This window comes from Xenorhabdus bharatensis, from assembly GCF_037996705.1.
In the GTDB taxonomy this organism is placed as follows: Bacteria; Pseudomonadota; Gammaproteobacteria; order Enterobacterales; family Enterobacteriaceae; genus Xenorhabdus; species Xenorhabdus bharatensis.
Genome location: NZ_JBBMXG010000004.1, coordinates 115,344 through 173,014 on the forward strand (window position 1 = coordinate 115,344; position 57,671 = coordinate 173,014).

The 57,671-nt window shown below is 41.5% G+C and carries 54 protein-coding genes and 1 pseudogene (2 of these 55 cut by a window edge); 20 read left to right on the forward strand and 35 right to left on the reverse strand.

The genetic code is table 11. The features are described 5' to 3' along the window. The 6 genes from AAC855_RS05410 to AAC855_RS05435 all read right to left on the reverse strand — a co-directional run. On the reverse strand, nt 1-595 hold the 5' end (the start) of the coding sequence (locus AAC855_RS05410) for a phage tail sheath family protein (protein WP_340608612.1). Its footprint begins 614 nt before the window's first position; 595 of the gene's 1,209 nt are visible here — the first part of the coding sequence; its start codon is at nt 593-595; its stop codon lies beyond the left edge, outside the window. Nucleotides 596-661: 66 nt separating this feature from the next. Further along, nucleotides 662-2,053 (reverse strand): phage tail sheath family protein, encoded by a 1,392-nt coding sequence (locus tag AAC855_RS05415; RefSeq protein WP_340608613.1) that lies wholly within the window; start codon nt 2,051-2,053, stop codon nt 662-664. Nucleotides 2,054-2,078: 25 nt separating this feature from the next. Continuing rightward, complete coding sequence (locus AAC855_RS05420; RefSeq protein ID WP_340608614.1) at nt 2,079-3,146, reverse strand: phage tail sheath family protein; 1,068 nt, start codon at nt 3,144-3,146, stop codon at nt 2,079-2,081. A gap of 38 nt (nt 3,147-3,184) precedes the next feature. Continuing rightward, the gene (locus tag AAC855_RS05425) at nt 3,185-3,634 is read right to left on the reverse strand and encodes a phage tail protein (protein WP_340608615.1); all 450 of its coding nucleotides are present in this window, start codon (nt 3,632-3,634) and stop codon (nt 3,185-3,187) included. A gap of 494 nt (nt 3,635-4,128) precedes the next feature. Beyond that, nucleotides 4,129-4,587, reverse strand: a complete 459-nt coding sequence (locus AAC855_RS05430; RefSeq protein ID WP_340608616.1) for a GNAT family N-acetyltransferase — start codon at nt 4,585-4,587, stop codon at nt 4,129-4,131. 126 nt (nt 4,588-4,713) lie between these two features. Beyond that, on the reverse strand, nt 4,714-5,622 hold the full coding sequence (locus AAC855_RS05435) for a LysR family transcriptional regulator (protein WP_340608617.1): 909 nt from the start codon (nt 5,620-5,622) through the stop codon (nt 4,714-4,716). A gap of 113 nt (nt 5,623-5,735) precedes the next feature. Here AAC855_RS05435 and AAC855_RS05440 point away from each other — a divergent pair, with 113 nt between their 5' ends. The 3 genes from AAC855_RS05440 to AAC855_RS05450 all read left to right on the forward strand — a co-directional run bounded on the left by AAC855_RS05440 (nt 5,736) and on the right by AAC855_RS05450 (nt 8,140). Then, nucleotides 5,736-6,917, forward strand: coding sequence for an MFS transporter (locus tag AAC855_RS05440; RefSeq protein ID WP_340608618.1), 1,182 nt, complete (start codon nt 5,736-5,738; stop codon nt 6,915-6,917). Nucleotides 6,918-7,097: 180 nt separating this feature from the next. Beyond that, a complete protein-coding gene (locus AAC855_RS05445; protein WP_340608619.1) occupies nt 7,098-7,289 on the forward strand; it encodes a hypothetical protein in 192 nt (63 codons plus the stop codon). Then, complete coding sequence (locus AAC855_RS05450) at nt 7,286-8,140, forward strand: SPFH domain-containing protein (RefSeq protein ID WP_340608620.1); 855 nt, start codon at nt 7,286-7,288, stop codon at nt 8,138-8,140. The genes AAC855_RS05445 and AAC855_RS05450 overlap by 4 nt, the downstream gene beginning before the upstream one ends. Before the next feature lie 67 nt (nt 8,141-8,207). On the opposite strand, the gene AAC855_RS05455 is transcribed toward AAC855_RS05450, so the two are convergent. The 9 genes from AAC855_RS05455 to AAC855_RS05495 form a co-directional block, all read right to left on the reverse strand. After that, on the reverse strand, nt 8,208-8,690 hold the full coding sequence (locus AAC855_RS05455) for a DUF3592 domain-containing protein (protein WP_340608621.1): 483 nt from the start codon (nt 8,688-8,690) through the stop codon (nt 8,208-8,210). A gap of 50 nt (nt 8,691-8,740) precedes the next feature. Next, a complete protein-coding gene (locus AAC855_RS05460; protein WP_340608622.1) occupies nt 8,741-9,313 on the reverse strand; it encodes a DUF4291 domain-containing protein in 573 nt (190 codons plus the stop codon). Nucleotides 9,314-9,497: 184 nt separating this feature from the next. Then, complete coding sequence (gene flhA / locus AAC855_RS05465) at nt 9,498-11,600, reverse strand: flagellar biosynthesis protein FlhA (protein ID WP_340608623.1); 2,103 nt, start codon at nt 11,598-11,600, stop codon at nt 9,498-9,500. Next, nucleotides 11,593-12,744: a flagellar biosynthesis protein FlhB gene (gene flhB, locus AAC855_RS05470; RefSeq protein WP_340608624.1), complete on the reverse strand. Its 1,152-nt coding sequence runs from the start codon at nt 12,742-12,744 to the stop codon at nt 11,593-11,595. Before flhB ends, flhA begins: the two co-directional genes overlap by 8 nt. A 226-nt stretch (nt 12,745-12,970) precedes the next feature. Then, on the reverse strand, nt 12,971-14,197 hold the full coding sequence (locus tag AAC855_RS05475; protein ID WP_340608625.1) for an MFS transporter: 1,227 nt from the start codon (nt 14,195-14,197) through the stop codon (nt 12,971-12,973). 17 nt (nt 14,198-14,214) lie between these two features. Further along, entirely contained in the window at nt 14,215-14,928 is a 714-nt protein-coding gene (locus AAC855_RS05480) for a 2OG-Fe dioxygenase family protein (protein ID WP_340608626.1), read from the reverse strand. 12 nt (nt 14,929-14,940) lie between these two features. Beyond that, the gene (locus AAC855_RS05485; protein ID WP_340608627.1) at nt 14,941-16,302 is read right to left on the reverse strand and encodes an ATP-grasp domain-containing protein; all 1,362 of its coding nucleotides are present in this window, start codon (nt 16,300-16,302) and stop codon (nt 14,941-14,943) included. A 152-nt stretch (nt 16,303-16,454) separates the two neighbouring features. Beyond that, nucleotides 16,455-17,624 carry a KamA family radical SAM protein gene (locus AAC855_RS05490; protein ID WP_340608628.1) on the reverse strand — a complete coding sequence of 390 codons (1,170 nt, stop codon included), beginning with the start codon at nt 17,622-17,624 and terminating at the stop codon, nt 16,455-16,457. Nucleotides 17,625-17,768: 144 nt separating this feature from the next. Continuing rightward, entirely contained in the window at nt 17,769-19,166 is a 1,398-nt protein-coding gene (locus tag AAC855_RS05495; protein WP_340608629.1) for an alanine/glycine:cation symporter family protein, read from the reverse strand. 312 nt (nt 19,167-19,478) lie between these two features. Between AAC855_RS05495 and AAC855_RS05500 the strand changes: the two genes are divergently transcribed. Beyond that, nucleotides 19,479-20,057 (forward strand): recombinase family protein, encoded by a 579-nt coding sequence (locus tag AAC855_RS05500; protein ID WP_340608630.1) that lies wholly within the window; start codon nt 19,479-19,481, stop codon nt 20,055-20,057. On the opposite strand, the gene AAC855_RS05505 is transcribed toward AAC855_RS05500, so the two are convergent. Further along, nucleotides 20,049-20,852: an alpha/beta fold hydrolase gene (locus AAC855_RS05505; RefSeq protein WP_340608631.1), complete on the reverse strand. Its 804-nt coding sequence runs from the start codon at nt 20,850-20,852 to the stop codon at nt 20,049-20,051. The two genes, AAC855_RS05500 and AAC855_RS05505, sit on opposite strands and share 9 nt — an antisense overlap. Nucleotides 20,853-21,269: 417 nt before the next feature. Between AAC855_RS05505 and AAC855_RS05510 the strand changes: the two genes are divergently transcribed. Continuing rightward, a complete protein-coding gene (locus tag AAC855_RS05510; RefSeq protein WP_340608632.1) occupies nt 21,270-21,692 on the forward strand; it encodes a hypothetical protein in 423 nt (140 codons plus the stop codon). A gap of 708 nt (nt 21,693-22,400) precedes the next feature. Here AAC855_RS05510 and AAC855_RS05515 read toward each other — a convergent pair. The 4 genes and pseudogenes from AAC855_RS05515 to guaB all read right to left on the reverse strand — a co-directional run bounded on the left by AAC855_RS05515 (nt 22,401) and on the right by guaB (nt 26,589). Continuing rightward, nucleotides 22,401-22,607 (reverse strand): hypothetical protein, encoded by a 207-nt coding sequence (locus AAC855_RS05515; RefSeq protein WP_141554489.1) that lies wholly within the window; start codon nt 22,605-22,607, stop codon nt 22,401-22,403. A gap of 424 nt (nt 22,608-23,031) precedes the next feature. Then, nucleotides 23,032-23,238 (reverse strand): annotated as a pseudogene (locus AAC855_RS05520) (Arm DNA-binding domain-containing protein); the annotation flags it as partial. A gap of 224 nt (nt 23,239-23,462) precedes the next feature. After that, nucleotides 23,463-25,040, reverse strand: coding sequence for a glutamine-hydrolyzing GMP synthase (guaA, locus tag AAC855_RS05525; protein ID WP_340608633.1), 1,578 nt, complete (start codon nt 25,038-25,040; stop codon nt 23,463-23,465). A gap of 82 nt (nt 25,041-25,122) precedes the next feature. Next, the gene (gene guaB, locus AAC855_RS05530; RefSeq protein ID WP_099110907.1) at nt 25,123-26,589 is read right to left on the reverse strand and encodes an IMP dehydrogenase; all 1,467 of its coding nucleotides are present in this window, start codon (nt 26,587-26,589) and stop codon (nt 25,123-25,125) included. Nucleotides 26,590-26,763: 174 nt separating this feature from the next. On the opposite strand from guaB, the gene xseA reads away from it, so the two are divergent. The 3 genes from xseA (at nt 26,764) to AAC855_RS05545 (ending at nt 28,920) form a co-directional block, all read left to right on the forward strand. Then, complete coding sequence (xseA, locus tag AAC855_RS05535) at nt 26,764-28,137, forward strand: exodeoxyribonuclease VII large subunit (RefSeq protein WP_340608634.1); 1,374 nt, start codon at nt 26,764-26,766, stop codon at nt 28,135-28,137. 306 nt (nt 28,138-28,443) lie between these two features. Beyond that, on the forward strand, nt 28,444-28,680 hold the full coding sequence (locus AAC855_RS05540; protein ID WP_340608635.1) for a hypothetical protein: 237 nt from the start codon (nt 28,444-28,446) through the stop codon (nt 28,678-28,680). 12 nt (nt 28,681-28,692) lie between these two features. Next, entirely contained in the window at nt 28,693-28,920 is a 228-nt protein-coding gene (locus AAC855_RS05545; RefSeq protein ID WP_340608636.1) for a hypothetical protein, read from the forward strand. Nucleotides 28,921-29,044: 124 nt separating this feature from the next. On the opposite strand, the gene AAC855_RS05550 is transcribed toward AAC855_RS05545, so the two are convergent. The 5 genes from AAC855_RS05550 to maeB all read right to left on the reverse strand — a co-directional run bounded on the left by AAC855_RS05550 (nt 29,045) and on the right by maeB (nt 37,922). Further along, complete coding sequence (locus tag AAC855_RS05550; RefSeq protein WP_340608637.1) at nt 29,045-31,300, reverse strand: TonB-dependent receptor domain-containing protein; 2,256 nt, start codon at nt 31,298-31,300, stop codon at nt 29,045-29,047. A gap of 141 nt (nt 31,301-31,441) precedes the next feature. Then, a complete protein-coding gene (locus AAC855_RS05555; RefSeq protein ID WP_422824354.1) occupies nt 31,442-33,613 on the reverse strand; it encodes a S9 family peptidase in 2,172 nt (723 codons plus the stop codon). Between the two features lie 40 nt (nt 33,614-33,653). Beyond that, on the reverse strand, nt 33,654-34,460 hold the full coding sequence (locus AAC855_RS05560; RefSeq protein WP_340608638.1) for an energy transducer TonB family protein: 807 nt from the start codon (nt 34,458-34,460) through the stop codon (nt 33,654-33,656). A gap of 112 nt (nt 34,461-34,572) precedes the next feature. Further along, nucleotides 34,573-35,475 (reverse strand): ChaN family lipoprotein, encoded by a 903-nt coding sequence (locus AAC855_RS05565; RefSeq protein ID WP_340608639.1) that lies wholly within the window; start codon nt 35,473-35,475, stop codon nt 34,573-34,575. Nucleotides 35,476-35,642: 167 nt separating this feature from the next. Continuing rightward, nucleotides 35,643-37,922: an NADP-dependent oxaloacetate-decarboxylating malate dehydrogenase gene (gene maeB / locus AAC855_RS05570; RefSeq protein ID WP_340608640.1), complete on the reverse strand. Its 2,280-nt coding sequence runs from the start codon at nt 37,920-37,922 to the stop codon at nt 35,643-35,645. Nucleotides 37,923-38,550: 628 nt separating this feature from the next. Here maeB and AAC855_RS05575 point away from each other — a divergent pair. The 5 genes from AAC855_RS05575 (at nt 38,551) to AAC855_RS05595 (ending at nt 42,365) form a co-directional block, all read left to right on the forward strand. Next, nucleotides 38,551-39,186 (forward strand): response regulator, encoded by a 636-nt coding sequence (locus AAC855_RS05575; RefSeq protein WP_340608641.1) that lies wholly within the window; start codon nt 38,551-38,553, stop codon nt 39,184-39,186. 575 nt (nt 39,187-39,761) lie between these two features. Further along, entirely contained in the window at nt 39,762-40,184 is a 423-nt protein-coding gene (locus AAC855_RS05580) for an ArsC family reductase (RefSeq protein WP_340608642.1), read from the forward strand. Between the two features lie 158 nt (nt 40,185-40,342). Further along, nucleotides 40,343-41,473 carry a succinyl-diaminopimelate desuccinylase gene (dapE, locus tag AAC855_RS05585; RefSeq protein ID WP_340608643.1) on the forward strand — a complete coding sequence of 377 codons (1,131 nt, stop codon included), beginning with the start codon at nt 40,343-40,345 and terminating at the stop codon, nt 41,471-41,473. Continuing rightward, complete coding sequence (locus tag AAC855_RS05590) at nt 41,467-42,138, forward strand: M15 family metallopeptidase (protein ID WP_340608747.1); 672 nt, start codon at nt 41,467-41,469, stop codon at nt 42,136-42,138. The genes dapE and AAC855_RS05590 overlap by 7 nt, the downstream gene beginning before the upstream one ends. A 2-nt stretch (nt 42,139-42,140) precedes the next feature. Further along, complete coding sequence (locus AAC855_RS05595) at nt 42,141-42,365, forward strand: YpfN family protein (protein WP_340608644.1); 225 nt, start codon at nt 42,141-42,143, stop codon at nt 42,363-42,365. Here AAC855_RS05595 and AAC855_RS05600 read toward each other — a convergent pair. Next, nucleotides 42,280-44,493, reverse strand: coding sequence for a tRNA(Met) cytidine acetyltransferase TmcA (locus AAC855_RS05600; protein WP_340608645.1), 2,214 nt, complete (start codon nt 44,491-44,493; stop codon nt 42,280-42,282). The two genes, AAC855_RS05595 and AAC855_RS05600, sit on opposite strands and share 86 nt — an antisense overlap. Continuing rightward, on the reverse strand, nt 44,490-44,942 hold the full coding sequence (locus AAC855_RS05605; RefSeq protein WP_099110919.1) for a DUF441 domain-containing protein: 453 nt from the start codon (nt 44,940-44,942) through the stop codon (nt 44,490-44,492). Before AAC855_RS05605 ends, AAC855_RS05600 begins: the two co-directional genes overlap by 4 nt. A gap of 249 nt (nt 44,943-45,191) precedes the next feature. Between AAC855_RS05605 and AAC855_RS05610 the strand changes: the two genes are divergently transcribed. Then, a complete protein-coding gene (locus AAC855_RS05610; RefSeq protein ID WP_340608646.1) occupies nt 45,192-45,527 on the forward strand; it encodes a hypothetical protein in 336 nt (111 codons plus the stop codon). 144 nt (nt 45,528-45,671) lie between these two features. On the opposite strand, the gene purC is transcribed toward AAC855_RS05610, so the two are convergent. The 3 genes from purC to dapA form a co-directional block, all read right to left on the reverse strand. Next, nucleotides 45,672-46,385 (reverse strand): phosphoribosylaminoimidazolesuccinocarboxamide synthase, encoded by a 714-nt coding sequence (purC, locus tag AAC855_RS05615; protein WP_340608647.1) that lies wholly within the window; start codon nt 46,383-46,385, stop codon nt 45,672-45,674. A gap of 212 nt (nt 46,386-46,597) precedes the next feature. Further along, nucleotides 46,598-47,644 (reverse strand): outer membrane protein assembly factor BamC, encoded by a 1,047-nt coding sequence (bamC, locus tag AAC855_RS05620; protein ID WP_340608648.1) that lies wholly within the window; start codon nt 47,642-47,644, stop codon nt 46,598-46,600. A 16-nt stretch (nt 47,645-47,660) separates the two neighbouring features. Continuing rightward, nucleotides 47,661-48,560: a 4-hydroxy-tetrahydrodipicolinate synthase gene (dapA, locus tag AAC855_RS05625; RefSeq protein WP_340608649.1), complete on the reverse strand. Its 900-nt coding sequence runs from the start codon at nt 48,558-48,560 to the stop codon at nt 47,661-47,663. A gap of 246 nt (nt 48,561-48,806) precedes the next feature. On the opposite strand from dapA, the gene AAC855_RS05630 reads away from it, so the two are divergent. From AAC855_RS05630 to bcp, 3 genes are all read left to right on the forward strand, one after another. After that, on the forward strand, nt 48,807-49,385 hold the full coding sequence (locus AAC855_RS05630; protein ID WP_340608650.1) for a glycine cleavage system transcriptional repressor: 579 nt from the start codon (nt 48,807-48,809) through the stop codon (nt 49,383-49,385). Nucleotides 49,386-49,448: 63 nt separating this feature from the next. Beyond that, nucleotides 49,449-50,165 carry an aspartate/glutamate racemase family protein gene (locus AAC855_RS05635; RefSeq protein WP_340608651.1) on the forward strand — a complete coding sequence of 239 codons (717 nt, stop codon included), beginning with the start codon at nt 49,449-49,451 and terminating at the stop codon, nt 50,163-50,165. A 79-nt stretch (nt 50,166-50,244) separates the two neighbouring features. Next, nucleotides 50,245-50,712 (forward strand): thioredoxin-dependent thiol peroxidase, encoded by a 468-nt coding sequence (gene bcp / locus AAC855_RS05640; protein ID WP_340608652.1) that lies wholly within the window; start codon nt 50,245-50,247, stop codon nt 50,710-50,712. Nucleotides 50,713-50,800: 88 nt separating this feature from the next. Here bcp and AAC855_RS05645 read toward each other — a convergent pair whose 3' ends face one another. Both AAC855_RS05645 and AAC855_RS05650 read right to left on the reverse strand, forming a co-directional pair. Next, nucleotides 50,801-51,823 carry an AbrB family transcriptional regulator gene (locus AAC855_RS05645; protein WP_340608653.1) on the reverse strand — a complete coding sequence of 341 codons (1,023 nt, stop codon included), beginning with the start codon at nt 51,821-51,823 and terminating at the stop codon, nt 50,801-50,803. A 64-nt stretch (nt 51,824-51,887) separates the two neighbouring features. Continuing rightward, nucleotides 51,888-52,955, reverse strand: coding sequence for an AI-2E family transporter (locus tag AAC855_RS05650; RefSeq protein ID WP_340608654.1), 1,068 nt, complete (start codon nt 52,953-52,955; stop codon nt 51,888-51,890). A gap of 158 nt (nt 52,956-53,113) precedes the next feature. Here AAC855_RS05650 and bepA point away from each other — a divergent pair, with 158 nt between their 5' ends. Further along, nucleotides 53,114-54,577 carry a beta-barrel assembly-enhancing protease gene (bepA, locus tag AAC855_RS05655; RefSeq protein WP_340608655.1) on the forward strand — a complete coding sequence of 488 codons (1,464 nt, stop codon included), beginning with the start codon at nt 53,114-53,116 and terminating at the stop codon, nt 54,575-54,577. 11 nt (nt 54,578-54,588) lie between these two features. Further along, nucleotides 54,589-54,948, forward strand: a complete 360-nt coding sequence (arsC, locus tag AAC855_RS05660; RefSeq protein WP_340608656.1) for an arsenate reductase (glutaredoxin) — start codon at nt 54,589-54,591, stop codon at nt 54,946-54,948. A 64-nt stretch (nt 54,949-55,012) separates the two neighbouring features. Here arsC and hda read toward each other — a convergent pair whose 3' ends face one another. After that, nucleotides 55,013-55,720: a DnaA inactivator Hda gene (gene hda / locus AAC855_RS05665; RefSeq protein WP_193757262.1), complete on the reverse strand. Its 708-nt coding sequence runs from the start codon at nt 55,718-55,720 to the stop codon at nt 55,013-55,015. A 360-nt stretch (nt 55,721-56,080) separates the two neighbouring features. On the opposite strand from hda, the gene AAC855_RS05670 reads away from it, so the two are divergent. Beyond that, nucleotides 56,081-56,917: a hypothetical protein gene (locus tag AAC855_RS05670; RefSeq protein WP_340608657.1), complete on the forward strand. Its 837-nt coding sequence runs from the start codon at nt 56,081-56,083 to the stop codon at nt 56,915-56,917. A 66-nt stretch (nt 56,918-56,983) separates the two neighbouring features. Here the strand turns inward: AAC855_RS05670 and AAC855_RS05675 are convergent, their stop codons facing one another. Both AAC855_RS05675 and uraA read right to left on the reverse strand, forming a co-directional pair. Further along, a complete protein-coding gene (locus AAC855_RS05675; RefSeq protein ID WP_340608658.1) occupies nt 56,984-57,334 on the reverse strand; it encodes a hypothetical protein in 351 nt (116 codons plus the stop codon). A 213-nt stretch (nt 57,335-57,547) separates the two neighbouring features. Then, on the reverse strand, nt 57,548-57,671 hold the 3' portion of the coding sequence (gene uraA / locus AAC855_RS05680) for a uracil permease (protein WP_340608659.1). Its footprint extends 1,190 nt past the window's final position; only the last 124 of its 1,314 coding nucleotides appear in the window; its start codon lies beyond the right edge, outside the window; the stop codon is at nt 57,548-57,550.

Below are 57,671 nucleotides of genomic sequence, written 5' to 3' on the forward strand. Positions count from 1 at the left end.
CCGTTTCCAGACGAGGCCAATAGGCAGCACCCCATTGGCGATAAGCTGACGAGAGATCTTTCAAACATTCCTCTGCCTGCTTAATCCCATCCGGCGCATCCAGCAGCACAAAGAGATTAGAACGAACCTGACTCAATTGCAGCAATACCATCCAGCCTTCAGACCATAAATTGGATAAAATTTGTTGGTCATCAATTATGCTGTCATTCAGTCGAGCAATATCCGGTGCCAAAATCAGGGTAATCGGTGTTTCTGCGCCAATAGCTTCTTGCACCACGACGGAGCTTAATGCTGCCATCAGGGCTTCCGCTTCCGTTTGGGTGAAGTTTGCCGAAGGTATATTTCCTTGCAGTGGTAAAACAAAAGCCTGTTGCCCGCCATTATCAAAATAGTGCCTGACGGCCCATGCCATTAAATGATGCTCGCCAAATAGCCGGATATATTCCGCCAGATTGTCGATACGAACTGCGGTTTTTGCTTGTTGTTGATTACGGCCGCTATAACCAATAAATACAGGTACTGCGCTGGGTATTTCCTGTTGCCCTGTGGTGATGATACTTTCTGTTAAGGTAACACCCGGTTGAATTCTTTCCATCATCATCTCCTTTAATCAGGTGAGATAGGCACTGTTACGACAGTGCCTTGGGTTTAATCATGGAGATTACTGAACGATATCCTGCGTAAATTGCAGAACGATAAATTCAGCCGGTCGCACTGCGGCCAGACCAACTTGCATGATCATTTTGCCTTGTTTGATATCCGCATCAGACATGGTGATATCCTGACCGATACGGACAAAATAGGCTTCTTCCGGGGTATTTCCCATCAGAGCATTTTTTTGCCAGAGAGCATAAAGGTAGTGGTCAACGGCAACCTTGGCACGCATCCAGGTCGGTTGATTATTGGTTTCAAATAACACAGCCCGCAGTGCCTGACGGATATCACGTTCAACGGAATTGAACAAACGACGGGTAGGAATGTAACGCCAGTTGGTGTCGTTAATCTCCGTACAAGTACGGGCCCCCCAAACTATAAAACCACGGTTTGTAAATGATCGAATAACATTGATGCCCTTATCATTCATAGCACCTTGCCGATCATCATCGACTTTATCAGTCAGTCCTTTAATACCGGTAAGTGCAGTGTTGGCAGGGGCTTTCCAGACACCACGCTGGTTATCCGTTTGACAATAAATTCCGGCAATGGCGGGACTGGGAGGAAGAATAAGCTGGCGTTGTTGTTCCTGCTGTAATCTGGCATCAATATTCTGCGCCAGCGCCTCATTTTTTTTCCTGAGTTGCTCCAGATTTTTCAGCTTATCCTTACCTGATTCATCTTCGTATCCACTGATAATCACGTTCTTATCGTCAGGTAAGGCAGAGAATGTCAGGCTGGTTTCCAACTGGGGATAATAAGCGGCAATTCTGGTGCGGGTTCCCGAACTCGGTACCGATTCACCATCAGAGCTGTCTGCAATCAGAAAATAGCCCACTTTGTTATCATTGAGTAGTGAACTGGCTGCATCATAAATTTTGTTTTTGTAATCCCACTCAGCTTCCGGACAAACCAGTAGCGTTATATCCCCTTTTTGTTCAATTAATTCGGCGATGGCTGCCAAGGCCAATTCGTTATTAATATTGTTTAATGGGTAGATATAACAGGCTCCTCCCCCATTTTGAAAATAGAGCCTCAGGGCTTCTACGGCCAGAGATTGATTAATTCTCTCAATACTGTGAATCCATTTTTTGGTTTCTCCTTCAGCAACAGAAGCAGAAAGAGCCTGAACCTCAGGTGTTTCTTGCGCTTCTTTTTTTGTTCCACTATCAGAAGGGAGGCTTGATTTGATAACAATGTCTGTCACTGGCGCCAAAGAAAAAACGGAAGTAAATTCAAGCCAATTGCTGATACGGATACAGGCTTGGATTGGCTCTACCGTGTTTGGAGTAAACTTACCAATAAAAACAGGCACAGCGGTGGGACTGTTGCTGACCGACAATGCAAGGGAAGCCTCTTCTTCAATATAAACGCCGGGCGTTTTTAGATTAGCTGGCATGATAATTCCTCATCAATCAATGTGATTAACGCTGTTCTACATCTTGCGTAAATTGGAGGATGATAAATTCCGCCGGTCGAACCGCAGCCAGACCCACTTTGACTACCATTTTCCCCTGATTAATTTGGTCTGCTGTCATCGTAATTCCCTTACCAATCTGCACAAAATAAGCTTCTTCTTTGCTGCCCGCCAATCCGCCTTGTTGCCACAGGCTATGAAGATAATTGTTGATTGCTGCTCTGACACGTTCCCACGTTGGTTGGCTGTTAGGCTCAAACATGGCAAAACTCATAGCACGCTTAATATCTCGTTCAACAGTATTGAATAAACGACGCACAGGAACATAGCGCCAGTTGTCACTGTCCTCCAGCGTTCTTGCCCCCCAGACGGTGGTGCCGGTATTACTGAAAGTTCGAATCATATTGATGGCGCGCTTGGCGTTATATGCCCCCTGAACTTCATCCGTGACCAAAAATGCCGGTTCCAACCCGCCTTTCAATGCAATATTGGCAGGGGCTTTCCAGACACCACGGGAGAGATCGACAGAGGCATAAACGCCTGCCATAGCCGCACTCGGTGGAATGGTAATTTTTGCCCAATCCGCTTTCAGCCACGGGTAGTAAACAGCAGCGAATGCGGTAGCGTCATATTTACCCTTGATTGCTTCCGCATTCGTGGTAGTCAATGCTTCTTCAGGGCCATCAAAAATGGCAAATAATCCTTTTCCCGGCTGACATAAAGTTGCTGCGGCTGTTTTGATGTCTTCACCCGCAGCAACCAACAAAGTGACATCATCTAAGGTTGGAATCACTTTTTCTAAGTTACTGGTCTTGATGAGATAACAATAACCTCCGCCATTGGTAAAATAAGCCCGCAGAGAAACTGACAATTTATCTTCTGCATCAAAATTGTCTGATACTTTATTAAGATACTCCATCCAGGAATTAATTCGGAATGCAGTGTTTTCGGCAATAAAATTATTATCTTTATTCACTGCAAAAACAGGAACGGCTGTAGCACTATTGGATATAGATAGCGCCAGATTATTTAATTCTTCTATATAAACACCGGGGTAACTGGTAACTGTTATCATAAAAAATCCCTTATATGGAATGATTAACTATCAATGCCTCAATTAGCCTGCATAGTGACGCGATCGGCTGCCAGCGTAATTTCCTGAACGGCAATATCATTGCTGGTAGCATCAAAGGAAGGAGACGTTAATGAAGTAGGGAAAGCATTAGCGACATTCCAGGTCATTAATAATTCAGAACCTGCATCATTGGTTAAGCTAATGGTAATATCTTTTTTCTCAACTTGATTAAGTTGGATAGAATTAATCCAGTCAAATAACTCAGTTTTACCCGGAAAAACACCTTTACGCAGGGTAATATTAATAGGTTGATGTTGGCCTGGCATTTTGAACCAATTACCTACACCATCACGGTACTCTATGGTGTCATAAGTAATATCCAGACCTGAAACGCTATTGAATGGGATCTGTTCACCGCCAACAGAAACAACAAAACGATAAGAAGGAATAGGATATTCAACAGCAATTTGAGACGTACTTGTAGACATAATAGCCTCTCTTTAAATAAAAGTGGTTATGGTTGATTAAATTACATAGGATGTAGAAAAATATTTATTTAGATAAAGCTACCGCCACAAAATGAAAGTAAACTTTCTTCTGAAAAAATTTTTGTAGCGTTGTTAGTTTTATATCGGCATTGATCGTGCCGAAAATTTTATATTGAGTACATTGCCAATAATGCAAATTGCTTTTTATGCAAATTTACTTTTTCGAATTAATAAATTAATTTCCGTGTCGTTTAATAACATTTAATAACCATCAAAAATGATTTAATGAATAAATTGAAAACACCAATCAAAAATTAACCCGAAATAAAATTAATCATAAATGGAAACTAGAGTGTGATAATTTAGGTATGATGAAAATAAATGGAGGAATTAAACCGGGAAGAAATTTGAAGTATTAAATTATTAAATTGTTTTTCTTTTGTTAAAGAAAAATACCGACCTTAAAGATCGGCATGTTTATTTAAAAAAACCAATTACAATGGCATACGATATTCAATCATACCTGACTTTTCAGCCACCCAGTTATAAAGGCGTTGACCACGCAAATTCGTTTCATGAGTATGCCAGTATAACCGCCCACAATGTTGTTTTTGGGCTTCATATTGAACAAATTCAATCAGCTTTTTACCGATATGACGCCCTCTGAACTCCGGTGAAACAAAGAGATCTTCAAGATAACAAAAATCAGTTTCAGACCATGTAGCACGGTGATAAAGGTAATGAACAAAACCAAGTATTTGGTCGCCCTCTAACGCGACCGCACAGTGCATGGGTTCTTTTACATCAAAAAATCTGGCCCACGTCTTTTCAGTAATATTTTTCGCTAAATTAACTTTATAAAAATCCTGATATGCCTGCCAATAAACCAACCATTGTGAATAATGTTCAGGAGAAACAAATTCAACAGTAACCGGTAATAAGTTATTGCTCATGATAACGCCCCTTAAATAAAAGCTATACTATTTGATTTTTATCGTAAAAATCATAATGACTAAGTGATGAAGCAATATTACAATTCAATCTGGTACTTAACCCAAATTCTTGATAAGGAATTTGGGTTAAGTAATTCTCAGTTCTTTGCTTAATAATTCCAAGACAATATCTACTTTAGGTAATAATTGTCGCCCAACTGGCCATACTAAATGAAGTGGTAATCCATCAGTTGTTAATTCCGGCAATACTGTAATTAATTCACCGCGCTTTATATCATCACGCACTATCCATGTTGCTAACTGTGCAATACCATATCCTGCTTTAACCGCACTTACCTGAGCTTCACCATTACCAACAATGATCCGGCCTTCCATCGTTTTACGTTCAACTAATCCTGCATGATTAGTAATCAACCAAGGGCTGGTACTTCCATCGGCCTTACCATAAAGTACAGAATCATGACGAATCAACTCATTTACCGATGTTGGTGTACCATATTTAGCCAGATAAGCAGGGGAAGCGCAGAAAATCAGGCGCTCGCTACCAAGATACCGATGTCCCAGTGAAGAAGGCCAATGCTCCGGGCCGCCAATTCGCACCGCTATATCAATACCTTCGTCAATTAAATCAACAAACCGATCAGTGAGCGAAACATGTGGTTGTAAGTGAGGATACTGCTCTGTAAGACTTAATAATAGTGGCCAAACATTCAACCGGCCAAATGTCGCTGGCGCATCTAACCGCAGCCGACCCACGGGTTCTCGGAATCGGGTACTGAGAACAATCTCTGCTTCTTTCAAATCAGCAAGTACACGAACACAAGTACGGTAGAAAGCACTTCCTGCATCTGTCAGCGCCAATCTGCGAGTTGTACGTTCAAACAGACGTGTACCCAGTCGCTCTTCCAAACGAGCCACACTCTTGCTGATTGCAGAGTTAGTTAAGTTTAATCGCTGCCCTGCCGCAGTGAAACTTCCTGTATCTACCGTGACGACAAAAGCTTCTATACCTTTAAAACGTTCGAAAGGTGTCATATCAAAACTCTATTATGGATTTAAATTCCATAATAGTATGAAAATAAACCAAATATAAGATTTATTTTTTCCAATAAACTAGGTAGAACCTTTGAACTGTGTAGGAGCTTTTAATGTCTTCTTATTCAACAGCAATTACTACAAAATCGGCCAATCGGAGCCGTTTTTCTATTACTATTCTGGCTATCGCAGCTTTTGTTATAGTAACTACTGAATATTTAATCGTCGGGCTTTTACCGGCTTTAGCACGGGATCTGAATGTTTCAATTTCAGTTGCCGGACAACTTGTTACGCTGTTTGCATTTACGGTGATGTTGTGTGGGCCAGTGCTAACGGTCTTACTGTCTCATATAGAACGAAAGAGACTATTCGTTACCATTCTACTGATCTTTGCTGCTACAAATGCTCTGGCTGCTATTGCTCCTAATATCTGGGTGCTTGCTGTTGCCCGATTTATTCCGGCCCTAATGTTGCCTGTCTTCTGGGGAACAGCCAGTGAAACCGCCGGGCAAATAGTTGGCCCTAAACTTGCGGGCCGTGCCATATCACAAGTTTATCTGGGCATCTCTGCTGCATTATTATTAGGTATCCCATTAGGTACTCTTGCATCAGATTATATCGGATGGCGAGGTACATTCTGGGGATTAGCAGGCATGTCCTTTTTAATGGCAATCCTCATGTTAATCTTCATGCCGACCATTGCGCTGCCAGAAAAACTCAGGATTAAAGAACAAATAATTATTCTAAAAAATCCTCAATTTGTAGCCAATGTTATTCTATCTGTAGTTATCTTTACTGCCATGTTTACAGCTTATACGTATTTAGCCGATACATTAGAGCGTATAGCCGGAGTAAAACCAGCATATGTCGGGTGGTGGTTAATGGGGTTTGGGGCTATTGGATTAATCGGCAACTGGCTAGGTGGTCGTTTTGTAGATCGTAATCCGCTCGGTATTACGATGATATTCACATTACTGTTGAGTATAGGAATGGTTTGCAGCGTTCTTCTATCCGGCTCTTTATTTCAGCTAGGGTTATCTTTGTCACTATGGGGTATAGCTTACACAGCCTTGTTTCCCATCTGTCAGGTTCGGGTTATGAAATCTGCTTCACATGCACAGGCGCTAGCGGGTACTTTGAATGTTTCCGCCGCTAATGCCGGTACTGGTTTAGGAGCAATCATTGGTGGATTAGTGATTTCTGAGTGGGGATTAAGCAATATCGGCTATGTAGCAGCCGGTATTGCTGCAATAGCTATTTTCATGATGCCGTGGGTAGCCCGACAAAGACATTAGGTATTTATGTTCAAGGTCAATCAGACTTGATTGACCTTGTCACTCTAACGTTGCCTCTTTAATTTTTAAACCCTATTTCTTTTAATTTAAAAGACTGACATAAACTGGATTTAACTTTTCCATTTACTTATTGATAAAAAAATATAAAAATATAGCCGCTTAATCATGGAGAAGATTAATATGAAGCAATATCTATTAATAACTACAAGTCTATTATTATCCTTATTTTTAGTCTTTGGTGTCACTCCAACACTATTTTCAGCTAAAAGTGATTTATCTGTAGTTATAGCAATTATCATTATTTTATTTGTGGTGCCTGCAATCCTCTATTTCACCATCAAAAAACTAATAAAATGGAGTAAAAATAAATGAATATTAGAAAGGGAATTATTAAAACAATATTAGTTTCACTTATTGCAGTAGGATTAGCTGGCTGTGAGCGGGCGAAGGTACCCGCCGGAAATGTAGGGATCAAAGTCGATTTGTATGGTTCAGATAAGGGAGTACAAAACGAAAAATTAGGTACAGGGAAATATTGGCTAAGTTGGAACGAGGAAGTTTATTTGTTTCCTCTATTTAAGCAATTACACCAATATCAAGATCCGTTTTTGTTTCAAACATCCGATTCTATGTCAGTCAGCGCATCTGTTGGCATAGAATATCGCGTAATAGAAGACAAAGTCGTTGAAGTATTTAAGACTTATCGAGCCGGTGTTAAAGAAATTACCGATAGCAATATCCGCCAATTAATTGCTGACTCTTTAATCAATCATGGCTCAAAAATGGATATTGATAAATTATCTTCTGGTGGAAAAACGCAATTACTGGAGTCAGTAACAACTGACTTGCGTAAACAATTGGAGCCTGTAGGTATTGAGATCCAGAAAGTGAGCTGGCTTGGTAAAATGGATTATCCAAATGAAGTGATTGATGCAATCAATAAGAAAAACAGAGCCGTTCAAGAAGCGCAGATGCGTAAAAATGAGGTTGAGCGCTCTAAAGCGGAAGCCGATAAAATGATTGAAGAAGCTCGTGGACAAGCGGAATCCATCAGGTTAAAAGCGCTGGCTGAAGCGGATGCCATCGCATTACGCGGTGAAGCACTCCGTAAAAACCCAGAAGTTTTGCAACTGGAAGCCGTAAATAAATGGGATGGCGTAATGCCTCAATATTTAGGCAGCGGTGCTCCTATGCCATTCCTTCAGGTAGAGAAAAAGAAATAATCAATAAAAAAGGAAGGCGCTTTTCGCGCCTTTTGAATTTGATGCATTTCCTAATATTTTCATTACATTAAAATACGATCTCACTTCTTTTCGATAGTTTTACTGTTTTGCTTTTTCGTGCTCTAAACAGAGGGAAAAAGCCTATTAGAGAAAATAAAAACCCAAAGAGTGAAAAAACAAGAGTAATACCATAAAGACTAGAAAAATTATTTAATTGAGCATTGGCAGGATTATCTTTCAAATAGATAACCTCTAATTTTTCACCAATTTTATAGCTGGCTGGATTACTTCCGGAAGAAGAGGTAAATTGAACTTCCTTACCTTCTTTAGTTGTAAAATTAATAACCGGATGATAATATCTGCTCTCTTTTTTTCCTTTAGACTTATTTGAATTTGAGATATGTAACTTTAATTCAGTTACAACTCCCGTTGTTTTCACTCCGTCCAACATAAGCCCTACTGTTGATTTAGCAGAATGAAATGCACCAATAAGAAATAAAACTCCAACAAATGCCACTAATCCTAAAAGAATTTTATATTTAGTTTCCATAAATCTCTTTTATTCCTTATTATTCACTTTTGTGGAAAAATTTATCTTTATTATCCAATATAAATTCTTTCTTCCGGTAATAAACTTTGGGCTAAATCCAACTGATTATTTTTTACCAACTCATGGATGTGATGTACTGTGTCGGTGATATCAGTGATATTGCTAATCCAATGATTAACATAGTTTTCAACAGCCTGATTCCGTAACCCGATTTGGATTGTCCTCTGCTCTAATTTGTTCAATGAGATATCCCTTTCCGGATCCCACTGAATAACAACATCACTGTGTTGTACTTTCTTTTTCCAGACATCCCTTGAATCAGAGAATTCAGAATGATAGTGGCTAATAACGCCTTGCTGGATAATTTCCCGGAATCCTTCATGGGTAATATCAATTGCTAAAATGCGTTTTTGCCCCTCGTCTTTCATCCCCCAGCCGGATCGGTACATCATCCATAAAAATGAGGGTTTGATCCATGTCATGCGTGTCATACTAAAAGGAGGAGAAACGAAAGTGTTATTTTGTATAGCGCTATCAGCAATTGAATCTGAAAATGCCTGATATACCCGGATATATTGTTCGGTGTAAAATGCTCGAATCGGATTATCTTTATATGAAAACATATTATCCTTTATTACTATAACTTAATTTATTATTTAATTAAAAAAATCAATTCAGCCAACTCTAATAACCTATGGTATATCAGGTATATTATGAATAAAAGAATAAATAGAACAGTAGAAATAAAATAATGATAGGTAAACCCCATTTAAAATAATGAGGTTTACCGTAAATTAAGAAATGAGATTATCTAGCCCCACCAATTGTCGCCGTCATTCTTATCTGGCGATTATCGGTAATTTCAAGATTAGAAAGTACAACCAATCGAGGCAGTATGCGACGCAAGAAACGTGACAATAATGGGCGCAGCGCATGGTTGACCAACAGTACCGGTGGGGCTCCCAACATTTCCTGACGCTCCAGCGCTTCTGCCGCCTGACGCTCCAGACTTTCAGCCAGCCCCGGCTCCAGTCCGCCACCGCCCTGTAATGCCTGAAGCAAAATACGCTCAAGATTTGCATCCAGACCAATCACCTTGATTTCATCCACGCCTGGGAACCATTGCTGAGCGATGGCTCTGCCCAGTGCAATTCGGATGGCAGCGGTCAGTTCATAAGGGTCAGTCTGTACCGGTGCATGTTCCGCCAGCGTTTCAATAACCGTTCGCATATCACGAATTGGTACTTGTTCCGACAACAGATTTTGCAGAACCTTATGTAAGGTCGTCAGACTGACAACATCAGGAATAAAGTTTTCTGTCAGTTTCGGCATTTCCTGACTCACACGTTCAAACAGTTGCTGTGCTTCATGTCTGCCGAACAGTTCACTGGAGTGCTGAGACAATAAATGGTTAAGATGTGTAGCCACAACTGTACTTGCCGCCACCACGGTATAACCCTGTACCTGAGCCTGTTCCCTTAAACTGTCATCAATCCAGACAGCAGGCAGACCAAAGGCCGGATCTTTCGTCAGATCGCCCTGTAAATCACCGACTGCTCCGCCCGGATTAATGGCCAGCCAACGTCCCGGATGAGCTTCACCACGACCAATTTCTACCCCTTTCATCATGATGCGGTAGCTTGCTGGTGCAAGTTCAAGGTTGTCGCGAATATGGACGACAGGTGGTAAATAACCCACTTCCTGTGCGAATTTTTTTCGGATACCACTGATACGGCCAAGTAACTCGCCATTCTGACGAAAATCAACCATCGGGATCAAACGATAACCCACTTCCATTCCCAGTGGGTCTTCCAGTTGAACATCAGACCATGAAGCTTCAGCGGTTTGCTGTTGTTCTTCCACCGCTTTCATCTCTTCATGTTGTGCCGTAAGCGGATCTTTATCCTTACGCAGCAGGAAGTAACCGACTCCCGCTAATGCAGCCGTGAACAACAAGAAGACAAAGTTAGGCATTCCCGGAACTAAACCCAGTAAACCTAATACACCCGCACTCAACATTAAAACTTTAGGGTTGTTGAAAAGCTGAGTCACCATCTGCTGACCAACATCTTCGTCAGTCGCTACGCGGGTAACGATAACACCCGCAGCGGTAGAGATGATCAGCGCCGGTAACTGTGCAACCAAGCCGTCACCAATGGTCAGCAACGTATAGGCTTCCGCAGCATCACCCAAGCTCATATTGTGCTGGGCAACACCAACAATTAAACCACCGATGATATTGATCACCAGAATCATTAATCCGGCTATGGCATCTCCGCGCACGAATTTACTCGCACCATCCATTGAACCGTAGAAATCGGCTTCTTGTGTCACTTCTGCACGGCGTTTTTTCGCTTCATCTTCACCAATCAAGCCAGCATTCAAATCAGCATCAATCGCCATCTGTTTACCGGGCATTCCATCCAGTACAAAGCGTGCACCGACTTCGGCGATACGCCCTGCACCTTTGGTGATAACCATAAAGTTAATCAGGATCAGAATGACGAACACAACAATACCAATGGCAAAATTACCACCGACAAGGAAGTGCCCAAAGGCTTCTACCACCTGCCCTGCCGCCGCTGATCCCGTATGTCCTTCCATCAGAATGATACGCGTAGAAGCAACGTTCAGCGACAGACGCAATAACGTCGAAAACAGCAGGATCGTCGGAAAAGCCGCAAAATCCAGTGTCCGACGCGTAAACATCGCCACCAGCAAGACCATGATGGAAAGTGCAATGTTGAATGTGAACAGGAGATCGAGCAGAAATGGTGGTAACGGTAGTACCATCATCGACAGGATCATGAGGATCAGTACAGGCCCCGCAAGCATTTGCCACTCGGAGCCTTTCATATTCCCCGGTAAACGATTCCCTGATAAACGTAATAATGAGGCCAGATTAGCCATGACGATTATTTTCTCCAGCAAAATCCAGTGCTGGCGGCACTGGCAGATTTTCAGGTGTTTTTGGTTTCAGGCCACCTTCCCGTTTCCAACGTTTCAATTGGTAAACCCAGGCAAGCACTTCAGCAACGGCAGCATAAAGTGCTGCCGGAATAAAGCCCCCCACTTCAGCATGGCGGAATAACGCCCTTGCTAACGGAGGTGCTTCCAATAACGGAATTCGATTTTCCGCACCAATCTCTTTGATACGCAAAGCAATAAGCCCAGCCCCTTTCGCCAATACTTTAGGCGCGCCCATTTTGTTACTGTCATACTGTAAAGCTACTGCGTAGTGAGTCGGGTTCGTGACAATGACATCCGCTTTCGGCACATCCGCCATCATGCGCTTACGTGCAGCCGCACGCTGCTGTTGGCGAATCCGCGCTTTTACATGTGGATCCCCTTCCTGCTCCTTAAATTCATCCTTGATCTCCTGACGGGTCATTCTCAGTTTTTTCAGGTGGCTGCGGATCTGATAAAGCACGTCAAACGCCACCATCGGTATCAACATAAACAGCACAATGTAGCCTGCAAAAATCAGCATCATCATGGCATCACTCAATGCCACCAGCGGTGGTTGAGTTGTCAGGTTCAGCATGGCAGGCCAATTTGCCCAGATAAATAGTGCAGCCCCTCCTCCTACCAATGATGCTTTCAGAATTGCCTTGAATAACTCCGCTAACGCATTCATGGAGAAGATCTTCTTCAGGCCAGCAACCGGATTCAGTTTAGTCAGATCAAATTTGATGGATTTTGAACTGAATATCAGCCCACCCATTAACGTTGGTGCGCTCAGGGCAATCAAGACCAATCCGGTAAACACGGGCAATACTGCCCAGACAGCCTGTTTCAACAAGCGACCAACCTGTTGCACCATCTGTTTATCATTACTGACCATGTTATGGTCAAAATTAAAGCCTTCGAATACCATCAATGAAAGTTCGTGTGTGATCGATTGCCCGCTCATCCAGAGCAGACTGACACCTCCCGCTAACATCAGGATAGAAGTGAGTTCCTTCGAACGCGCTATCTGCCCCTCTTTTCGAGCTTTTTCCCGTTTATGGGGCGTGGGTTCTTCGGTTTTTTCGAGATCGCTATCTTCAGCCACAGCTTTCCTTGGTGAGCATTCGTTATTGCATGCAGGAAATCAGCCCTCAACAAACTTCAGCAAAGGGCAAATAAAATATCGTTAAGCATGACAAAAGCGGCGAAATTCAATGGCGGGAACACTGCGGAATTTGCGGGGATATTTGGGGCATTATACGCCCCATGAATTAAAAGTATTCAATGCAACCAACAAGGTAGGAATTTCGAAGGTGACAAATAGATGAAATTCACACCTTACTGACGGTAAAACGCCGTATCCATATCAAAATCATAACTAACACGGCCAGTGGCAAACCGTGGAATATGATAATAACGCTGGAAGGTGGCAGCCAGACATAGAACGGTGCGACCAACAGCATTCCGATACCAAAACCCGTCATTTGCAGTAAGGTCAGCAGACTGAAAATGGGTAACCGTAGGCTTTCCGGTTCACTTTGTGCCCGGGAAATTAAACTCACTTCTGCAATTCCATCCCCAATACCTGCCCAGACAGCAAATACCAGCAACCAAATCTGGGCGGTTTGCTGGAAAGTCAGGATAAAGCCCGTTGACATCAATGCGACACCGAGAAAAAACAGTTTTTCCATTTTCAATAAGTTGCGACTGCGTAGCAAATAACTGGCTAAGCGCGCACCACTGAATTTTCCCACCGCCCATGTTGCCAATAACAAGCCCATTACCGTACTGGCATTATCCGGATTCAATAGCTTGGAAATGATAGGAAAACCGACGTTATGGGCAGCACTTCCCAGTGTATCCGCCAGACTGAGGAATAACATGCCGGCCAGTACAGGTGCTCCGCGTAACCCAAGACGTAATTCTTGCCATTCGTTCCCTAAAGCCCGTGTTCCTTGTGACTCAGGTTTGGTGAGAAAACGCAGTGGCATAATCAATATTGCCGCGACCAGATAAGTAATAATGTTGACAATAAAAACCATTTCATAACCACTGCCGGCAACCAGTAAACCGGATACCAGACTGCCAAGTACTGCGCCGGTGGCCGCAACGGAAGTCAGCCAGGAATTCGTTGATATACGTTGTGAAGCACATACCCAATGTGGAAGCTGGCTGTTTAACCCGATGGCAAACATTGAGTTACCCAACCCAATCCCGAAAGCAATCACCGGTAAGATCAATAATTGCTGCGAAACCGGGATTATCAGTAACAAACACAGCAGTGTAACCCGCAATAAATCGAAACAAACCAGCGGCCATCGACCAGAATAACGCCGGAAAAAAGGGGTTCCGACTAAACTGGCGATAACACCACCAGCAACACGACAAGCCAGAAAAATACTGACGTGCATAACACTGTTACTAAGCAGGTAAACGTAGGTGGATAACGCCACCATATTCAGAAATGCGCCAAAATCAGAGACAAACCTCGCACTCACGATAAATAACGCATTACGGCCAGACCAACGCACATTCAAACTATTTTCCTGACTTAACATTATTATTAGCTCTCTTATTATTCAGGAGACTGCCGGAAAGTGACCAACAATAAATCCCGAAATGCCTCAGAGGTAGGAGATATTTGCCGAACATTGCTCGCTCGATGATAAAGTTGTTTGTCATCTATTGCGAGGGTTTCCAGAAAATTAGTCATCGCTGTTTGCAGTAAAGGTGGTGCTTCATCACTGCTGGCATGAACTTCAGAAATCACAGGGACAATATTATGACTTTGAATAAAATGCATAAAAATCCACTCTTGTCCATCCTGATGAATGCCAGAAGTGGTCGGACTCTCTTTACCTGACGAAGCTTTCACCCGGAATTGGTGAATATCAATCGAATAACGATAACCTTTTACTAATCGTCCGCCTAAGATAGCAATATTCGTTGAAAGAATACGTTGCATAATAGGATGGTTGATAAACTCTTCTTCCGCATAACTAAGTTGGTTAGCGCCTTTTGTATATTCAACGTCATAGATGACTGATGAGCGATATTCACTGTCCCGATTAAGTTGTAAAGGATTTTCCATGCCGGGACAATAATAATAGCGCAGAATTCGTCTTTCCCTATGTGTATAACTTTTGAAATTTTGATCCAACGCTAAATTATTCCAATAGCTTTTAAATGTTCTGGCATCTGCTTCATGATATGAAATCAGTTCATCAAAATGAGAAATATGGCAATAATGCTTATCCCTTAATTGTGTCGAAATGTCTGTAATTCGCATGAGTGACAGCCCTTATAAGATTGGCGTAATAATGGGTTTTACATGCTGTATTATTTCATTGTGTAATGCATAGGCATGGAAAGCATTATCAACTTTTGCCCAGCACCTTATAAGATAATGTTCTTCTGTTTCCGCATCAATATAACAGCCAGCCGGCTGAGTCCGGCATTCGATGACGCAAGCGTTATTTTTGATGTACTCAATATTTTCTATCCCATGAAAATAACCGCTATTTTCCGGATAAATAGCTAACATAGAGTAATGTTGTTTACCTGTCATGGCCTGCTGTTGGCCTTGTTTAATCTGTGTATCAATATCTTTCTCATGTAAAAGAATAGAAAGATAAAGTTGGTAAGGATTTAGTCCTGCAACATCACGAAATGCGGTACTGACAAATAGACCACCAAGCCGAGGATTAATTTCAATAACTACCGGGCCATCTGACGTCATGCGGAATTCAAGATGAGCAATAGCATAGTTCAACCCGACAGCGTGTATACAGGCAATGGCATAATCTCTGATTTGTTGCTGTTCTGCTTCGGTAAATGAAACAGGTGGAGAAATAAGTAGATTCTCTAATATCGTATTGTTTTTTTCAGTCAGAATCAGTTTTTCATTTATTAAAATCGGATAAGTTTCATCCTGAGTCATTACACATTCAATAGTACCTTCAATACCCTCAATATATTCTTCCAGCAGCATACTTTGCCCGGGCTGATTAAGGAGTGATATACCTTCAGAGGTAAAATAGGTCTCAGTCATTCCCAGAAAATGAATGGAAGCGGTAGATTTGTATTGTATTTTAAATAATTGATAATGAGATTGTAATTCAGGCCAGTTATTGCATTTCTTAATAAAAACTGAGCCTGCGCCAAAAGGCGGTTTTGCTATAACCGGATAACCAATTATTTCTGCTTGCTGATATAATTCCTCTTCACTATTACACAAGGCATAATTTATTGATCTAATTCCGTGCTTTTGTAATGCCTGACGCATAAGAAATTTGTTGTTACAGGCAGCAATAGAAGCGGAAGAAGAGTGAGGTATCCCGATTTTTTGGCAGATTTCGGCAATCATACAGCCCAGCTGCCCATAAGCAGAAGCCTGCCCCGCATAGCAGAGAATTGCGCACAGGTTGTAAGTCTGTTGCAAGCTAATAACAAACGCCTGCAAGGATTCAGCCGATAACGATGCCAAGAAAAAAACTTCATCACTGTCAGCAAAAAGCCGTTCAGTATTCTGACGGCCTTTATGCGCCACCGTCAGACAAGAGATTCCCATCTTTTTTGCTTCTGCAAAATGAGGTTCCCGGTAGTAATAACGTGTTACATCCGCTTCATCAATATCAACAAATAGAATTGCAGTTGGTTTCATGTGAAATCCTCGTAATACACGGGCTATATACCCTTAGTATTTCAGATCGCTGAGCGAGCAACTGACTTTCAGCCGTCAGTTATCTGAAATCTATCGGGTATAAGTTTATTTTTTATTTATTAAATTAACCGTTGATAAAACAATAAATGGGATTAATTATCTAACCATTCACATGGTTCATTTTTCCAGTTAATAAAACGATAATAATGTTGACTGCCACGGGTTTCGAAATAAGGGATTTCATCAGGATCCGTGAACAATGGAACGGTAAATTTTCCCTTCATATGTGGCAAAACATATTCCGGCAAGGCAATGTTAGAAACCCGGCGTTTGAGCTTTTTCATGATAGCGATGCCATCATTAATTGAAGCTTTATATTCCGAAGAACCCGGCGAGAAAGGCATAAAGTGATAGAGATAATAAGGTTTCACGCCAATACGATAAAGCGCTATAAATAACTTATGCAGGGTCTCTTCACTATCATTAATGCCACGTAAAAAAGGCATATTGGAAAAGACAATCGGCACAACTTGTTGGATACGACGCACCGCAGACTGGAATTCCTCACTGATTTCCAGTGGGTGACAAATATGCACACCAAACGCATTAACACGATATTTTTCCAGAGCGTCTAACAGATTATCGGTAATACGGTAAGGATTAAAAGTGAGAGCACGGGAATGAACACGAATCAACAGGTCATCCCTGATTTCTCTGATAGCCGCGAGGGATTCAGCTAATTTGTTATCCGTCAGCATCAGCGGATCACCACCGCTCAGGATAACTTCTTCGATTGAAGGCGTATTCTTGATGTATTCTATGGACTGCTGGAAGGAACTACGACCTGCGTTGGATTTCCCTGAATCAACTTTCAATGTTCGCAGGGCTTCAAAACAGAACTGACAGTAGGAATTACAGGCATTCACCATGCGCAAAATGACTCGGTTGTCATATTTATGCTGGCAAATAGGGGTTTTCATTTCATCATTCAGCTCCCAGTTTTCTGATTCCCCGTCATAACCACTCTGCTTCTCTTCATGCCAGAACGGAACGACTTGCCGCCAGAGTGGGCTTGCGGTGATATCGTCAGATTGACTGGTGGCTAAAATACGACGCAGATAATAAGGGGTGATCTGCATCTTTTGCCCCTGTAGATTTTGCTGGATACGCTGGGTTATTTCTTCGCTCCATCCGCCACAGGCTAAACGTAAGGCTTCTTCATCACGGATGGCATTTTTTTGCTGCCAGCGCCAGTCAATCCAGTTTTCAGTTGAAGTAGTCAAAATTTGCTGAGAATGAGGTACGACATGACTATAGTTCATTATTGCCTCTAATTTTCATTATTATATTAATTGTGTACCTCTCATAAATAACATGCTCCCATATCTCAATCTGTGCGTTAGGCCTGATAACACTCAGATGGAGACATAGGAGCCATTTCAATTTATAGATTTATTTAATAATTATTAATCTGTTTTCACTGCCGTTTTAATTTCAATACTGCTTGCCTTAATCTCAATACTGTCCGCATTCACATCATGGATATGATCTTTGGTCAGGCGGTATACCACCGGGCTTAACAGAGCAATCGCAATTAAGTTAGGGATAGCCATCATCGCATTGAGTGTGTCTGCTAATAACCAAACTAAACTCAGTGACTGAGTCGCGCCAATTGGTAGCGCAATGATCCAGACAATACGAAAAGGTGTAATGGCTTTCGTTCCAAATAAGTACTGGATACATTTTTCACCGTAAAAACTCCAGCCTAAGATGGTTGTGAAAGCAAAGATAGCCAGAGCAATCGCAACAAGGTAATGGCCCCCCGGAATCACTGCCGAGAAAGAACTCGCTGTTAGTGTTGCACCGGTTTCACCTGTCAGCCAGCCGCCGGTAATGACAATGGTCAGCCCGGTAATGGAGCAAACTACAATGGTATCGATAAAAGTGCCCAACATGGCGATTAAGCCCTGCCGGATAGGATTTTGGGTTTTTGCTGCTGCGTGAGCGATAGGCGCACTTCCCATACCCGCTTCGTTAGAGAATACACCACGGGCAATACCAAAACGGATTGCAGCCCAGACGGCTGCACCGGCAAATCCACCCTGTGCCGCAACAGGCGTAAATGCAGATTTAATAATCAACGCGAATGCTTCCGGAATTGCGGTCACGTTAAGCCCCAGAACGATAATTCCGATCCCCAAATAACCGACGGTCATCACAGGCACCAGCTTACCTGCAACATCAGAAATACGCTTAATGCCACCAATCAGTACCGCACCGACCAGAAGAACCAGCGCAACAGCAGTAATGGCTTTATCAATACCAAAGCTGCTGTGTAATACTTCAGCAACCGAGTTGGCCTGTACTGTATTGCCGATACCAAAACCGGCCATACTACCAAACACGGCAAATAACGTTCCTAGCCAGACCCATTTTTTTCCTAATCCATTTTTGATGTAGTACATGGGGCCGCCAACATAGTTGCCGTTTTTGTCTGTTTCACGGTAACGCACTGCCAGCACGGCTTCAGAATATTTAGTCGCCATTCCTACTAATGCCGTCATCCACATCCAGAACAGTGCACCCGGCCCCCCCATGACAATGGCGGTTGCTACCCCGGCAATGTTTCCTGTCCCTATTGTTGCGGATAATGCGGTCATTAATGCATTAAAAGGTGAAATCTGCCCTTCGCCACGTTGTTTGTTTTTTTGGAAAAGTAATTTGAAACCTGTTCCTAATTTACGGATAGGCAGGAAAGACAGACGGATTTGCATGAAAATACCAATGCCCAGAAGACCAATCAGCATTGGTACTCCCCATACAACCCCGTTTATTGCACCTAACCATTGTGTGATCAGCTCCATATACAACCCTCGGAATTATAAATAACAAGTTAGCAACAAAATTGTTTCAACTAAATAAAGAGCATTTTGAGAAAATAATCGAGAACTAATTGCTAACTCTTGTTAATAAAACTTAATACTGTGAGTATGATCACCGAGTCAGGAGGCATGTTAATGATTTTATTTATTACTGTTTTTCGCCATAATAAAATCAATGACAAAGCGCTATTTTATGAATTTTTATCACGTAATCCGGTAAAATTTAGGTTTTTATAATGTATAAATCGGTATTATTCCCTTGTGAATAGTTCATTACATAATTAAGGGTTATCCGTGGCAAAAATTGGTTATATCAGAGTATCAACAAGTGACCAGAATAGTGATTTACAAAGAAATGCATTAGCCAATATCCACTGTGAAATGATTTTTGAAGATAAAATCAGTGGAAGAACCGCCAATCGTCCGGGATTAAAACGTGCGTTGAAGCATCTGAAATCTGGCGATACGCTGGTTGTCTGGAAACTGGATCGTCTTGGACGCAGTGTGAAAAATCTGGTGACATTAATTTCAGAACTGAATGAACAGGGAATTCATTTCCAAAGCCTGACGGATAGTATTGATACCAGTACCGCAATGGGGCGTTTTTTCTTCCATGTGATGAGTGCACTGGCAGAAATGGAACGTGAATTGATTGTCGAAAGAACAAATGCGGGCTTGGCGGCAGCCCGGGAACAAGGGAGGATCGGCGGACGACCTGTCAGATTTACCGAAGAAGATCGGCAACAGGCCGCCAGATTACTGCATAAAGGCCATACCAGAAAGCAGTTATCCATTATTTATGATGTATCACTGTCAACCATTTATAAATATTTACCCGTGAATTTAGCCACTACATCAATTCGTTCAGAGTAAAAAATCGTTGATAACGTTCACCCATTCTGTTGGGTTTTCCACTGGTACAGCATGACCACTCTTTACTTCCCTGTACTGGCTGTTTTTCACACACCGATGCACTTCTCGCACCAGATAAGGCGGGATAAGCGTATCGTGGCTTAAGCCGATAATTAATGTGTCTTTATTTATCCGGGTAAGGTGATTCTCGATATTTACTGTTAGTCCCAGAGCTATGCGTTTGTCCGTCTCTTTTTCTGATGGTCTGGCACAGATTTGATTGAGAGTCTCCTGCCCCAATGATGAAATAAATTCCGAGCTAAGAACATGGGATAAGCCAAAAGCTGTTGCTAAAGCCTGATCACTGTTTTCTAATTTTAACCACGTTGTGAACATCAGTCTGAAATAGGGATCGTCATTGGTTGCCCACGGAGCCGTCAATACCAGTCGATTCACTAGTTGTGGATGAGTCGCAGCAACAACAGCAGCAACCACTGCCCCCAAAGAGAACCCCACCAAATCCACAGGCCCATCGCCACTATCATTGATCACTGCAACTACTTGCTCTGCAAGATGTTCAATCGTCAGCTCACCGGATGGCAAACTGGAGTTACCACAGCCCGCATAATCGGGAATAATCACCGCCCGGTCACGGTTAAATGGGGTTTTTATCTTTCCAAAACTACTATTCCCATCGCTATTTGTACCATGCAGAAACATCACTGGGTTCTGGGAGTTTTCCCGATTTTCACTAAAGTCTTTACGATAAGAGACAAATGAATCTGCCAGATGGATAGTTTTTTCAATCGAATGCACTGTCTATTGCCCCGCCTAGATTTAAATGGTGTTGTTTTATACACTAAATCAACCAGATAACACTGTGACCTATTCGAAAATCCAGCATATTGAGTATTACCTTATTTGAGATTATAAAAGAATGCATTATTATCTACTTTTGACAATTTTAGCAGGCAATAAAACTGAAAATTGAATCATTATGCATCTAAGCAATCATAGCTTCTTCAATTATTGTCAGTAGATGCCAGTTCAGCGTTGACTCATATGCAGCAGATGTTTATGACACACAACCAATTAAATGGAAAATAAGAAGTAAAAACAATTCAGTTCTTCCTGCCAAAATCGCTGTTGAAAATAAAGAAACCGCCCAAACGATATTGTCTTTTGCATGTGACCTTATCGTCTAGAATAAAATTTTATTAGGATAGACTCTAAATGAATAATTGGACAAATTATGAGTGCAAACTTACCACTAAAAATTCACTGAATGATTTTGGAAATTCTACGTATTTCGTATATGAAGATTGTATTGTCAGAAAAGCCCCGATAAATCGAGAAAGGAGACCAAATAAAACAGAATCGTTTCACACACATATAACCTACCTGAATCCAAATTGTTTTCATGAAAGAGAGCTATTAAAAAAAAAAGCAGAGGTACAATTACTATATACAACTGATATATCTATTGTTTTCCTTGTGTGCAGCGGAATTGAGAATATACACATTACTGCGTACAAAAATCCTGAGATAGGATGGTTTCCATTTGATTTTGTTTACTCAAATGGTCGTGTTTTGAGAAGGCATCTTGGACATAAAATATTGGATATTAACCCGGGTCGACATGACCTTCCTCTTTAAAAAGTCTTTTTGTATTAATTAAACTGATATGTGGATACCGACTTAATGATTAAGAAGCTCAATTCACTGTCATACGATATACAGTGATACAGTGGTAAGAAGCGAGAAAAGTATCCCGAATTTCTTGATCACCACAATATAGGCAGAGTACATATCGCAGAAATAGTTGCCATCACGGGTAATAGGTAAAGAAATATTGATTTTAGTTTCGTGCATTAACTGATTATTAAATGTTATTCATTTATTATTCAGTAGAGATAAAGTTATTAGGTTTATTAATTTCTTGATAATCACGTTATAGGTGGATAGTAAAATGAAAAAATATCTTTTTCTTTGCCTAGTAGCGGGTACGACTCTTTTCGCTTCAGTACAGACTTATGCTTGGTTTTGCAGATCTGAGATGTTAGACCCCGTAGCATATGACCGCTGTGTAGCTCAATGTGACGCGTTGAATCCAGGAGAAGCGGGACATGCGAATTGTTTATAATAAATCAAGGACGGTACTTATGCCGTCCTCTCACCTACATAAAAAAATGCAGACCCGAAGGCCCGGTCATGACTCCAATAGTTAGATTGACATATGCTCTATGGCTTTCAAAAGATAGCAAACTGCAAATGAATTAGTGAATTACGAACTAATGTTCCTCTTCAAAAAAATACGCATCTAACCATTGGCAGCACGACCCACCTGTGCACATACCATCAGATTTAATTACTTTGCTGATTCTTTAACTCTATCATTTTGTTTATTTCTTTTGCATTCCAGCTAGGACCTGTATAGACGCTATGATGCTGGCTGTACCACCATTCAGGCATCGTATCTGGAAACATTGTGTAATTGCTATCAGCGCACGCAGATAGCAAAGCGCTAATAGCAAAAATTGCTGTCACTTTTAATGATGATAATTTTTTCATTTGATTAACATTATAGTTTGTTTTTGTTGGCACCCACTCTGGTTATTATATCAAAGCGACATTGGTTGAAATTCGCACCTTGAAATCCATAATTGAATTGGGCTATTTTTCCCCACAGTCAATACAGCGCCGAAGGCAACCCCCGTCCTGTACTACGGGAGTTGCCTAAGGTTATCTTCGGGCTTTCAGGTGAACCTGAACAAAACCTAACTGTTTTTCTAGGGGCCGTGGATGTTTTGTGAAGGAAACTTGGACGGCATGATAATCTGGTATCATAGTTTTCGCAAAAAAACTGCTACTTTGAAACCACTATGCCAAGAACTATGTTACCAGCCCCTTTGCGGAATAAGCTATTTTTATTCATACAACAAAGAAAAGCACCGTCTTACTTTCACTGCTTGAGAACGGGGATCCCGTGGCGGGACACTTCCCTGATAAATTTGGAAAATGGAATATCGTCAGCGCCATATCTTTCAAGCGTGACAGTTTCACGTCGTCCGTTAATTCGGTAATCATAACGAAACGAGACTGTACCTGCTTTTGTAACGGCTACATAGAGTCCGTCACGGTCAGAAATCTTGTATAATTTATCGGTAGGTTTGAGGTTTTTTAACTTGGTGTCTGTCAGCATAGCGGTATCCTTTTTATCGTTCTGATACCGTCAATTTCACAAAAAAACCTGACGGTATTTTGATTCATCAGAGATAAAGTATATTACGATACCGTCAAAAATACCGTCAATAATCGCATGCTGATATGGTGAGGCTTGGTGAGGTTTGGGGATGAAAAGACCCTGAAATCAGGGTCTTAATTCAAAAATCATGATGATTTGGTGAGGCTTGGGAAGGCGTTATATCATTCCCATTCAATTGTTGCTGGTGGTTTGCCGCTTATGTCATAGACTACGCGCGATATCCCACTGACTTCATTGATGATACGGTTTGATACACGGCCAAGGAAATCATATGGCAGGTGTGCCCAGTGCGCGGTCATAAAGTCGATGGTTTCTACTGCACGCAGGGAGACAACCCAGTCATATTTACGTCCATCCCCCATTACTCCAACAGAACGAACTGGCAGGAATACGGTAAATGCCTGACTGACTTTGTTATACAGATCAGCTTTATGCAGTTCTTCAATGAAGATAGCATCAGCACGACGCAGCAAATCACAGTACTCTTTCTTCACTTCACCCAGTACACGTACACCAAGACCCGGGCCCGGGAATGGGTGGCGGTACAGCATGTCATATGGCAGACCCAGTTCCAGACCAATGCGGCGAACTTCGTCTTTGAACAGCTCTTTCAGAGGCTCAACCAGACCCAGTGCCATATCTTCCGGCAAACCACCTACGTTATGGTGAGATTTGATTACATGCGCGTTACCTGTCGCAGATGCTGCTGATTCGATAACATCCGGGTAAATCGTACCCTGTGCCAGCCATTTAACCTGAGTTTGTTTTGACGCTTCTTCGTCAAACACATCAATAAATACGTGACCGATGGTTTTACGTTTAGCTTCAGGATCATTAATCCCCGCCAGAGCAGAAAGGAAACGATCTTCGGCTTTAACATGGATGATGTTCAGGTCGAATTTACCCTCGAACATCTCCATCACCTGCTCCGCTTCATTCAGACGAAGCAGACCATTGTCTACAAATACGCAGGTCAGACGTTTGCCAATTGCGCGGTTCAGCAGCAGCGCTGTTACTGAGGAATCGACTCCACCAGACAGAGCAAGGATAACTTTATCATCACCGATCTGCGCACGCAGACGCTCTACGATATCATCAATGATAGATGCAGGTGTCCACAGGGCTTCACACTGGCAAATATCCAGCACAAAACGTTTCAGGATGTTCAGACCCTGATGAGTGTGAGTCACTTCCGGGTGGAACTGTACACCATAAAAACGTTTTTCTTCATTCGCCATAATAGCAAATGGGCAGCTATCAGTGCTGGCTACAGTCGTGAAGCCTTCCGGAATGGCAGTAACTTTATCGCCATGGCTCATCCACACATCCAGTACCGGTGTACCTGATTCATTCAGTGCATCCTGAATACCGCGGAACAGTTCGCTATCACCTTTCAGCTCAACCTGAGCATAGCCAAACTCACGCTCACTAGAGGTAGAAACTTCGCCACCCAATTGCATAGACATGGTTTGCATGCCATAGCAGACACCCAATACTGGCACACCCGCGTTGAACACATATTCTGGCGCACGTGGACTGTTGTTCTCAGTTGTGCTTTCCGGGCCACCAGAAAGAATAATGCCGCTAGGGTTAAATGCACGGATTTGTTCTTCAGTGACATTCCATGTCCAAAGTTCACAATAAACACCGATTTCACGGATACGGCGAGCAATAAGTTGTGTATATTGCGAGCCAAAATCAAGGATCAAAATGCGATGTTGATGGATATTAGTTGTCATTAGAGGTGAATTCCCAAAACAAGTGGCAATTAAAAAATAAAAAAATCAGTGACCCGCTATCGCGAGCCACTGTGTAAGTAAATTACAGGCCTAAACGGTAATTTGGTGATTCTTTCGTGATAGTCACGTCATGAACGTGGCTTTCCTGAATACCCGCGCCACTGATACGAACGAATTCTGCTTTAGTTCTCAGTTCATCAATCGTAGCGCAGCCTGTCAGACCCATACAGGAGCGTAGTCCACCCATTTGTTGGTGAACGATGTTTTTCAGCAGTCCTTTATAAGCAACACGGCCTTCGATACCTTCCGGTACTAATTTATCTGCCGCATTATCAGTCTGGAAGTAACGATCAGAAGAACCTTTAGACATTGCGCCCAGAGAACCCATTCCACGATAGGATTTGAATGAGCGCCCCTGATAGAGTTCAATTTCACCCGGAGATTCTTCTGTACCTGCCAGCATGGAACCAACCATCACACATGCAGCACCTGCGGCAATCGCTTTAGCGATGTCACCAGAGAAACGGATACCACCATCAGCAATAACCGGGATCCCTGTTCCTTCCAGCGCTTCTACTGCGTCAGCAATGGCGGTAATTTGTGGTACACCAACACCGGTCACGATACGGGTCGTACAAATAGAACCAGGGCCGATACCGACTTTAACAGCATTCACACCAGCTTCTACCAGCGCTTTAGCGCCTTCACCCGTTGCCACGTTACCACCAATGATTTGCAGATTAGGGTATTTAGCGCGGGTTTCGCGGATACGCTGCAAAACACCTTCAGAATGACCATGGGATGAGTCAATCAGCAACACATCTACACCAGCAGCTACCAGCGCATCAACACGCTCTTCGTTGCCAGCACCGGCACCAACAGCAGCACCTACACGCAGACGACCCTGCTCATCCTTACAAGCGTTTGGTTTACGTTCTGCTTTCTGAAAATCTTTCACTGTGATCATGCCGAGCAGGTGGAAGTTATCATCCACAACCAGTGCTTTCTCTACGCGTTTTTCGTGCATTTTCTGCAATACTACGTCACGGGCTTCACCTTCTTTTACCGTCACCAAACGCTCTTTTGGTGTCATTACTGCGGTAACCGGCAATTCCAAATCTGTCACAAAACGCACATCGCGACCAGTAATGATACCTACCAGCTCGTTAGATTCTGTTACAACAGGATAACCAGCGAAGCCATTACGTGCAGCTAATTCATTAACTTCACGCAATGTCGTTTGTGGCGTGACAGTGACAGGATCGGTAACAACACCACTTTCATGTTTTTTCACGCGGCTGACTTCTTCAGCCTGACGTTCAATAGGCATGTTTTTGTGAATAAAGCCAATTCCCCCTTCCTGTGCCAACGCGATAGCCAGAGAAGATTCCGTCACGGTATCCATTGCTGCTGAGAGCATAGGCACGTTCAGGCGAATAGTAGATGTTAATTGTGTGGACAAATCTGCCGTGTTAGGCAGAACTGTAGAATGGGCAGGAACCAACAGAACGTCGTCAAAAGTTAATGCTTCTTTTTTAATTCGTAACATGAGCAATATCTCACCAAGCTATGGGGCGTCAATAAGGGATAAAATATTGCCGCGGCATTATACAGGCCGTAATCGGTTGCCTCCAGCATTTTCTGAAAAAATTTCTTGATTAGTGGTGGTGAGCAGTTATTATCAGTCAATTAAGTCCTTGTTTTAAAATTTGATCTAGCTCACATGTCACTGCCAACCAACACTGGAATTTTTTCTGTTAGTCGTCTGAATCAGACGGTTCGTCAGCTATTAGAGCTTGAAATGGGTAGAATTTGGCTCAGTGCTGAAATTTCTAACTTCTCCCAACCTTCGTCAGGTCATTGGTATTTCACGCTGAAAGATGAACGGGCACAAATCCGGGCGGCAATGTTCCGTAGTTACAATTTGCGGGCGACATTCCGGCCACAAAATGGTCAACAGGTGTTAGTAAAAGCACAGATCACTCTGTATGAACCACGGGGTGATTACCAATTGATTGTGGAAAGTATCCAGCCTGCCGGAGATGGGTTACTACAACAACAGTTTGAGGTTTTAAAACAGAAACTCACCGCTGAAGGGTTATTTGAGCAGATTTATAAAAAACCGCTTCCCTCCCCTGCAAAACGGCTTGGTGTGATTACTTCAGCCAGTGGTGCTGCGTTACACGATATTCTGAATATTCTGAAACGACGTGACCCTTCTCTACCGGTTATTGTGTACCCTACCGCAGTTCAGGGAACAGAAGCACCGCTACAAATCATTCGGGCGATTGAATTAGCTAATATCCGGCAGGAATGTGATGTTCTCATTCTCGGGCGCGGTGGTGGCTCACTGGAAGATTTATGGTGTTTTAATAATGAACAGGTGGCACGGGCGATATTCCATAGCCAAATTCCTGTCGTCAGTGCCGTCGGGCACGAAACTGACGTCACTATTGCCGATTTCGTCGCTGATTTACGTGCACCCACGCCTTCCGCTGCAGCTGAGTTAGTGAGTCGTAATCAACTTGAGCTGCTGAGACAAGTTCAATCCCTGCAACAGCGCCTCGAAATGGCAATGGATTACTTCTTTGCCCAGAAGCAACGTATTTTTAATGGATTACACCACCGTCTCCAACAACAACGCCCTGATTTACGGCTGGCTCGTCAACAAAATCGTTTATCTGAATTACGTCAGAAATTAATTGATGGTTTACTACGTCATTTAAAACAGAATTCTTCTGTCAGTGAAAAATTAATTCAGCGTCTGTTACAACACACTCCTGAACAGGAGATAAGACATCATAGCCAGCATATTCAACAGATTGACTTTCGCTTAAAACAGGCAATTGAGCGGCAATTATCCCGCTATAAAGAGAGATTCGCTGTTTCTTGTTCACGAATGGAAGCTGTCAGCCCGCTGGCAACCTTGAGTCGTGGTTATAGTATCAGCGAAACACCGGATGGGAAGCTGCTGAAGCAGATTAAGCAAGTAAAAGTGGGGGACTCACTGAAAACACGAGTACAGGATGGCTGGGTTGAGAGTCAGGTGACTCAAGTGAAAAAAGCTAGCAAGAGAAAAAATAATTTCACATTATAATTTTTAAATTAATAAGAGGGTTATATTAAAAATCCCCACCTTATTATATTTTTCCTCACTCTGTCACTTGATGAATGACATCTTTATTCTACACTTAATTACATAAGGAAATCACTTATTAAATTAACATTTAAATCACTTTCCTAAAAAAGAAATTAATATTTTTTTAGAATAACATCTAAAATTAACATTTTAAAAAAATAACTCTATATCTTATATAGAATAGGGTATTTTAGAATAAACTTTAACCTTATTAATTCTTATTTTAATTATCAAAACTACACAATACTAAATCGCGAGGATATTATGAACGATGCAGTGCTACAAATACAAAACATTAGCAAACCAGTGATAACAGATATTGAAAAATGTACTGATTCTTTTTTTGACTTGATTAAAAGCATAGCTAAAACATTACTTGATGCTAATATCATCTCCACTCAAACATATAATATTATAATAGCTTCATCTGAAGGGTTGGCAGAACTCATCAAAAAAATCATTGATTCTGTGTTCATAGAAAATAACACTAAAATAAAATAGAGTGAGATAACTATGCAAGAAATAACAAGTTCGGCAGAAAATTTTAAATTAGGTGATAAATTAAAAGCTGACATCATTGATATTATTACAAATATAGAAAACTTAGTCAAAGGAATTATTTCCTTGTTAAAAGATGCCAAAATAATTAGCGAGAAAATATATAATGATATATGCATCGGAATTGATTTGGCTATCAACAGTATTAAGGCGATAATTAACAACCTACCAAAACAGCCATGAAATATAATTTCATATTATTTAACGAAAAACAGTATTTTAATATAATATATAGCTACACCTGCATAAAAAATATTAATAGCCACTCTAGGTAACATCCCAGAGTGGCTATTATCTTAATATTCTATCAGAAACGAATTTCAGCACCCATTACGTAGGTTCTGCCGCGGGCGGTTTGGGATGTAACTTCACCACTAGTCACATTTGGTGAAGAGTTCATACGGTTCAAAGCATCTGCATAGTTTTTATTAGCGACGTTCTGTACAGAAAATTTAACAAGGATATTTTTATTCATTTGATAATCTGTATATAAGTCAATAATAGTCGGTATCTTATCATCTTTTACCATTTTCTCCTCAATGTCCCAACTTACATCTATATCAGAATCCTGATGATAAGATTGTCCCGTATATTTCACTATTGCACCTACACTTATTTTTTCTTCCAATAGCCGAAAGCCAGTATCCAATGTCATATACCACTCCGGTAGCTGAGATGCGGAGCTTGTTCCCATGACAGTTGCCGCTTGTGAGGTAGGTTGCCGTGTCTTCTGATGACTATATGCCAACGAACTATAAAAGATACCAGCATCGTAATTAGCTTCCATCTCAACACCTTTGATAATGACAGGGGTTAAACTGTTAGTATATATATATGTATTAACATCAGCACTTAAATCATTAATATCCACCTCATTTATTGATATATCATTTTTACACATTTTTCTTTCACCACAAAGTGTATATTTATCACTATTAATATAATTTTTAATTTTAGTGTGAAATAGTGCTGCCTTCAGATAAAATGAGTCTCCATCAACAATTAAATCTGGGCGATAGCTATTAAAACCTATTTGATAAGTATCCGATTTTTCACCCTTAAGAAAAGGGTTGACAGAACTACCTTCTCCGCCACCATAAAATACTTCCTGAATATTAGGTGCCCTCATTGAATGTGTATAACTTACAAATGGCTGAAATTCAGGCATGATTTCTGCTGATAACAAAATACTTGGGTTGATTCCATGATCTTTAACATTCACCGGAGCAGCTCCCTGAGGAAAGCAGGGAATACGAGGGTCACAGGCAGGTTTAAATCCTTTAATATTATAATTTAAATAATTTACTCCTAAATCAGCCGTATAAATACCATGCTCTATTTTCAATCTACTATAAATACTATTAATATATTGCTTTCCATTCGGTGAGAATTGGATGTCTTCTTCTTTTACTGTATTTTCAGCACCAAGACCTATGAACGTTTTTTTATTGTATTCAGTGTTCATAAATTTACTACCAAGAGTAAATGCAAAATCAGTATTGCCATAATTAAATCGGCTGGTATTTTTGATATTAATGGCAGCAGATTTATTATGCGATTCACTACCACCTAAACCAGGTATAGCTCCAGATTGCACATTCTGATCACTACGCCCCGTACTAAGTAAAATTTTAGTATCAATTAATTCACTAAATGGTGTGTAATGATATTTCAGATAATAATCATAACTATCTACATGACGTTTAGTAAATTTATTATGATAAAAACGCCCAGCTAACTCCAAATCATGAAAATCATTTGGTTTAATATTGATTTTCATCAATTGTGAATTGGGTTTCTGTTTAAATGTTTTATCTGTGCCAAATTCGTCACTGCTAATTCCCATGCCATTTTTATAGTGAGCATCAATACTGTGACCACTCATAGCAAGCATAGCACCAATCGAACCTTCAGTGCTGAATGCCTGCGTTTTTCCTGCAATGGCAATCATACCATTTTTACCTAATCCATTAGTACCATAAGTTGATTTAGTGAGTATACCGAGGTTATTTCCTTCAAAAATAACATCATCAATATCAATAGTACGGAAGTTAGCACTTCCCACCAGCGCATTAACTGAATCCCCATCACTAACCTGCCCACGATTAATATCCGTTCGGATAATAAAATTAGGATCAATTAAGCTACCAAATTGATTATAAGGCTGTTGCCCATGACCATATGGATTCGGAGCTATACCATAAAAACTCTGGCTCACCCCGTCTACCATCATATTAACGCGGCCAAATCCGCTCATGCCACGGATATTCACGGCTATCGTCCCCTGACTGGCGTCCATCTGGGTATAAGTGCCCGGCAAACTACGTAATACGCTGTCCATCGATTCCAGTTTATTATCTTCTCCCACAGAACTATAAGCACCGGGTTTTTCCATGGCTTCAATTTGTGGCCTGTTTTTATTATCCTGAGAGCCGGAAACTTTTAATGGGCTGAATCGCATGACTTTCTGGTTTTTATTGTCATCTGTGTTTTCAGCGTAAGCGATTCCCTGAAGCCCGATAAATACTGCACTGGCTCCAGCTATTCTTGCCATGATTTTCATTAATATCATCCTAAATTAAAAATATTTATTAAAGCTCACATTGCTTCGCTAATTTTGCGATAATTTTATTGTTTTTAGGGTGTAAAAACCCTGGATACTGATAACGAATTATCAGTATCCATCATTATTAATATATTTTTATTAATCTTTTAAGTGTGGGAAATAGGTTTTAGCATCATCCAACATCAACAGGAAACTATAATCGAAAGCAATATCGTTTATACGATTAAAACGCCCCGGCTTTCCACCGTGACCTGTATCCATGTTAGTTTCTAATAACAGTAAACTATCCCCTTTTTTCATTTCCCTTAATTTAGCTACCCATTTCGCTGGCTCCCAGTATTGCACCTGAGAGTCATGTAAGCCGGTTGTTACTAATAAATGAGGGTAACGCTGGGGCTGAATATTGTCGTAAGGGCTATAAGATTTCATACGGAAATAAACGTCCTTATCATCCGGATTCCCCCACTCATCATATTCCCCTGTCGTTAACGGAATAGACGGATCAAGCATTGTCGTCACAGCATCAACGAAAGGAACTTTAGCGATGACACCACGATATAGCTCCGGTGCCTGATTAACCACCGCTCCCATCAGTAAACCACCTGCACTGCCACCTTCGGCATAAACTCGTTTACTATCGCCATAACCTTCAGCAATTAATGCCTTCGTCGTATCAATAAAATCATGGAAGCTGTTCATTTTATTTTCGAGCTTACCCTGAAGATACCAATTACGGCCTAAGTCACCACCACCACGAACATGCACCAGTGCATAGACAAAACCACGATCCAACAGGCTTAAAAGTGCAGAACTAAAATACGGATCCATGCTGATACCGTAGGCACCATAGCCGTAAATCAAAATCGGGTTCTGACCTTTTTTGAACAGGGACTTGCTATAAACCAAAGAAACCGGTACTTCTACCCCATCCCGCGCTTTGATCCAAATACGCTGACTTTCATAGTTTTCTTTATTGAACCCTTTCACTTCCTGCTGTTTCAGCAATTCACGTTCACCCGTTTGCATATTCCACTGGAATACTGAACTCGGCGTTGTCAGGGATGAATAACTATAACGCAGCAAATCCGTTTCTGGTTCAGGGTTATAGCTCAATGATGCCATATAAGCTGGGTCATCAAATTTAACCTGTTTTTCTTGCTGGGTTTTCCAGTCAATCTGACGAATTGAGGACAATCCTTTAGTTCGTTCCTGTACCACCAGCCATTTGTTAAACAGGGTAAAATCTTCCAGATCAGTATTATCCTGTGGCGCAATCACCGTTTTCCACGGTTTATTAATGGCATCTGTCTGATATAGACCAAACAATGGGTGTTCATAATTGGAACGAATATAAAATTGCCCACGGAAATGGTCGATATAATATTCACGCCCAGCCTGACGGGCTGAGAACATTTGTGGTTCCTGCTGTGGATTATTTGCATCTATCAACCGATATTCTGAGGTTGAATAGCTGGTGATCGAAACCAGAATGTAGTCAAGCGAGGTACTTTTCGAAATTGACAGATAGAAACGATCATCATCTTCCTGATAGATCTTTTTATCCTGTAGGGTATCCGTACCATATTGGTGACGAAATAGCTGGTAAGGCAGCAGGGTTTGTGGATCTCTGCGGACATAGAACAGGGTCTTACCATCATTAGCCCACAAAATATTACCGGAAGTATTCTCTATAACACTATTCTGCCACTCACTGTCACCAAAATTTTTAAACGAAATTTGGAAGTTACGGCGGCCCTGAGTATCTTCAGCGATAGCAATGCGTTTATTATCGCGGGTTACAGCAAACCCACCGATTTGGTAAAATTTATGGCCTTTCGCGCGTTCATTACCATCAACCATGACCTGCCAGTCAGTTGAATTATCAACCGGCTTACGCTGATAGATTGGGAAATCTTTACCTGATTCATAAACGGTGCGATAAATATAACCATTGTAGGTATAAGGTACCGACTGGTCTTCCTTATTCATCCTGCCAACCATTTCGTTATACAGCGTTTCCCGTAGCTCCTGACCAGATTTCAGCATCTCTTTGGTATAGTTATTTTCAGCGGCCAGATAATCAATAACGTCTTTATCCTGACGCTGGTCATCACGTAACCAATAATAATCGTCAATACGGGTATCACCATGAATAGTCATTTCATGCGGCTGCTTTTTAGCCATAGGTGGTATCATTTTTTCCTCCATCGCGATAGCCGTGACGCTATTACTCAGCAAACTGCTACCCAACAAAAAACTGAGCACGGCTTTTTTGGCTTTTGGTGAAAACACCGTTTTATACTGTGACATGCCATTCGTCCTGTTTTTTTATTGTTTTTAAGATCAATTGTTATTGATATAAAGTGAAATCAACCGGTAATTCAACCGTAACACTGCCATTGGTTAAAATAGAATCAGGCGGGATAGGTAATGGCTGCGCCCTTTCCAGTACCAGCCTTGCTTCCCTGTCAAGTGAGTTCGTTCCGGAGCGTCTTACCAATTCACTGTCAATCACATTACCAAATTGATTAACTGTAAATTTCACCATTGGGCGCCCTGTACGTTTTCTCCTCTGAGCATCTCCGGGGTATTTTTTATAACGGTTTAAATGGCCGCTGACTTCCGCCTGCCAGACAGCTTTAGCATCAGCGGCGGCATCTGAATTACTTTCATAAGAAGCCGCTGTGCGGGAAGTAATATTATCCGCCGTCGCCGTACTGGTTGTCGGTGCTGCGGTGCTTTGTGATTTTTCACTTTCCTGTTCTTTTGCCTGCACTCGCTTAACCGGTTGAGCTTTTTTAGGTGCGTCCTGTTCTTTTGGTTTCTTTTTCTTCGTTTTATCAACCAGGAGCATGGCTTCTTCATTCACATCCAGTTTCGGCATATTGACAGCATCAACCTTACTTTCCTGTTGTTCGCTGGTAACAGATAACTGTTGCTCAATACCAATCGGTTGTTTTTCGACTTTGTGTATTGCTTCCGTCTGTAGTGATACTTCCATCATAACTGCGGGTGGAGGTAAAAATTCCTCTATATCAAGATCCTTCGGTTTATAAACCAACCAACCGACCAACAGGGCATGCAGTGTGATAGCGGCGAGAAAGGATTTTGTCACGTGACCAACGTGAGTGGTTTGATACGTTGTATACGTCAACATTTCTTATAGCACATTATGTCAAAGATAAATTAAGGGAATGATAATCAATTGGATATATAAATGAAAACTATTTTTATTTATTATGAGCATCACATCCTTGTGATAGATACACCTACTTAGTTACATTGGTAGTCACTTTGGGTGTATACCAGACAAAATCAGCGTATTCTTTATTCAAAACAACGCCTTTTTCAGCAATAACCAGCACAACAACCTGTTCATCAGATGCTGCTTTTTTCACATGCTGAGGCACTCCCATTGCTTTTACCGCATGGTATCCTCCGGCAAACAACATTGCAGGTGATGGCGCTTGCATCAATTGCTCTGCCATTCTCTGATCACGAAGCTGCTGAATTTTGCTCATTGCAGAAAGATGTAATTCATCAATATTTCCACCATGGGAATTTTTGATGGTTTCATCAATACGCTTTTTGACATCCTCAGAAACTAAGGAAGTTTTGTCTCCAGCCTTGTGGTTTTTATACGCCCGATCGATTTCACTGCGATTCAGGTTAGCCGCTAACAAGGGATAAGGCGCTTTCACCAGTTCCACAACCAGTTTGCCATATTGCTCCCAAGGCCAGCCTTCTTGCCACGCCAACAGCTGTTTAACGCGCTCATCTCTGACTATCGGATCACTCTGTAACCAGCTTTTAACTTTATTGACTCTTTCTTGCTGATCCGGATTAATCATTTCCAGCAATACGGAACCATGAGGCCGTTTTTTCTCCAACTGCTGAACTAGCCATAATTCAATTTGATGATGATAAGGATTATCGTGTTTTTCACCGACAATAATTCTGGAATAGGTGGCCAATTGATTAAGTAGTTCATCAGAAGTGATGGCTTTGCCTGTTCTCATGTCAAGCAACACACCTGATTGGGTTAATTCACCGGAAAGCGTTTTTTTTACTACCTGAGAGGTATTTTGTGTCGTTGTTGATGTTGCCGCACAACCGCCAAGCAGTAAGGCACATGCTAAAAAAGTTGTTTTTATACAGATAGATGTTTTCATTGGTATTCATTATCCCGTTAAAAATTCCCTGCATATTATAGATAATGATAATTATTTACAAATAAAAATACCCCGCCAAATCAGAGCCTGACGGGGTATTTGTCTGTTTTTCCCGGCTAATGAATGAAACCGGGATATCGATGCCAGTAAATTACAGCGCCAATCAATTACAACGGATTAGTCTGCGCTTCGACCGCAGCCAGTGCCACCATGTTAACAATACGGCGAACAGAAGCGATTGGTGTCAGTACATGCACAGGCTTTGAAACCCCCATCAGAACCGGGCCAACAGTGACGCCATCTGAACTGGTGACACGCAGTAAGTTATAACTGATACGGGCTGCTTCCATATTAGGCATAATCAGCAAGTTAGCTGAACCTTTCAACGGGCTGTCCGGCATAATGTCACGGCGAATACTTTCCACCAGTGCAGCATCACCATGCATTTCACCATCAATTTCCAGTGATGGTGCCATTTGTTGTACCAGCTCCAGCGTCTTACGCATTTTTTTAGCAGATTCACAGTCAGAAGAACCAAAACTTGAACGGGATAACAGAGCAACTTTGGGTTCAATGCCGAAGCGACGTACAGTTTCTGCTGCCATCAGTGTAATTTCCGCCAGCTCTTCTGGAGTCGGATCTTCGTTAACATAAGTGTCAGCAATAAAAGTATTCCCCATTGGCAGCAACAAGGCATTCATTGCACCTGCTGTATGCACACCCTGACGGAAACCAAAGACTTCTTTGATAATCTGATAATGCTCACCATAACTACCAACCGTACCACAAATCAGGCCATCAGCTTCGCCACGATGAACCATAATGGCACCGATCAGAGTCGGATTACCAATAACCGACCGACGGGCCTGATCCTGTGAAACACCACGGCGCTTCATCAGTTGGTAGTATTCCTGCCAGTATTCTTTGAAACGTGGATCGTTTTCGTTATTAACAACTTCGAAATCTTTACCTGCTTCAATATGAAGCCCCTGCTTCTTGATGCGCATTTCGATAACGCTTGGGCGACCAATCAGGACAGGATACGCCAACCCGAGGGAAACTAATTCCTGAGTTGCGTGCAGTACCCGGATATCTTCACCTTCTGCCAGTACAATACGTTTTTTCTCTTTTTTAGCCTGAGAAAAAATAGGCTTCATGAATAAGTTAGTTTTGTAGACAAACTCATTCAGTTTTTCGATATAGGCACCGAAATCAGTAATAGGACGGGTTGCCACGCCTGAATCCATCGCTGCTTTTGCTACAGCAGGTGCAATTTTCACAATCAGACGTGGATCAAATGGCTTCGGTATAATGTATTCTGGGCCGAAGAACAAATCCTGATCGCCATAGGCAGAAGCCACTTCCTGACTTTGTTCAGCCAGTGCCAGATCAGCAATTGCGTGTACACAAGCCAGTTTCATCTCTTCATTAATAGTCGTCGCACCTACATCCAGCGCACCACGGAAGATGAATGGGAAACAGAGCACGTTATTGACCTGATTAGGGAAATCAGAACGGCCTGTACAAATAATTGCGTCAGGACGCACAGCTTTTGCCAGTGGTGGCAAAATTTCCGGCTCTGGGTTCGCCAGTGCCATAATGAGCGGGTCCTTCGCCATTGTTTTCACCATCTCTGGCGTCAGTACGCCGGGGCCGGAGCATCCGAGGAAAATATCAGAATCAGGAATAACATCGGACAGTGTACGGCTGCCATTATCTTCAATTGCGTAATCAGCTTTCGTTTTTTCCATATTCTCTTCGCGACCACGATAGATAACCCCTTTCGAGTCACAAACGACAATATTTTCACGTTTCAGGCCTAGAGCTACCAGCAGGTTCATACAGGCAATAGAGGCAGCACCCGCACCTGATACGACCATCCGCACTTTGCTGATATCTTTATTAACAACACGCAGCCCATTAAGTACCGCAGCAGTACAGATAATGGCTGTACCATGCTGGTCATCATGGAATACAGGAATTTTCATCCGCTCGCGAAGTTTCTGTTCAATATAGAAGCACTCAGGAGCTTTGATATCCTCAAGGTTGATACCGCCAAAAGTCGGCTCTAATGCTGCAATGATGTCAATTAATTTATCCGGATTAGACTCATCTATTTCGATGTCAAAAACATCAATGCCAGAGAATTTTTTGAATAGAACACCTTTTCCTTCCATTACGGGCTTGCCAGCCAGTGCACCGATATTTCCCAGCCCCAAGACAGCACTACCATTGGAGATAACTGCCACCAGATTACCACGGGCAGTATATTTATATGCCGCCAGTGGATCTTCTGCTATTTCAAGGCAAGGCGCGGCAACACCCGGTGAATATGCCAAAGCTAAGTCACGTTGTGTCGTCAATGGTTTAGTCGGAGTAACCGTGATTTTCCCCGGCTGTGGAAATTCATGAAAATCAAGGGCACTTTGTTTTAATTTTTCGTCCATCGTCTGATCCTTTGTGAGTCATGTCTAAGTAAAAATCCGCTCAGTATAATAGTTACGGAAGGTTAAATCATGGTGCTAACCGCATTTTTGTCAATGATCACTGAAACTTCAGATCATACCCCCTATTATTTTCACAATTCAACGCAGCCAACAAAGCCATCAACAAAGAAGTAACCTTAAAAATAAAGAGTATAAAATGATCGGTGAATGGCTTCACATTAACCAATATTATATAGAAATACTCTAATTATACTCATGTAGAGGTAGCTGCGTTTTCTATCCATTAATAACTCACTGAATTAATAAAAGAGACATTTAAGAAACAACTTTAAAATGAGTTTACAAAAACAAAAATTAATCTATAAAATAATCATAGAAATTTGATTGAGAAAATTATTAGCAATTAAGGAAAATCATTTTCTTATGTCTGTGGAATTTATTTCACGTGAATTGATAAACCTATTTGCGATATTTCATTTTTTATATCAGGATATATTTTTAGAATCTCTATTATTGATGATTCAATATACTCTATAAAAATCACACAGCTATTTAACATAAAACAGAATTCTGTTTTTTATGTTTTATCAAAACATAAGATCGGCATTTCTATTATGGGAGAAGGAATATGCATAATCATACAGTCATGATAGTCGATGATCACCCTATCATTCGTCATGGTTTAAAAGGGCTGATTGAATCAGAAAGAGAACTTATTGTGACTGCGGAGACAGATAACGGCGAAGATGCCATTAATATCGCTTGTCAGATAAAGCCAGATATCATTTTGATGGATTTGAAGATCCACGGGCTTTCGGGGATTGATACGATTAAGTCATTACGCCGGAAAGGGCTTAATTCCTATGTTCTGGTTCTCTCAGATTCAGATAACAGAGGTGATGTTTATGATGCTGTTGATGCAGGTGCAAATGGTTATTTGTTAAAAGATATTGAACTTAGCCCTCTGCTGGTTAACATAAAAAAAGCAGTAAACGGACAAGCCGTATACAGCGAGAAGGTTTACCAATATTTATCTAATCGTCATCTTTATGTTGATCCTTTATCCAAATTAACCAAACGAGAATTAGATGTTTTAAAAGAAATCTCAGAAGGAATGACGAATAAAGAAATTGCTGACTTTCTTTTTATCTCAGAAGAAACAGTCAAAGTCCATACGCGTAACCTGTTGAAAAAACTTAAAGCCCGTTCCCGCCTCGAAGCCACCATTACCTATCTGAAACATAGAAAAGCAGATTTAATATAATATTCGGCGCTCAATTATTACAATTAGTAACACAATTTCCCTGATTTTAATTTACAGGGAAATTGTGAATTAATCTCTCCAAAAGTTAATGATAATTAATTCAACTAAATTTATAATAATTTAACTTATAATAAATAATATTATTATTTTTCAATGAAACTAAGTTTTAAAAGTTAATTTATTCACCAGATATATAGATAGTTGTATTTTGTAAATTTTAACTATCTATCGATATTAAATAAAGCAAACCAATTCGTGTCTAGCTGGCCTCTGAACAATACTTGCGAGCATCGTGAACGGATGAAAATGAAACCCCACTTAACCGAAACAACCTGCAAGGTTTGTGCTATCTGGATAAAATGGCAAATTTCCCGCATTATACTCTCCGCCTTTCAGAGTTCAGCCAACAGGCTTCAACTTGAAAGTAACAGCTATACCCAATGGATTTCGCGTTGCGTTGCAGTGACAAGAGGTAACAAATTCATCAGAAATGAATTGACCCCGTCAGCAAAGAGGCACGGCTTGAAAGACAACGAGTATATATGTCGGATTAAATCAGGATTAAGGATCTCATCATGCCAGATACCACCTTTCAAAAAACATTCACTCTGTACGGTATCAAAAATTGCGATACTGTGAAAAAAGCACGTCGTTGGTTGGAAGATCAAGAGATCCCATATCAATTTCATGACTATCGCGCTGACGGTTTATCACCTGAGCTACTTCAGCTATTTATCGAACAGTTAGGTTGGGAATCTTTACTGAATACCCGTGGAACAACCTGGCGTAAATTGACCGACGAGCAAAAATCAACCATCAATAATGCCGAAGCAGCCAAAGCTCTGATGCTGGAACAACCCGCTATCATTAAACGACCACTATTAGTGTCTCAAGTCGCGTCTCAAGAAGAAGCCACATCACAAAAAACAGGCAGTTACTTACTGGGTTTCAAAGCTGAACAGTACCAACAGTTTTTTTCGCGTGATTCTGTCCAATAGTTTCTGAAAGAAAGCTGACAAAACTACAGCTTGAAACAGGTAGGGAATTTCTCTTACAAATATACCCGGTAGATTTCAGGCTGCATCGCGACAGCGAAAAAACGCAGCCTGAAAGATGACAGGCAGAACGATCTTCCAACTTAATAGGGGCTTATATAATGACTTGTCCAGTAATTGAATTAACCCAGCAATTAATTAAAAGGCCTTCCGTCAGCCCCGATGATCAGGGCTGTCAGGAGATTATGATCCAACGCCTGCAAAATGCGGGTTTTACCATTGAACGGATGCCTTTTGGTGATACCCTGAATTTCTGGGCCTACCATGGAACAGGAGCAACGTTTGCTCTGGCAGGCCATACCGATGTTGTCCCTGCTGGTGATATGTCAGAATGGCAAAGCCCGCCATTTGAACCAATCATTCGTGATGGCATGTTGTATGGTCGCGGTGCGGCGGATATGAAAGGCTCTCTGGCTGCCATGATTGTTGCCGCTGAGCGTTTTGTTGCAGAAAATCCTAATCATCAGGGCCGTCTTGCTTTCTTAATTACTTCCGATGAAGAAGCCCACGCGGTAAACGGTACTGTTAAGGTTGTTGAAGCTTTAATGGCCCGCCAAGAACGGCTGGATTACTGTCTGGTGGGTGAACCCTCCAGCCAAAAGCGCCTTGGCGATATGATCAAAAATGGTCGCCGGGGTTCTCTGACTGCAACTGTGACCATCAATGGTATTCAGGGGCATGTTGCTTATCCTCAATTTGCTGATAATCCAATTCATAATTCACTCCCCTTCCTACAAGAACTCGTCAATACTAAATGGGATAATGGCAATGAGTTTTTCCCTGCAACGAGTATGCAAATAGTCAATATTAATGCAGGTACAGGAAGCAATAACGTCATACCGGGTAAATTAAAAGTTCAGTTTAACTTCCGTTTCAGTACCGAACTGACGGATACCGAGATCCGCCAGCGAGTTGAAGACATGTTGAAGAAATATAAACTGAACCATGATATTGAGTGGTGGTTATCCGGTCAGCCCTTCCTGACCTGCAAAGGGGAACTGGTTGATGCGACAGTTGAAGCTATCAGTCATTATTGTGGATACCAGCCGGAACTATCAACCAGCGGCGGTACATCTGACGGACGATTTATTGCCAGAACGGGGGCTCAGGTTGTAGAGTTGGGGCCGATCAACGCAACCATTCATAAAACCAATGAATGTGTCAGCGTATCCGACCTACAGGAATTAAGCCTTATTTATCAGCGTATCATGGAGCAATTAATCAAATTATGACGCCTGAAATGTTGACAGGCCTCTCGACAGAACACCTAGTGACACTGTCGGGAGGCCACCATTTACAATTCGATGCAACTAAAGCGTTCCTTGCAATGCAGCGAGATGCGGCCAATGCAGGCTTTAAGTTACAGCCAGCCAGCTCGTTCCGTGATTTTACCCGCCAACAAACTATCTGGAATGAGAAGTTTCGTGGGCAGCGGCCGGTATTGGATGCCGATAGTCAGCCCCTTGATACCAGCAAAATGACCGAAGGAGAAATCTGTGAAGCCATTCTCCGCTGGTCTGCCCTGCCGGGAGCAAGCCGCCACCATTGGGGAACAGAATTGGATATCTATGATCCTTTCCTGCTGCCTAAGGGTAAAAAACTACTGTTGGAGCCATGGGAATATGAAGCGGGTGGTTATTTTGAACCATTATTTAATTGGTTAACTGAAAACATGTCCCGCTACGACTTTTATCGTCCGTTTACCCGTGACTGTACACTGGGTGTAGCCTATGAACCGTGGCATATCAGCTATTGGCCTCTTTCTCATGAAGCAGAATGTCTATTCAATGAGCAAACTCTGTTAAATGCATGGCAGGATCGTGATATTGCCGGTATCGACTGGCTGACAGCTAACCTCTCCTATGTTTTTAAAAAATACGTTAAAACAGAAGGATAATCATGCATTGGTTAACAGATTATTGGTGGATAGTCCTGCTGTTACTCGCTGGGGTTATTATTAACGCGATAAAAGAACTTAGCCGCCTTAATCCCAAAAAGTTTTTGGATAACAAGCCGGAGCTTCCTCCTCACCGGGATCTTAATGCTTCATGGGATGATGAGGACGACTGGCCTCAGGCGAATGGTAAAAAGCCTGACCATCAAAAGAATGATCAGAAGAAATAGCCCATTCTTTCCATTGTCTGGCAAGTATTTCATCAATATTTGCCAGAGCATGGGCGGTCTCTTCCCGCCAGCATTTCAACAATGCTTTACGCCCATTCAGTGATAACTCATGCGCACATTGCTCAATCTCTAATTTCTGTTGAAGATGTTTTCTCAACGCGGGTAAAGCCAGATCACTTGCCAACAGCAAACGTTGCAACGCAAAGTAAGAAGACGACAAGGACCGATGAGCAAATGCAAAACCTGTCAGCTCCCGCCAGTCACTTTCATTAAGCTGATTATCATCATTATGATCAACAGGCAGCGTAACCCCAGTCAATAACTTTAGCCAATTTGCATCACGGGATAACTGCTGCTGTGCTGTTCGGGCCAGCCATTCCCCCTGTTCACTCAAAGGCAAAATAGCCATTGCAGCATAGCAACCACTACTCGCTTCAAGGTGTGTTCCCATCCGCACTAACTGAAAACCACATTTTTGCCAAAGTGACCAGAGTTCAGCGGTATAACCAAAACTCACGGAAATGAAGTCCAGATTTTGGATTCGGGCGGCCTGACACTGTTGAGCAACCAGACGTTGTCCAATCCCCATACGTCGGTATTGTGCCTGAACAGCAATACGGCTGACTCTCTGGGAACGCATCACTGCTGCCTGAGGAAATCCTGCATGAGCAGCCAAAGACTGGGCGACCAGATTACCTCTCGGGCGACGACGACCAGCCCATATTTCATGTGCCAATGCCGGGGATAACCCGCCTTCATTCACCATCCACAGAGCACCAATCAATTGTGGATTAGCATTTTCGGAACTGGACAGGGCAGCAAGGAATGTCATTCCATTACCATCCAGTAACCGGCGTAAATCGAGAGGAGATGTACGATAATGTGCGCTTGCCAGTAATCCGTAAAACTGCCGCAATAACTGGGGTTGTTGTAACCACGCAGCCTGATTAATAGGCTGAAAAAACAAACTACTTTCAATATTAGGATCAGGCAATGACGATGAGAACAAATTGTTGTCATCAAATAGTAGAGCGTTATCCAGCCATTTTTCCAGCGGATCATTTTCAGACCAGCGCATTGGCGTTTTCAGCTCCCTAATCTGACAGTCAGGCAAAGCCGCACAGAATTTCAATAAAAAACCCCGCCCAGTACCTTCATAACCCTGTACCGTTGTGGTCATGAGTACACGTGGAAAATGTCGAATCAACTCAGATAACTGTGGTGTGGGAATTGCTGCCGCTTCATCAATCAAAAGCCAGTCAGCATTGCTCTGTTGTGTGTCTGTATTTCCCTGTGTCCGACGCACATTTTCTCGGATAAATTTCAGTAAATTATCAACTGACCAGAATGGGATTTGCTGCGCGTCAGAAGCTGTATCGCTATCCTGACAGCCATCTTCAAGACTATGATTAAAAGATTCAGCATAGCGCCGAATGACTTCGGTCGTTATTTTTGCCGGAGCACATAACCAGCAGCTTCCCTGCCACTGACGAGCCAACATTCCGGCAAGTGCTGATTTGCCTCGTCCGCGTGGCGCAGTAACTACCCAGACCCCTTGTGAAACCTGTAGCAATTGTTCAAGTATGAGTTGCTGGCCTGCTGTCGGATTCCCATCCGGCATCTTCCACAACTGGGTCTGAGGCAATAACGATACCTGAAAAGGCTTTTCCTGCCGCCATAATAAACAATCAGAACCATTGTGGAGCTGTTGTTGAATATGCTGAATAAAATGGGGAGTCGGGATCACACCAGCGGATTCATTCCAGCGGGCGCTGTCTTCATCCGGTAAATCACCCCATTGTGACCAGACAGGAACACGCATCACCAACCAACTTCCTGCTTTCAGAGTCCCCGCCAGTATTGCTAACGCTTCGGCATTAAAGCCACGGGTTGCATCAAAGACCCCGTGCAAAAATTCACGCCCCAGTAAGCCCACTGCTTTTACTGGCTCAACTGAGCCGGAAGTACCCGATGCGACTGTTATCCAGTCTCCCGGTAACTGGTTTTTCAGTGAAGCAACAACCTGCTCGCTCCACTGGTTTTCTCCGCTGAGCACCAGTAAACGACGCTGCCCCTGTCGTTGCATCTGTTGCTGCAACGTTTTCCATTCAAAATCCATTCCTGTCATGATTTTCCGATCACAATGGATAATATGCCTGCCGCAATTAATGGGCCAACCGGAACACCTTTAAATAAAGCCACACCGAGCACCGTACCAACCAGTAATCCGGCTACTGTCGATGGTTGATTTGACATCAGGGATACTCCCCTGCTTCCCAGCCATGACACAAGAACGCCGACAGCAATAGCAAGCAATGATTTCCAGTTTAGGAATGAGCTGAATATATCCTGCGCAGATATTTTGCCACTTGCGATAGGTGCCATAACACCGATAGTGAGTATTAGAATCCCCAGTGTTAGACCATATTTTTCGACCCAAGGGAAGAATTGATTCAAGGGGGTGATTCGGACAACGAGCAAAAACAACATTGCCAATGTTACCGTCATGTTATGACTGATAATGCCAAGCCCTGCCAACACTAATAAAATGAGTAAAGTAGGATCAATGTGACTCATCATTTTTCTGTTCCATATATACATTCTGATATGCAGCAGGATGATAACTTAATTATGAAGCGTGTAAGCAGAAATATTAATATCAGTGGAAATATAACCAATGAATCACTATATTTTATAAAAAATAGTTGCTAAGACGCAGTTAATCTTTCAAATTATCTTTCTGACAGATATTGATGCTTTTATAAGGTGAATGCGGAAAGGTCACGAGGCACTTCCTCGGCAACAGGAAGCGTTCATACAGGAAATATGAAAAAATCAGCGCTTTTAATCACAATCAGTATGTTATTAACAGGTTGTACTACTCAATGGATACCAGCAAGGAGCAATCCAACACCTTTTCATGAAGCAGATTTGGAGTGCCAATCAAGCGCTCTACAGCAATTCCCGGTGAAAAATGAAGTAGCCCAAACTTCTCACCTCAAAACCGTCAGAAATTCCTGTGGTAAAGATTGCACATATATGCAAAGTGTTCCTATGACTGAAAGTTACATCATTGACGTTAATGAAAGTTCTAGGAGCCAGGTCTATCGTTTTTGTATGCAGCAAAAAGGCTGGAAACTAAAAACAAATTACTGGCTGTAACCTACCAGAGCCGGGCACTACGCCCTGAAATCATCCTTTAATGAAACCAAAGGTGTTCTAATGTACAGAGCACCTTTGATTTTTTATACCCGCATGTTTGATACAAAACCATCTATCATCCGAGCAAGGTAATCGTTTGCGTCATTAATCCAAAATAACACCAATCCGGTGAGCTACCTCTTCATACGCTTCAATCAAACCACCAAGACTCTGGCGAAAACGATCTTTATCCATTTTATCCATTGTCTGCTTGTCCCACAGGCGGCTGCCATCTGGTGAAAATTCGTCACCTAGCACAACTTTCCCTTTAAACAGGCCGAATTCCAGCTTAAAGTCCACCAAAATTAAACCGGCATCATCAAATAACTTACCCAAAACTTCATTGGCTTGATAGCTCAGGCGCTTCATCTCAGCTAAATGCTCTTTGCTGACCCAACCGAAAGTTTCGCAATAAGATTCATTCACCATCGGATCATGCTTGTCATCATCTTTCAAAAACAGATCAAACAAAGGTGGATTCAGTACCATTCCTTCTTCCACGCCAAGACGCTTCACCAGTGAACCAGCCGCACGATTACGGATAACACATTCAACCGGCACCATATCAAGCTTCTTAACCAGAGATTCATTATCTGACAGTAACTGTTCCAGTTGGGTTGGAATACCCGCTTCTTCCAGCTTACTCATAATGAAGTGGTTAAATTTATTGTTTACCATTCCCTTACGATCAAACTGTTCAATGCGTTCACCATCCAATGCTGATGTATCATTACGGAATTCCAGCACAAGCAAGTCAGGATTATCAGTGGTATACACTGTTTTTGCTTTTCCACGATACAACTCAGCTTTTTTCTGCATATTACACTCCAGAGATATGACATCTTTAAACGGACTATTAAACAAAAAATTTACTTAACTATATACACAATGGATTTCAAGATGCGTCGCGGCGGCAAGAAAGTGCCCCCCCGGGAGCATAGATAACTATGTGACCGGGGTGAACAAACGCAGCCAACAAAGAGGCAACTTGAAAGACAAAGTGTATAAAGGGGCCGAAGCCCCTTTATATATTATTTATTTGTAGCTTTGCTAAATGCTGCTTGTAGCACCGCTACCATTTGATCATTTTCAGACTGAGTCAGCGGTTTCCCTTTTTCGCTGATAAATTGCAGGCTGCTCCGGTTATCCAAATCGCCTACCTGTAATTTATAGTTGCCTTCACTGATAGTTGGTGCTTCCACGCCTAACGCTTTCCAACCGGAAGAAGACAAGCCTTTATAAGTGACTGCTATCGCACCAGTCGAACGGGTACGATCATTCACCTGCATACCTATGCTTTCCAATGCGTAAGGTAGCCTGTTCCAGATTACATTGTATGGTGCACGGACAATCATTTGTGGCAATCCTGAATTATCACCACCACTTTGTACCGATAAAGCACCATCATTTTGCGTATTATGCTGCACTGAAGCTTCTTTTAGATCGTTCAGATAGCTGGTCAGCGCATTCAGCATCAAGGTGTTATAACGCTCGATTTCCAATGGAACACTGACAACTTTATCACCCTGTTCCAGACCTGCGCCTGCAACGGTTAAAACAATCTGGTAGCCCTGCTGAGCCACAGAGATATGATAGCGAACCTTATAAGGAACATTTTCATCTGCCCGAGGCCACAAAATCCAGTCAGTTGTTAATGTCTGGGCTGTGTCATCTTTCTGGCTAATCGGATAACCTTTCTGCGCCAGAAAATTATTTACTTGTGACCACAATTTGCTGTACTCAGGGGTATTTTCAAGCAACAGCTTACTGCTTTGTGCGCTACTTTCAACACGGGAACCCGCCAATAGCGCCACGGCCTGCAACGGTGGGCGTATATCAACCGATTTTCCGACATTCCCCTGTGGAACCACAGAGGGAATATCATATTCACCATTTTGCAGAGGTAAGTTCATCCCAGCAGGAATATTCAATAACTTCAGAGGGGGGGTATCAAGATAAGACTCATCACCACTCACTTGATGTTTATAGCTCTGATCGCTGGAACAGGCTGCCAGCAAAACGACCAATGACAGGCCAGCAACCTTCATGACCTTCGATTTTTGCAATAATGTTGCCATTAAAATTCCCTAAATTTTACAGTAATTCAGCCATTTTCAAGGCGTTCTCAACTGAAATTTGCCCTTCTTGCGTCAGCGGAACCATTGGCAGACGCAATGTATCGCTGGCAATCAGTCCCAGTTTATGACATGCCCATTTAGCTGGTGCCGGGCTAGGTTCAACAAATAGTTTATGATGCAATTCCTGCAGGCTACTGTTCAGGCTACGCGCTTTCGCAAATTCACCACGAGAAGCCAACTCACAAATTTGTGCTATTTCTGCTGCCGCTACATTCGCTGTTACAGAAATTGTTCCTTTTCCACCAAGATACATAAAGTCGAGAAAACTTGCATCATCCCCACTTAGCAGAATAAAACTTTCATCATTCACCAATTCTTGGATTTGGCTGACACGACTTAAGTTCCCCGTTGCTTCCTTGATTGCGACAATATTTTTCAGTTTCGCCAAACGTGCAACAGTCGGTGGCAGCAAATCACATCCGGTACGCGATGGTACATTATACAGAATTTGTGGTAAGTCGGTATTCTCAGCGATTGCTTTATAGTGCTGATACAAACCTTCCTGCGAAGGCTTATTATAATAAGGTGTCACAGACAGGCAACCAACAACACCTGTATTTTCAAAGCATCGGGTCAGCGATATTGCTTCCGCAGTAGCATTCGCACCTGTTCCGGCAATAACAGGAATACGACCATCAGCTAATTCGAGTGTTGTCAGTACAACATCGACATGTTCATCATGGTTAAGCGTGGCACATTCCCCGGTTGTTCCGACAGAAACAATTGATGCCGTACCACTGGCAACATGGTAATCAATCAATTTTTTCAAACTGCTCTTATCAACCCGGCCAGTTGAATCCATCGGTGTGATTATCGCAACCATACTGCCTGTAAAATCGAAGTGACCACTCTCCATTACCATTTCCTCTAAAATGAGTCTTACACTACAAACAAGAAAATCATGGTACTTTCTTGTCATAAGGAAGGAAACTCTTTGGGACTATGATTTCGATGATTTTTGTTAATATCAAGTGTAGACAATTAAACAGAGATTATAATCGTGCTCCATCCTTATAAATGCCATTGACCTTCTCTTGATCATTTTTTATGTTTAGTAGCGACATGTACCCGCAGCCATCGACCATAGATAAGGAAAATCGCTTTGCCGAAATCAAAACAACATTTTTTAGTGCTCACAGCTCTTGGTGTAGACCGCCCCGGGATCGTCAACACCATCACCCGCCTTGTTAATACATGCGGCGGCAATATTGAGGACAGCCGTCTGGCAATGTTTGGCGAAGAATTTACCTTTATTATGCTGCTGTCCGGTAGCTGGAATGCGATTACCCTGATTGAATCTACCCTGCCACAAAGAGCCGCTGAACTCGAATTACTTGTGGTAATGAAACGTACCCGCAGTGGCGCCGCAAAAAAATTTCCCTCAACGATTTCGGTGCGGGTAGATGTGGATGATTCTCCCGGTATTGTCGAGCGTTTTACTAACCTGTTCACAACCCAGAATTTCAATATTGCTGAATTGGTTTCAAAAACTCACCCCGCCACTGAAAATATGCCTGCACGGTTGCAAATCCAAATCACAGGCCATAACCCATTAGATGATAAAGGTGTTGTATTTAAACAAACCTTTCAACAACTCTGTGCAGAATTAAATGCTCAAGGTAGTATTAGCGTACAGGAAGTGTTAGACGACGATTCGGTTGACTGGATAAAAAATAAATAATGATAAAAAAGTAAAATAGATATTTTTAATTAACTGTATCTATAAAAATAGAGAGATAAAGCAATGTCTTATTCAATCGGTGTACTTGCTGGAATGGGACCAAGATCAACAGCACCTTTTATCGATATGCTCGTTAATGCATCCCAGTCTCTTTATGGTGCAAAAAACGATATAGATTTTCCCAAAATGCATATCATCTCTTTACCGACTCCTTTTTATCCGGGGCAAGATATTGATGATGCGAAAATGGTTCAAGCATTACAAGAAGGTATTGCAGATTTAGTTAAAGCAGAAGTCAATCTGATTGTGATTCCCTGCAATATCGCCCACATATATTACAGTGAAATAGAAAAGGCCAGTATCAGTATACCTGTCTTACATATCGCTGATTGTGCACTCCAAAAAATAACATCTGATGACACAAAAATAGCAATCATTGGTACAGAACCCACAATTGAAGCTGGGTTTTATCAGGCCCGTATTCAGTCTGTAGGGAAAGAACCTGTTGTTTCGACAGAATTACGTAATTACACAACAAAACTGCTTACGTTAATTAAAGAGAAAGGGTTTGAGCATGAGGAAGTCGTTACCATCTGGGATACAATACTATCCTATACGCAGGCATTAAAGGTGCATGTATTACTGATTGCCTGTACTGATATCAGCCCCCTTATAAAAAACAAGAGAAACCAGTCAATGAAGATAGTGGACACAGCCTCCAGTCTGGCGGAAGCTACTATTCATTCATTTTATGAATTAAAGAACAACCCGAAAGATTAAAAATCTACATGTAGTGAACATATAAGAATATTAGTGTATAAAACCAGTTAGATAAAAACGACTAAACGGAGAATGCGTGATGAGTCCATTGAAAGCCGGAGATAAGGCCCCCCAATTCAGCCTACCTGACCAAGATGGTGAAAACATTAACTTATCTGACTTCAAAGGTCAGCGTGTTTTAGTTTATTTCTACCCCAAAGCAATGACCCCGGGCTGTACTGTTCAGGCATGTGGTTTACGCGATACGATGGATGAACTGGAAAAAATTAATGTTGCCGTATTAGGCATTAGCACAGATGCTCCCGAGAAATTATCCCGATTTGTTGAGAAAGAAATGCTGAATTTTACTCTGCTTTCCGATGTTAATCATCAAGTTGCCGAACAGTTTGGTGTTTGGGGCAGAAAACAGTTTATGGGAAAAATCTATGATGGCATTCATCGCATCAGCTTCCTGATTGATCCAGCCGGTAATGTCGAACACGTTTTTGATAAATTCAAAACCAGCGATCATCATCAAGTTGTTCTGGATTATCTGCAACAGCATTAATCCTAAGATTTATTGAATGTCACTGATAGCAAGTCATACCGTCCTCCGTCTGACTGACGGAGGATGCCACAGATTCCTATAAAGCAAATTAGCTGTTTTTATGCCTTCCTTGCACAATCAGTGCAATTGCAGAAACTATATGAAGTAACGACATGCGTATAATGTGGCTTGCCATAACAATACCCACATTAACCTTCATCGCCATAGCAGCAAATAACATTGCTTCCATACTGCCGGGGGCCCATGAAAGGATCAGCAAGTGCATTGGATAATCCATCACTTGTGCCGTTATTGCGGAAACTAAAACTGTGACGGTCAGTGCGATAAACACAGACTGTATAGAAGACCAAATATTACTAATCAATGCTGAAAACGGAAACGCACTAAAATACGAACCAATCCTCATGCCCATTAATCCCATTGATAATAAACTGAGCAATTCAGGCAGTTTCAGTGTGACATCAGACAAATAGTGAACAACAATAGCGACAACCAATGAAGTCAGCATATAGGGTGCCGGAATATGTAAACGCTCCAACAAAACGCCGACAATATAACCTCCAGCGGCAATCAGGAACAACCAGCCAATAATGCCGGGTGTGTAAGCAAAAGGTGCCGCTTCAATCACTGGAGGGGGATTTAATCCGGTAATAATCCCGGCAATAATAATCAAAACAACCAAACGAATGGCATGGGAAATAACAATTTTTTGTGGTGGTGTTTTGGAGTGTTCAGTCAGCACTAAGATTGCGGCCAGAGCACCGGGAACAGCGCCTAATACCGATTCTGTCCGCGTCCATCCCATTTTCCGGTGAAACCAAAAATAGCCGACATTAAATTGCAGGATCAGGCAGATTAATAATGCGGGGAGCAACATCAGGATATCCCGTCCTTCTTCCATCGGTAATCCTTTGACCATCAATCCGATAGAACTTCCCAATACAATTTGAACCACCGTCAGGCTATGTTTTGGTGCTGTAAGTGATATTCTCAGCCGGGATGCAATAATCACAGCAGCCATTGCCCCAAACATATACGCCAGAGGTAACCCCAGCAGTGATAAAACCCATCCTAAAAGCATGCAAGGTATAACACTTAACAGTGATTTCACCGCCACTCCTTAGTTCAGTCTGTTTATTTGAATTTTTATCAAAATTACTGGCAACAATTTCAAATTACGACGATAACGCTTCTGATTTATCTTCCGGCCAGACATTAATAACAGCTTTAATCAAAGTCGCCAATGGAATCGCAAAGAAAACGCCCCAGAATCCCCATAATCCACCAAAAATAATGACGGAAATAATGATAATAAGCGGATGAAGATTAACTGCCTCGGAAAATAAAATAGGAACAAGCAGATTGCCGTCTAATCCCTGCACTACCAGATAAGCAATAAATAATGACCAAAAATCTGCGCCTAATCCCCACTGAAATAGCGCTACCACAATGACAGGAATAGTCACTATTACCGTGCCGACATAGGGAATTAAAACAGATAAACCAACCAGAACAGCAAGTAACAGGGAATAATGCAACTCAAAGAAAGCAAATACAGCATAAGTACAAATGGTTAAAATAACCATCTCCACGACTTTTCCCCGAATATAATTCGTAATCTGCTGATTCATTTCATGCCATAATTGCCCGGCTAAACCGTGATTACGCGGTAATATACGCTGGAATGCCGCTACCATTTTATTTTTATCCTTCAACAGGAAAAATACCATTAAAGGAACAATAATCAGATAAATAGAAAGCGTCATCAGGCCAATCAAAGAAGCGACAGAAAATTTAAATACCGATTCTCCCGCTAAAGAAAACTTATTGCGCAGATTTTCGGCAAACATATCAATGATACCGGCATCAACTAAAACAGGGTAACGAGAGGGAAAAGTCCGGGCGTATTCCTTGAAGCGATTAAGCATATTTGGCAAATCGGAAAACAGATTTAAGCCCTGTTGCCAGACTGTTGGGGCTACAATCAGGATAATCAGTGCACTTATTCCCATAAAAATAGCTAGTACGATTGTCACTGAAAGAGTACGGCTACAACCCAGTTTTTCTAATTTTACCGTCGGCCATTCCAATAAATAAGCCAACACAATTGCAGCAAGAATAGGAGCTAAAATACCATTGAAAAAATAAATTATGCCAAAGCCAGCCAGCAAAATGAATGATAGTGCAGCAATTTGCGGATCAGCAAAACGGCGGCGATACCATTGCATGACCATATCCAACATAGATCAAACTCCTTAATAACAATACTTAATGACTATTTTACTAAAAGTGCTTACGGCTGATCGATTTTAAGTTAACCTTAGCTATCATACACGTATCCTGAAATTGATAGCTAACTGGGCACAGCATTTTATAAAAATCGTTTTATGAGAATCGCTCTATGAAAAAAACATCGACTAAATCCCTGATAGCGATACTGATCGGTCTGACACTATTTGGCAATAGCCCGGCGTACTCTGTACCTACTGAAGAATCATTACCAGATATTGGTACCACTGCTGCATCCACGCTCAGTACCAATCAGGAGATAGAGATGGGTGATTTCTATATCCGTGAAATACGTGCTGAAACCCCCTTAATTTATGATCCGCTCCTAACACAATATATTAATAAATTAGGTCAGAGGCTCGTCAATCATGCTGATGCAGTGAAAACACCGTTTCACTTTTATATCGTCAATAATCCTAACATTAATGCGTATGCCTTTTTCGGCGGCAACGTTGTACTGCACTCGGCTCTGTTCCGTTACAGCCGGAATGAAAGTGAACTGGCCTCAGTTATGGCCCATGAAATATCTCATGTCACTCAGCGTCATTTGGCCCGTATGATGGAAGATACACAGCGAAAAGCACCACTGGCATGGGCTGGCACACTAGGATCTATCCTACTACTAATGGCTAATCCTCAAGCGGGAATGGCAGCCCTGAGTGGTACGCTGGCTGGTTTTTCACAAGGAATGATCAGCTTCACCCGTGAAAATGAACAGGAGGCAGACCGTATCGGCATGCGGATATTAAGCCGGGCTGGGTTTGATCCTTATGGAATGCCTAATTTTATGCAAACGTTGAGTGAGCGAACTTTACACAATTCAGAAATTCCAGAAATTTTATATACCCACCCACTCCCTGATAGCCGCTTAGCTGACGCCCGCAACAGAGCCAATCAATACCCGAAAAAATCAATTCCGGAATCCCAAGAATATCTACTGGCCCGTGTGCGGATTCTGACACTAGAATCCACACTAAGCTCGGCCTATGTTGAAGACCTACTCAATAAGTACAGCCACGGCACACCAAAAGAACACATTGCGGCCTCTTATGGACGGACTCTTCTACTGACTAAACAGAAAAAATATGCCGAGGCCAGAAAAACACTCACCCCGTTATTGAATAACCAACCAAATAATATCTGGTTTATTGATGCAATGACGGATATTGATATTGAACAAACACAATATGAGCAGGCGATTACCCGATTACAGCAGGCATTACAAAAGAATAAAGATAACCCCGTACTACAAATCAATCTTGCTAACGTGTATATCGAAGCCAAACAGTACCCGAAAGCATCGCAACTGCTATTCCAATACACCTTCAACCATCCGGATAGCTTAACGGGTTGGTCATTAATGGCTGAAGCAGCAAGTAAACAAGGGAAACGCAGTGAAGAACTGTCAGCTTACGCCGAGACAATGGCATTACAGGGTAAATTTGATATGGCAATCAATTATCTCAGCCAGGCCAGTGCATTAGTCAAACTGAACAGCTATGATCAGGCCCGTTACGATGCTCGTATCGACCAGTTACGTAAGCTGCAACAGCGTTATAGCCAATATAAGAAATGAGGTTCTTTTATATGCAACATGTTATTTTTTATCATAACCCTCGCTGTTCAAAAAGCCGGGAAACGCTGAAATTAGTTCAGGAACTCGGCATTACACCAGAAGTTATTCATTATCTCGATACCCCCCCAACGGCAGAACAACTGGCCGTTTTACTGAAGCAACTGGGGTTCGATGATGCCCGCCAATTAATGCGAACAAAAGAAGAGCGGTATAAAGAACTAGGGCTTGATAATAGTGAACTCACACAAGAAGCCTTACTGCAGGCAATGGCTGATAATCCTAAACTCATAGAACGCCCGATTGTTGTTGCAGGAGATAAAGCTCGTTTAGGGCGGCCACCAGAGCAGGTCAAAGAGATTTTGGAAAATTAACCATTAAAAAAGTGATAGGGAAGCCGACTGTGTACCTCTATCACTTTTTTTCTGATCTGGCGTATTAAAGATCAAGAATATCTTTTACAAATGGGATCGTCAGTTTGCGTTGCGCCACAATAGAAGCGCGGTCAAGCTCATCCAACGTTCTGAACAGCGTCTGCATTTCTCTGTCAAGCCGCTTTAACACAAAACGCCCCACATCTTCAGGTAATTCAAATCCCCGTAACTTAGCTCTCAATTGCAATGCCTGAATTTTTTCATCATCAGACAAAGGCTGCAATTTATAGATCTGACCCCAATCAAGCCGGGATGCCAAATCTGGCAATGTTAAATTAATTTGCCGGGGTGGACGATCTCCTGTGATCAACAGACAGGTTTTGCCAATCTCTACAATTCGGTTATAAAGATTAAAAATAGCCATTTCCCATACCGGATCACCTGCGATACATTCAACATTATCAATACACACCAATGATAAATGTTCCATACCATCAAGAACTTCCGGAACAAAATATGCACGTTTATCGAGTGGCACGTATCCAACAGCCTCTCCTTGCTGGGATAGTTCGGCACAGGCTGCATGAAGCAAATGACTCTTGCCCCCGCCATCGCGGGACCAAAAATAGATATAACTGCCATGTGACTGACTAATAGCCAATTTTATTGCGGCTAATAAAGAAGAATTCTCGCCTGCAAAAAAACTGGCGAATGTTTCATCATCTGGCAAATATAAGGGCAATGAAAGCTGCGCCGGTGTATTCAGAAGCACCTCAAACAGAATGGATAACGAACAGAATTAAGTTTACCATAGAAACCAAGTTTACCACAAAAAACGATAACAAATGAAATGAATACTCAGTTTAAGGTGATAACTGTTGATGACATCCGTTTTTTCATGAAAAAAGTCAAAGAGCTTATAAGAAATTATTTTTTAATTCAAATTATTATTGACATATATTCAATGTGATTTACTTCTTTTTTCAGAACGTTATTTATACTTCTTACCAAAAATACTCTTCGCCAAAAACTACTTTTAAAATCATCATTGACGGTGTCATTAAAAGTATAGTACAAGACTAAAGAAAGCCTGTGGTTATCATATCATCATTTGATGATTAAGGAACTTACCATGAATATAGAAAATATTTTAGCGCGTGTTGTTATACGAGCAAAGGGTACATTTGGAAAAGACTCAGCAACCCATATCTGCTTAGGCACAAAAAATATAGAAGGAATGACGATTGAAGAAAAGAATAATAGAAAAACACTATTTAACTCAGCCTATAAACATTACGAAAATACAAAAAGTATACGTGACAGGCTTAAGAAAAAAGATATCTCTTATTGTCATGCCTATTTTACTATTAATAAATTCAAAAGAAGTCTTACTGGAAATTGTCAAGAGCGGAGCCAATATGTCTTTCATGAATTAATGAAATTTCATTCATTTGAAATTTTTAATTTTTATATAAAAAAAGATAAGAACCCAACCTATATTGCTCTATGTGCGGCTCCTCAGCCTTATGATCATGCTTTTATTATGATACATCATCCCACCACTAAGCAGAAACACCCATTGAGAGAATTAAAAACTCTTCCGCCTGAAGCTTGGATTTGTGACCCGTGGGCCGAGATTATCTGTAAAGGTTCGCAATATCCAGATAACTGGAAGAAAAAAATGGAGGAATGGGAGAGGGATAGTCATTATGTATTATCAACCGATAGCTCACAACTTAAAGAAAATACACCCGATAAATATAACACACTTTTCTCTCCTTTACGTGAGCATGTGTTGAATGCAATATCTTTCAATTACGAATTTCGACTTATTAATGTAGCCTTTATTGATGATAAAGGTAATCTTTATAATATAGTTCATAATAATGATAAATGTGAAACAGTTGCTTATAATATCTCTGAAATGAATAATATGACTTATGCAGAAATGAATAAATATTATAAATAATAATCAACAGAAAAAACAGCAGAGCTAAAAAACAGGAAACTGAAAAGTATTTTTAATTAATAACATTTAATTTATTTTATCAGATTGAGAAATGATCAGAGCACTCGCTTCTTTCAAAACTTCAATAATTTCATCTTTATCTAAATCTCCCTCAATAGAGAGGGAACTACCATCACTTTTAGTGACAGATATTTTTAGATTACGTTCACCACCTAAAATCGCAATTAGTGATTTTCTTAAACCATCAAGATATCTTAAATTATCTTTAATAAAAGTAAGTGTTCGTTTAGCTATATTGAGTGTTTTCACATCTGAGCTTATTGAATTAACTTCTATATTAAATTTTTCAAGCTCTGTATAAAACTCTTTTTCTAATGATTTATCTATATAGAGAGTAATATTATTTATGTTTTCCATTTTATCCCCTACTATTCTTTATCTTTTAGTGTTTATACTTACCAGTATAGTAAAAGATTTTGATAAAAAGATAGCAAATCGATGAGTGAAAATGAGGTAAAATTAGGCAACTATACGAATATCAAGAAAAATTAGTCAGTATTTTTTCCAATAAAAAAATAAGAGAAAGAGTCCGTTGCAAAACTCTTTCTCTTAAAGGAAAGCCAATACAAGTTATTTTATGATTTCACTCGCTTTTTTATCATCATTGAGTGATTCCACAGAAGAATTAATATACGGCTCATCCGGGCGAATGATACTAATTAATTTGAAAATCAGGCTCATACCAATCCCAACT

Bases quoted from the DNA above. Each gene is read 5' to 3' on its own strand.
- bepA (WP_340608655.1), top strand. From the start codon at position 53,114: ATGAAAAAAACATCGACTAAATCCCTGATAGCGATACTGATCGGTCTG.
- AAC855_RS05415 (WP_340608613.1), bottom strand. From the start codon at position 2,053: ATGCCAGCTAATCTAAAAACGCCCGGCGTTTATATTGAAGAAGAGGCT.
- AAC855_RS05595 (WP_340608644.1), top strand. From the start codon at position 42,141: ATGCATTGGTTAACAGATTATTGGTGGATAGTCCTGCTGTTACTCGCT.
- AAC855_RS05490 (WP_340608628.1), bottom strand. From the start codon at position 17,624: ATGAACTATAGTCATGTCGTACCTCATTCTCAGCAAATTTTGACTACT.
- AAC855_RS05540 (WP_340608635.1), top strand. From the start codon at position 28,444: ATGAACGATGCAGTGCTACAAATACAAAACATTAGCAAACCAGTGATA.
- AAC855_RS05605 (WP_099110919.1), bottom strand. From the start codon at position 44,942: ATGAGTCACATTGATCCTACTTTACTCATTTTATTAGTGTTGGCAGGG.
- AAC855_RS05650 (WP_340608654.1), bottom strand. From the start codon at position 52,955: ATGTTGGATATGGTCATGCAATGGTATCGCCGCCGTTTTGCTGATCCG.
- guaA (WP_340608633.1), bottom strand. From the start codon at position 25,040: ATGACAACTAATATCCATCAACATCGCATTTTGATCCTTGATTTTGGC.
- AAC855_RS05450 (WP_340608620.1), top strand. From the start codon at position 7,286: ATGAATATTAGAAAGGGAATTATTAAAACAATATTAGTTTCACTTATT.
- AAC855_RS05545 (WP_340608636.1), top strand. From the start codon at position 28,693: ATGCAAGAAATAACAAGTTCGGCAGAAAATTTTAAATTAGGTGATAAA.
- AAC855_RS05555 (WP_422824354.1), bottom strand. From the start codon at position 33,613: ATGTCACAGTATAAAACGGTGTTTTCACCAAAAGCCAAAAAAGCCGTG.
- AAC855_RS05440 (WP_340608618.1), top strand. From the start codon at position 5,736: ATGTCTTCTTATTCAACAGCAATTACTACAAAATCGGCCAATCGGAGC.
- AAC855_RS05460 (WP_340608622.1), bottom strand. From the start codon at position 9,313: ATGTTTTCATATAAAGATAATCCGATTCGAGCATTTTACACCGAACAA.
- AAC855_RS05435 (WP_340608617.1), bottom strand. From the start codon at position 5,622: ATGACACCTTTCGAACGTTTTAAAGGTATAGAAGCTTTTGTCGTCACG.
- flhA (WP_340608623.1), bottom strand. From the start codon at position 11,600: ATGGCTAATCTGGCCTCATTATTACGTTTATCAGGGAATCGTTTACCG.
- AAC855_RS05575 (WP_340608641.1), top strand. From the start codon at position 38,551: ATGCATAATCATACAGTCATGATAGTCGATGATCACCCTATCATTCGT.
- AAC855_RS05425 (WP_340608615.1), bottom strand. From the start codon at position 3,634: ATGTCTACAAGTACGTCTCAAATTGCTGTTGAATATCCTATTCCTTCT.
- AAC855_RS05565 (WP_340608639.1), bottom strand. From the start codon at position 35,475: ATGAAAACATCTATCTGTATAAAAACAACTTTTTTAGCATGTGCCTTA.
- AAC855_RS05480 (WP_340608626.1), bottom strand. From the start codon at position 14,928: ATGCGAATTACAGACATTTCGACACAATTAAGGGATAAGCATTATTGC.
- bcp (WP_340608652.1), top strand. From the start codon at position 50,245: ATGAGTCCATTGAAAGCCGGAGATAAGGCCCCCCAATTCAGCCTACCT.
- AAC855_RS05600 (WP_340608645.1), bottom strand. From the start codon at position 44,493: ATGACAGGAATGGATTTTGAATGGAAAACGTTGCAGCAACAGATGCAA.
- AAC855_RS05675 (WP_340608658.1), bottom strand. From the start codon at position 57,334: ATGGAAAACATAAATAATATTACTCTCTATATAGATAAATCATTAGAA.
- AAC855_RS05475 (WP_340608625.1), bottom strand. From the start codon at position 14,197: ATGTTAAGTCAGGAAAATAGTTTGAATGTGCGTTGGTCTGGCCGTAAT.
- AAC855_RS05670 (WP_340608657.1), top strand. From the start codon at position 56,081: ATGAATATAGAAAATATTTTAGCGCGTGTTGTTATACGAGCAAAGGGT.
- dapA (WP_340608649.1), bottom strand. From the start codon at position 48,560: ATGGAGAGTGGTCACTTCGATTTTACAGGCAGTATGGTTGCGATAATC.
- guaB (WP_099110907.1), bottom strand. From the start codon at position 26,589: ATGTTACGAATTAAAAAAGAAGCATTAACTTTTGACGACGTTCTGTTG.
- AAC855_RS05560 (WP_340608638.1), bottom strand. From the start codon at position 34,460: ATGTTGACGTATACAACGTATCAAACCACTCACGTTGGTCACGTGACA.
- purC (WP_340608647.1), bottom strand. From the start codon at position 46,385: ATGCAGAAAAAAGCTGAGTTGTATCGTGGAAAAGCAAAAACAGTGTAT.
- AAC855_RS05495 (WP_340608629.1), bottom strand. From the start codon at position 19,166: ATGGAGCTGATCACACAATGGTTAGGTGCAATAAACGGGGTTGTATGG.
- AAC855_RS05510 (WP_340608632.1), top strand. From the start codon at position 21,270: ATGAATAATTGGACAAATTATGAGTGCAAACTTACCACTAAAAATTCA.
- arsC (WP_340608656.1), top strand. From the start codon at position 54,589: ATGCAACATGTTATTTTTTATCATAACCCTCGCTGTTCAAAAAGCCGG.
- AAC855_RS05485 (WP_340608627.1), bottom strand. From the start codon at position 16,302: ATGAAACCAACTGCAATTCTATTTGTTGATATTGATGAAGCGGATGTA.
- bamC (WP_340608648.1), bottom strand. From the start codon at position 47,644: ATGGCAACATTATTGCAAAAATCGAAGGTCATGAAGGTTGCTGGCCTG.
- xseA (WP_340608634.1), top strand. From the start codon at position 26,764: ATGTCACTGCCAACCAACACTGGAATTTTTTCTGTTAGTCGTCTGAAT.
- AAC855_RS05550 (WP_340608637.1), bottom strand. From the start codon at position 31,300: ATGAAAATCATGGCAAGAATAGCTGGAGCCAGTGCAGTATTTATCGGG.
- dapE (WP_340608643.1), top strand. From the start codon at position 40,343: ATGACTTGTCCAGTAATTGAATTAACCCAGCAATTAATTAAAAGGCCT.
- AAC855_RS05580 (WP_340608642.1), top strand. From the start codon at position 39,762: ATGCCAGATACCACCTTTCAAAAAACATTCACTCTGTACGGTATCAAA.
- AAC855_RS05420 (WP_340608614.1), bottom strand. From the start codon at position 3,146: ATGATAACAGTTACCAGTTACCCCGGTGTTTATATAGAAGAATTAAAT.
- AAC855_RS05455 (WP_340608621.1), bottom strand. From the start codon at position 8,690: ATGGAAACTAAATATAAAATTCTTTTAGGATTAGTGGCATTTGTTGGA.
- AAC855_RS05430 (WP_340608616.1), bottom strand. From the start codon at position 4,587: ATGAGCAATAACTTATTACCGGTTACTGTTGAATTTGTTTCTCCTGAA.
- AAC855_RS05635 (WP_340608651.1), top strand. From the start codon at position 49,449: ATGTCTTATTCAATCGGTGTACTTGCTGGAATGGGACCAAGATCAACA.
- maeB (WP_340608640.1), bottom strand. From the start codon at position 37,922: ATGGACGAAAAATTAAAACAAAGTGCCCTTGATTTTCATGAATTTCCA.
- AAC855_RS05515 (WP_141554489.1), bottom strand. From the start codon at position 22,607: ATGAAAAAATTATCATCATTAAAAGTGACAGCAATTTTTGCTATTAGC.
- AAC855_RS05445 (WP_340608619.1), top strand. From the start codon at position 7,098: ATGAAGCAATATCTATTAATAACTACAAGTCTATTATTATCCTTATTT.
- AAC855_RS05610 (WP_340608646.1), top strand. From the start codon at position 45,192: ATGAAAAAATCAGCGCTTTTAATCACAATCAGTATGTTATTAACAGGT.